General features: G+C 44.5%; 55 protein-coding genes and 1 pseudogene (1 of these 56 running past the window's edge). 18 read left to right on the top strand and 38 right to left on the bottom strand.

What is annotated here, in order from left to right; genetic code table 11:
* The first annotated feature begins 52 nt into the window (after nt 1-52).
* A complete protein-coding gene (locus tag MST20_RS01215) occupies nt 53-1,207 on the top strand; it encodes an AbrB family transcriptional regulator (RefSeq protein ID WP_243939508.1) in 1,155 nt (384 codons plus the stop codon).
* A gap of 24 nt (nt 1,208-1,231) precedes the next feature.
* On the opposite strand, the gene melA is transcribed toward MST20_RS01215, so the two are convergent.
* From melA to MST20_RS01120, 19 genes are all read right to left on the bottom strand, one after another.
* Complete coding sequence (gene melA / locus MST20_RS01210) at nt 1,232-2,530, bottom strand: alpha-galactosidase MelA (RefSeq protein WP_243939507.1); 1,299 nt, start codon at nt 2,528-2,530, stop codon at nt 1,232-1,234.
* 30 nt (nt 2,531-2,560) lie between these two features.
* Nucleotides 2,561-3,391: a carbohydrate ABC transporter permease gene (locus MST20_RS01205; protein ID WP_243939506.1), complete on the bottom strand. Its 831-nt coding sequence runs from the start codon at nt 3,389-3,391 to the stop codon at nt 2,561-2,563.
* The gene (locus MST20_RS01200) at nt 3,392-4,315 is read right to left on the bottom strand and encodes a carbohydrate ABC transporter permease (protein ID WP_243939505.1); all 924 of its coding nucleotides are present in this window, start codon (nt 4,313-4,315) and stop codon (nt 3,392-3,394) included.
* Nucleotides 4,316-4,354: 39 nt separating this feature from the next.
* Nucleotides 4,355-5,608: an ABC transporter substrate-binding protein gene (locus MST20_RS01195; protein ID WP_243939504.1), complete on the bottom strand. Its 1,254-nt coding sequence runs from the start codon at nt 5,606-5,608 to the stop codon at nt 4,355-4,357.
* Between the two features lie 114 nt (nt 5,609-5,722).
* Entirely contained in the window at nt 5,723-6,760 is a 1,038-nt protein-coding gene (locus MST20_RS01190; protein ID WP_243939503.1) for a LacI family DNA-binding transcriptional regulator, read from the bottom strand.
* Nucleotides 6,761-6,933: 173 nt separating this feature from the next.
* Complete coding sequence (locus MST20_RS01185) at nt 6,934-7,050, bottom strand: phosphatase (RefSeq protein ID WP_165426590.1); 117 nt, start codon at nt 7,048-7,050, stop codon at nt 6,934-6,936.
* Nucleotides 7,050-8,147 (bottom strand): Rap family tetratricopeptide repeat protein, encoded by a 1,098-nt coding sequence (locus tag MST20_RS01180; protein WP_243939502.1) that lies wholly within the window; start codon nt 8,145-8,147, stop codon nt 7,050-7,052. The genes MST20_RS01185 and MST20_RS01180 overlap by 1 nt, the downstream gene beginning before the upstream one ends.
* A gap of 246 nt (nt 8,148-8,393) precedes the next feature.
* A complete protein-coding gene (locus MST20_RS01175) occupies nt 8,394-8,558 on the bottom strand; it encodes a hypothetical protein (RefSeq protein WP_243939501.1) in 165 nt (54 codons plus the stop codon).
* 202 nt (nt 8,559-8,760) lie between these two features.
* Complete coding sequence (locus tag MST20_RS01170; protein WP_243939500.1) at nt 8,761-10,014, bottom strand: MFS transporter; 1,254 nt, start codon at nt 10,012-10,014, stop codon at nt 8,761-8,763.
* A 201-nt stretch (nt 10,015-10,215) separates the two neighbouring features.
* Entirely contained in the window at nt 10,216-11,148 is a 933-nt protein-coding gene (gene arcC / locus MST20_RS01165; RefSeq protein ID WP_243939498.1) for a carbamate kinase, read from the bottom strand.
* Nucleotides 11,149-11,153: 5 nt separating this feature from the next.
* Nucleotides 11,154-11,924 carry an oxamate carbamoyltransferase subunit AllH family protein gene (locus MST20_RS01160; protein ID WP_243939496.1) on the bottom strand — a complete coding sequence of 257 codons (771 nt, stop codon included), beginning with the start codon at nt 11,922-11,924 and terminating at the stop codon, nt 11,154-11,156.
* Nucleotides 11,921-13,186 (bottom strand): YlbE family protein, encoded by a 1,266-nt coding sequence (locus tag MST20_RS01155; RefSeq protein ID WP_243939494.1) that lies wholly within the window; start codon nt 13,184-13,186, stop codon nt 11,921-11,923. The genes MST20_RS01160 and MST20_RS01155 overlap by 4 nt, the downstream gene beginning before the upstream one ends.
* Complete coding sequence (locus MST20_RS01150; RefSeq protein ID WP_243939492.1) at nt 13,186-14,943, bottom strand: acyl-CoA synthetase FdrA; 1,758 nt, start codon at nt 14,941-14,943, stop codon at nt 13,186-13,188. The genes MST20_RS01155 and MST20_RS01150 overlap by 1 nt, the downstream gene beginning before the upstream one ends.
* A 17-nt stretch (nt 14,944-14,960) precedes the next feature.
* Entirely contained in the window at nt 14,961-16,010 is a 1,050-nt protein-coding gene (gene allD, locus MST20_RS01145) for an ureidoglycolate dehydrogenase (protein WP_243939490.1), read from the bottom strand.
* A gap of 26 nt (nt 16,011-16,036) precedes the next feature.
* Nucleotides 16,037-17,065, bottom strand: coding sequence for an ureidoglycolate dehydrogenase (gene allD / locus MST20_RS01140; protein ID WP_165426583.1), 1,029 nt, complete (start codon nt 17,063-17,065; stop codon nt 16,037-16,039).
* Nucleotides 17,066-17,080: 15 nt separating this feature from the next.
* Nucleotides 17,081-17,869 carry a (S)-ureidoglycine aminohydrolase gene (gene allE / locus MST20_RS01135; RefSeq protein WP_243939488.1) on the bottom strand — a complete coding sequence of 263 codons (789 nt, stop codon included), beginning with the start codon at nt 17,867-17,869 and terminating at the stop codon, nt 17,081-17,083.
* A 23-nt stretch (nt 17,870-17,892) separates the two neighbouring features.
* A complete protein-coding gene (allC, locus tag MST20_RS01130) occupies nt 17,893-19,122 on the bottom strand; it encodes an allantoate deiminase (protein ID WP_243939486.1) in 1,230 nt (409 codons plus the stop codon).
* A 620-nt stretch (nt 19,123-19,742) separates the two neighbouring features.
* Nucleotides 19,743-21,107 carry an allantoinase AllB gene (gene allB / locus MST20_RS01125; protein WP_243939484.1) on the bottom strand — a complete coding sequence of 455 codons (1,365 nt, stop codon included), beginning with the start codon at nt 21,105-21,107 and terminating at the stop codon, nt 19,743-19,745.
* A gap of 5 nt (nt 21,108-21,112) precedes the next feature.
* On the bottom strand, nt 21,113-21,376 hold the full coding sequence (locus MST20_RS01120) for a hypothetical protein (RefSeq protein ID WP_243939482.1): 264 nt from the start codon (nt 21,374-21,376) through the stop codon (nt 21,113-21,115).
* Between the two features lie 470 nt (nt 21,377-21,846).
* Between MST20_RS01120 and MST20_RS01115 the strand changes: the two genes are divergently transcribed.
* Complete coding sequence (locus MST20_RS01115) at nt 21,847-23,460, top strand: PucR family transcriptional regulator (protein ID WP_243939480.1); 1,614 nt, start codon at nt 21,847-21,849, stop codon at nt 23,458-23,460.
* Between the two features lie 40 nt (nt 23,461-23,500).
* Here the strand turns inward: MST20_RS01115 and MST20_RS01110 are convergent, their stop codons facing one another.
* Nucleotides 23,501-24,742: an MFS transporter gene (locus MST20_RS01110; RefSeq protein WP_243939478.1), complete on the bottom strand. Its 1,242-nt coding sequence runs from the start codon at nt 24,740-24,742 to the stop codon at nt 23,501-23,503.
* 432 nt (nt 24,743-25,174) lie between these two features.
* Between MST20_RS01110 and MST20_RS01105 the strand changes: the two genes are divergently transcribed.
* Nucleotides 25,175-26,950: a S8 family peptidase gene (locus tag MST20_RS01105; protein ID WP_243939476.1), complete on the top strand. Its 1,776-nt coding sequence runs from the start codon at nt 25,175-25,177 to the stop codon at nt 26,948-26,950.
* A 143-nt stretch (nt 26,951-27,093) separates the two neighbouring features.
* Here the strand turns inward: MST20_RS01105 and lepB are convergent, their stop codons facing one another.
* On the bottom strand, nt 27,094-27,612 hold the full coding sequence (gene lepB / locus MST20_RS01100; RefSeq protein WP_128822839.1) for a signal peptidase I: 519 nt from the start codon (nt 27,610-27,612) through the stop codon (nt 27,094-27,096).
* A 12-nt stretch (nt 27,613-27,624) separates the two neighbouring features.
* Nucleotides 27,625-28,236, bottom strand: coding sequence for a TVP38/TMEM64 family protein (locus MST20_RS01095; RefSeq protein WP_043927307.1), 612 nt, complete (start codon nt 28,234-28,236; stop codon nt 27,625-27,627).
* A gap of 207 nt (nt 28,237-28,443) precedes the next feature.
* Here MST20_RS01095 and MST20_RS01090 point away from each other — a divergent pair, with 207 nt between their 5' ends.
* Nucleotides 28,444-28,809: a YhjD family protein gene (locus MST20_RS01090; RefSeq protein WP_165426576.1), complete on the top strand. Its 366-nt coding sequence runs from the start codon at nt 28,444-28,446 to the stop codon at nt 28,807-28,809.
* Here the strand turns inward: MST20_RS01090 and MST20_RS01085 are convergent.
* The gene (locus tag MST20_RS01085) at nt 28,803-29,381 is read right to left on the bottom strand and encodes a competence protein ComK (protein WP_026579946.1); all 579 of its coding nucleotides are present in this window, start codon (nt 29,379-29,381) and stop codon (nt 28,803-28,805) included. The two genes, MST20_RS01090 and MST20_RS01085, sit on opposite strands and share 7 nt — an antisense overlap.
* A gap of 272 nt (nt 29,382-29,653) precedes the next feature.
* Here MST20_RS01085 and MST20_RS01080 point away from each other — a divergent pair, with 272 nt between their 5' ends.
* Nucleotides 29,654-29,887, top strand: coding sequence for an IDEAL domain-containing protein (locus MST20_RS01080; RefSeq protein ID WP_020450828.1), 234 nt, complete (start codon nt 29,654-29,656; stop codon nt 29,885-29,887).
* Nucleotides 29,888-29,954: 67 nt separating this feature from the next.
* On the opposite strand, the gene MST20_RS01075 is transcribed toward MST20_RS01080, so the two are convergent.
* Complete coding sequence (locus MST20_RS01075) at nt 29,955-30,812, bottom strand: SDR family oxidoreductase (protein WP_243939474.1); 858 nt, start codon at nt 30,810-30,812, stop codon at nt 29,955-29,957.
* A 120-nt stretch (nt 30,813-30,932) separates the two neighbouring features.
* On the opposite strand from MST20_RS01075, the gene MST20_RS01070 reads away from it, so the two are divergent.
* The 7 genes and pseudogenes from MST20_RS01070 to MST20_RS01045 all read left to right on the top strand — a co-directional run bounded on the left by MST20_RS01070 (nt 30,933) and on the right by MST20_RS01045 (nt 37,794).
* Nucleotides 30,933-32,483 (top strand): FAD-dependent oxidoreductase, encoded by a 1,551-nt coding sequence (locus MST20_RS01070; RefSeq protein WP_429703600.1) that lies wholly within the window; start codon nt 30,933-30,935, stop codon nt 32,481-32,483.
* 106 nt (nt 32,484-32,589) lie between these two features.
* Nucleotides 32,590-33,123 (top strand): annotated as a pseudogene (locus MST20_RS21320) (protoglobin family protein); the annotation flags it as partial.
* Nucleotides 33,124-33,375: 252 nt separating this feature from the next.
* Nucleotides 33,376-33,882: a methyl-accepting chemotaxis protein gene (locus tag MST20_RS21315; RefSeq protein ID WP_374706265.1), complete on the top strand. Its 507-nt coding sequence runs from the start codon at nt 33,376-33,378 to the stop codon at nt 33,880-33,882.
* 146 nt (nt 33,883-34,028) lie between these two features.
* Nucleotides 34,029-34,580 carry a biotin transporter BioY gene (locus MST20_RS01060; protein ID WP_065643339.1) on the top strand — a complete coding sequence of 184 codons (552 nt, stop codon included), beginning with the start codon at nt 34,029-34,031 and terminating at the stop codon, nt 34,578-34,580.
* Nucleotides 34,581-34,593: 13 nt separating this feature from the next.
* Nucleotides 34,594-36,027, top strand: a complete 1,434-nt coding sequence (locus MST20_RS01055) for an AMP-binding protein (protein ID WP_243939468.1) — start codon at nt 34,594-34,596, stop codon at nt 36,025-36,027.
* The gene (locus MST20_RS01050; protein WP_065643337.1) at nt 36,024-37,115 is read left to right on the top strand and encodes an acetyl-CoA C-acyltransferase; all 1,092 of its coding nucleotides are present in this window, start codon (nt 36,024-36,026) and stop codon (nt 37,113-37,115) included. The genes MST20_RS01055 and MST20_RS01050 overlap by 4 nt, the downstream gene beginning before the upstream one ends.
* Nucleotides 37,116-37,221: 106 nt before the next feature.
* Nucleotides 37,222-37,794, top strand: coding sequence for a histidine phosphatase family protein (locus MST20_RS01045; RefSeq protein ID WP_243939453.1), 573 nt, complete (start codon nt 37,222-37,224; stop codon nt 37,792-37,794).
* A 31-nt stretch (nt 37,795-37,825) separates the two neighbouring features.
* Here MST20_RS01045 and MST20_RS01040 read toward each other — a convergent pair whose 3' ends face one another.
* The 4 genes from MST20_RS01040 to MST20_RS01025 form a co-directional block, all read right to left on the bottom strand.
* Nucleotides 37,826-38,848 (bottom strand): FecCD family ABC transporter permease, encoded by a 1,023-nt coding sequence (locus MST20_RS01040; RefSeq protein ID WP_243939452.1) that lies wholly within the window; start codon nt 38,846-38,848, stop codon nt 37,826-37,828.
* On the bottom strand, nt 38,848-39,846 hold the full coding sequence (locus tag MST20_RS01035) for a FecCD family ABC transporter permease (RefSeq protein ID WP_347880846.1): 999 nt from the start codon (nt 39,844-39,846) through the stop codon (nt 38,848-38,850). The genes MST20_RS01040 and MST20_RS01035 overlap by 1 nt, the downstream gene beginning before the upstream one ends.
* A gap of 82 nt (nt 39,847-39,928) precedes the next feature.
* Nucleotides 39,929-40,906 (bottom strand): ABC transporter substrate-binding protein, encoded by a 978-nt coding sequence (locus MST20_RS01030; RefSeq protein WP_243939451.1) that lies wholly within the window; start codon nt 40,904-40,906, stop codon nt 39,929-39,931.
* A gap of 108 nt (nt 40,907-41,014) precedes the next feature.
* The gene (locus MST20_RS01025) at nt 41,015-41,944 is read right to left on the bottom strand and encodes a DMT family transporter (protein WP_243939450.1); all 930 of its coding nucleotides are present in this window, start codon (nt 41,942-41,944) and stop codon (nt 41,015-41,017) included.
* A 381-nt stretch (nt 41,945-42,325) separates the two neighbouring features.
* On the opposite strand from MST20_RS01025, the gene MST20_RS01020 reads away from it, so the two are divergent.
* A complete protein-coding gene (locus MST20_RS01020; protein WP_243939449.1) occupies nt 42,326-43,462 on the top strand; it encodes a S8 family peptidase in 1,137 nt (378 codons plus the stop codon).
* Nucleotides 43,463-43,519: 57 nt separating this feature from the next.
* Here the strand turns inward: MST20_RS01020 and MST20_RS01015 are convergent, their stop codons facing one another.
* The 4 genes from MST20_RS01015 to MST20_RS01000 form a co-directional block, all read right to left on the bottom strand.
* The gene (locus MST20_RS01015) at nt 43,520-44,776 is read right to left on the bottom strand and encodes a M48 family metallopeptidase (RefSeq protein ID WP_243939448.1); all 1,257 of its coding nucleotides are present in this window, start codon (nt 44,774-44,776) and stop codon (nt 43,520-43,522) included.
* A gap of 71 nt (nt 44,777-44,847) precedes the next feature.
* The gene (locus MST20_RS01010) at nt 44,848-45,159 is read right to left on the bottom strand and encodes an AzlD domain-containing protein (RefSeq protein WP_243939447.1); all 312 of its coding nucleotides are present in this window, start codon (nt 45,157-45,159) and stop codon (nt 44,848-44,850) included.
* On the bottom strand, nt 45,152-45,868 hold the full coding sequence (locus MST20_RS01005; RefSeq protein ID WP_243939445.1) for an AzlC family ABC transporter permease: 717 nt from the start codon (nt 45,866-45,868) through the stop codon (nt 45,152-45,154). Before MST20_RS01005 ends, MST20_RS01010 begins: the two co-directional genes overlap by 8 nt.
* A 12-nt stretch (nt 45,869-45,880) precedes the next feature.
* On the bottom strand, nt 45,881-46,432 hold the full coding sequence (locus MST20_RS01000; RefSeq protein ID WP_243939443.1) for a helix-turn-helix domain-containing protein: 552 nt from the start codon (nt 46,430-46,432) through the stop codon (nt 45,881-45,883).
* Between the two features lie 96 nt (nt 46,433-46,528).
* Here MST20_RS01000 and MST20_RS00995 point away from each other — a divergent pair, with 96 nt between their 5' ends.
* Complete coding sequence (locus tag MST20_RS00995) at nt 46,529-47,005, top strand: YhfM domain-containing protein (RefSeq protein ID WP_243939441.1); 477 nt, start codon at nt 46,529-46,531, stop codon at nt 47,003-47,005.
* Here MST20_RS00995 and MST20_RS00990 read toward each other — a convergent pair.
* From MST20_RS00990 to MST20_RS00980, 3 genes are all read right to left on the bottom strand, one after another.
* On the bottom strand, nt 46,976-48,517 hold the full coding sequence (locus MST20_RS00990; RefSeq protein ID WP_243939439.1) for a fatty acid--CoA ligase family protein: 1,542 nt from the start codon (nt 48,515-48,517) through the stop codon (nt 46,976-46,978). The two genes, MST20_RS00995 and MST20_RS00990, sit on opposite strands and share 30 nt — an antisense overlap.
* Before the next feature lie 159 nt (nt 48,518-48,676).
* Nucleotides 48,677-49,666, bottom strand: coding sequence for a lipoate--protein ligase (gene lplA / locus MST20_RS00985; protein WP_243939437.1), 990 nt, complete (start codon nt 49,664-49,666; stop codon nt 48,677-48,679).
* Between the two features lie 18 nt (nt 49,667-49,684).
* A complete protein-coding gene (locus MST20_RS00980) occupies nt 49,685-50,419 on the bottom strand; it encodes an MBL fold metallo-hydrolase (protein WP_165426562.1) in 735 nt (244 codons plus the stop codon).
* A 156-nt stretch (nt 50,420-50,575) separates the two neighbouring features.
* On the opposite strand from MST20_RS00980, the gene yhfH reads away from it, so the two are divergent.
* The 3 genes from yhfH to MST20_RS00965 all read left to right on the top strand — a co-directional run bounded on the left by yhfH (nt 50,576) and on the right by MST20_RS00965 (nt 52,657).
* Complete coding sequence (gene yhfH / locus MST20_RS00975) at nt 50,576-50,710, top strand: protein YhfH (RefSeq protein WP_003180302.1); 135 nt, start codon at nt 50,576-50,578, stop codon at nt 50,708-50,710.
* Nucleotides 50,711-51,018: 308 nt separating this feature from the next.
* On the top strand, nt 51,019-52,305 hold the full coding sequence (locus MST20_RS00970; RefSeq protein WP_165426561.1) for a cation:dicarboxylate symporter family transporter: 1,287 nt from the start codon (nt 51,019-51,021) through the stop codon (nt 52,303-52,305).
* Between the two features lie 154 nt (nt 52,306-52,459).
* The gene (locus MST20_RS00965) at nt 52,460-52,657 is read left to right on the top strand and encodes a hypothetical protein (protein ID WP_243939434.1); all 198 of its coding nucleotides are present in this window, start codon (nt 52,460-52,462) and stop codon (nt 52,655-52,657) included.
* A 78-nt stretch (nt 52,658-52,735) separates the two neighbouring features.
* Here the strand turns inward: MST20_RS00965 and MST20_RS00960 are convergent, their stop codons facing one another.
* On the bottom strand, nt 52,736-53,773 hold the full coding sequence (locus tag MST20_RS00960) for a M42 family metallopeptidase (RefSeq protein WP_243939432.1): 1,038 nt from the start codon (nt 53,771-53,773) through the stop codon (nt 52,736-52,738).
* A gap of 106 nt (nt 53,774-53,879) precedes the next feature.
* Between MST20_RS00960 and MST20_RS00955 the strand changes: the two genes are divergently transcribed.
* Entirely contained in the window at nt 53,880-54,875 is a 996-nt protein-coding gene (locus MST20_RS00955) for a ketoacyl-ACP synthase III (RefSeq protein WP_243939430.1), read from the top strand.
* Nucleotides 54,876-54,930: 55 nt separating this feature from the next.
* Here the strand turns inward: MST20_RS00955 and MST20_RS00950 are convergent, their stop codons facing one another.
* On the bottom strand, nt 54,931-57,093 hold the full coding sequence (locus MST20_RS00950; protein WP_243939428.1) for a YhgE/Pip domain-containing protein: 2,163 nt from the start codon (nt 57,091-57,093) through the stop codon (nt 54,931-54,933).
* A 71-nt stretch (nt 57,094-57,164) separates the two neighbouring features.
* Nucleotides 57,165-57,671 carry the 3' portion of a TetR/AcrR family transcriptional regulator gene (locus tag MST20_RS00945; protein WP_165426556.1) on the bottom strand. 66 nt of this gene lie beyond the right edge of the window, so only the last 507 of its 573 coding nucleotides appear in the window; its start codon lies beyond the right edge, outside the window; the stop codon is at nt 57,165-57,167.

Here is a 57,671-nt window from a genome sequence, read left to right as displayed (position 1 = left end):
ACTTTACTTAGTGAACAAAATGATTGCAGTAATCAGGAAGAAGGTTTTTCATTTGAGGGAAAAAAGAGATTTCCTTCGGGATATATTATTGATATTAATCAGCAGCTTTGGGGGATTTCTTCTCTCATTGACCGGCATGACGATCGGCTGGATGGTCGGCACAATGACTGCAGCTGCTTGTCTGTCGCTGTTTCGCCCGTCACCGTTAAAGGCTGCTGTCAGACAAAACGGCATCCATCATGGCTGGCTTCAGTTCGGCCAAATGCTATTGGGAATTGAGCTCGGCCAGAAAATCAACATGTCCGTGATTTCGATCTTTAAGGAAAATTGGCTGATTGTCGGCGTCATGCTCCTCCTTTCCGTCGTGTTCGCCATGCTGTCAGGTTTTGTCTTGTGGCGGTTCAGCAAGACCGATATGCTGACGAGTTTTGTGGGAACGGCCCCCGGCGGGCTTTCCGCGATGCCGGGCATCGCTCAGGAAGTGGGAGCGAACACGGCAATCGTCAGTCTCGTGCAGATGATACGTGTGCTTCTGGTCGTCATGACCGTTCCCTTTTTCGTTTTTTTCATAAATGCGAAGCAGCCTGACGCCCATGCTGTCGGCAGTCAAGTGATCGCCGCGGGAACATCGGCATTTGAAGCGCCTCATCTCGCTTGGACTGCGCTGATCGTGCTGGGCGGATTCGGGGTATGCAAAGCGATGAAAGCACTGCGGTTTCCGGCGCCATGGCTGCTCGGAAGCATGACCGGTGCGGCCGTTCTGCAAATCGCAGGCGCTTCAATGACCGGGCTCAGCGCAACAGCCTGGTGGCCCCACGGCTTTTCAGTGCTGTCGCAAATTTGTCTCGGCGCGACGATCGGTTCAAAAATCAGCAAAGAAATGTTTATCGGCGTCAGAAAAACGCTGATCGTCGCACTTGCCAGCTCCGTCGGACTGATCATTGCGATGATTTTAAGCGCCGCCGTCACCGCTAAAGCGGCAGGCATTTCGCTGACAACGGCCATATTGGCGTTTGCTCCGGGGGGAATCGCGGAAATGGCGACAACATCTGTCACGCTTCACGCCGACTCTACGTTCGTCGTCGCCGTCCAAGTGTTGCGGGTCGTGCTCGTAATCGCGATGCTTCCTCCATTCTTCCGATTGCTTCATCAAAAGTCGGAAAAATATTCACACCCCCGCCTGAAAAAAGCCCGAGCTGAAGGCTGATTCCTTCGCTCGGGCTTTATTTTTTTATTCAAATTCCGGCAGCCAGTCGCCGTGTGCTTCGATCAATTCATCGCACATGCTTACGATATCATCCATCGATAATTCCGCAGCCGTATGCGGATCAAGCAATGCAGCATGGTAAATGTTCTCTTTTCTTTTTGTTATTGCCGCTTCAATCGTTAACAGCTGTGTATTGATATTGCTGCGGTTTAAAGCCGCCAGCTGTTCAGGCAGCTCGCCCGCGGCGCACGGAGTGATCCGGTTCCGCTCAGCGACGCACGTCACTTCAACAACAGCTTTTTCCGGAAGGTTTGTAATCAAGCCTTTATTCAAGACATTTCCGCCGAATGTAAACGGCTGACCGGTTTCCATCGCTTCTATAATTCTTGAGCCGTATTCGTTTGACCGCTCGTGGGTTAAATGCCGGTTACCGACGATTTCACCGCGCATCTTTTCCCAGTTTTGAATCTGCTTCTCGCACCTTCTCAAGTATTCATCAATCGGAATATTCAGCTCTTCAATCAGTTCGGGATAATGGCTTTTGATGAAATAAGGGTGGTACTCCGCGTTATGTTCGGACGATTCGGTCACATAGTAGCCGAATTTATCCATCAGTTCAAATCTGACCATGTCATCATGTTTCGTTTTCTGTTTTTCTTTTGCCCGTTTTTTGATTTCTGGATATAAGTCTTTTCCGTCTTGCTTGACTTCAAGAAGCCAAGCCATATGATTGATGCCGGCGATTTTTTCTTCGATTCGTTCATGCTTCATGCCGAGGGATTTGAAAAGGTCTTTTGTGCATACTTGTACGCTGTGGCAAAGACCGACCGTTTTCACATCCGTGTAGCGAAGCAGCGCACCGGTTAAAGAAGCCATCGGGTTTGTGTAATTTAAGAGCCAGGCGTCGGTCGCCGCGCTTTCGATGTCTTTTGCCATATCCAATAAAACGGGAATCGTCCGCAGCGCCCTGAATATCCCGCCGATTCCGACCGTATCGGCAATCGTCTGCTTGAGGCCGTACTTTTTCGGAATCTCAAAATCGATGACTGTACCCGGTTTATAGCCGCCCACTTGAATGGCATTGATCACATATTTCGCCCCCGCCAAAGCTTCTTTTCTATCGTCATAAGCACGGATCGATACCGTGTCATTATAGCGGTTTTTTAAATGCTCAAGCATGTCTTTAGATTCTTTGAGGCGCTTCGGATCGATATCATACAAAGCAAATTCAAATCCGTTGACCGCCGGAACCATCAGACAGTCCCCCAGCACATTTTTCGCAAAAATCGTGCTTCCGGCTCCAATAAAAGCAATTTTAGTCATTCATATCTTCCTTTCCCCGTGAAAGTTCCGCTAACCTTTTAGCGCTCCTGCTGATAATCCTTTTATAAAGTACTTTTGCAGGAATAAAAATAGAATCGTCATCGGCAGCATCGCCATCAGCGAAGCTGCAGCCACCAAGTGCAGGTTGTTCGCATTTTGCCCAAAAAATCCGGCAATCGCCACAGTCAAAGTCTGCACACTTTTGTCTTGAAGGAAAAAGATCGAAAACTGATAGTCGTTCCAAATGAATACACAGGCAATAATGCAAATCGTCGCAGTCACCGGCTTTAATAAAGGAAAGACGATTCTGAAGAAAATGCCCGCCGTGCTCGCCCCGTCGATTCTCGCCGCCTCTTCAAGCTCTTTCGGAATTGTCGAGCGGATAAATCCGGCATACAAAAAAATCGTCAAGGGCATATAAGCCGCCGTATTATTCAATATCGCGATCTCGAGCGTATTCAGCATGCCGAATTCCACCACCATTTTGTATAAAGGAACCATGGATGTCAGCGGCGGAATGATCATAATGCCAATAAACAGGAAGTATACGGCTTGATTGAGCTTTGTTCTGCGCCTGGCGAGGGGATAGGCCGCCAGAGAGCCGATCACAATCAACAGAGCCGCCGAAGCAAGAGTGATCGCAGCGGTATTGAAAAACGAGCCGGCCAGACCTGCTTTATCCCATGCTTCTGCGAAATTACCGAGGCTGATTTCGTCAGGGAACTTCCATTTCGAGCTGAAATCCCCCTTTGCTTTCAGCGCGGTCGTCAGCAAAATATAAAACGGAATCAGGTGGAAAATGGTAATGCATGCCGCCAGCGCCGTCCACAGCGCCCGCTTCTTTTTCTCTTGGTGATTCATCTAGGCTTCGACCTCCTTGCGCTTAAAATAAATAAGAGCCGTAAAGCTGATCAGCAGTATCAACGCCGCCATGAAAACCCCCTGAGCGGCTGCATAGCCGGCATCCTGCCTTTTAAAATACAAATCGTACATAAAAGTCGACATCGATTGCGAAGCATTTCCCGGACCGCCGCCTGTCAGCGCTAAAATGACATCAAACAGCTTCAGTCCGCCGATGATATTGATGACCATATTGATTGTGACAGAAGGCATCAACAGCGGCAGCGTAATCTTCCAAAACTGCTGAAAACCGCTTGCTCCATCGATTTGCGCTGCTTCATAAAAATCTTTCGGAATGCTTCCGAGACCTGCTAAATAAATGACCATCGCAATACCGACAAACTGGTACGAATTGACAAATACAATGATCCACGGATTGATTTCCGGGCTGCTCAAGGCGTTTACAGGACCTGCCCCGAATAATTTCAGCACATCGTTCAAGGCGCCTCCTTCATAGGAGAAGAAAAAATACCAGATATACCCCATGATCAGCGGGCTGATGATGACGGGCAAATAGACAACCGTACGTGTCAACGCTTTCATTCTGATGCTTTTAAACAGCAGGAGGGCATAGAGAAGACCGATGACATTTTGCAAAATCGTACTGCCCAATCCGTACAGGAGGGTGTTTCTGACGACAAGCCATGTCGCCGGGTCGGCCAGCATCCGTTTATATTGAGCAAAGCCGATCCAGTCATACGACTGTGAAAAACCGTTCCAGTTCGTAAACGTGATTTTAATGCCGCTCGCAAACGGATAAATCATAAAGATGGATACAAGCACCAAGGCGGGAAGATACATCCACCAGAGCGATCCGTTTTTCTTCACAAATCCCCTTTTACTTTTCACAATAGTCAGACTTTTTTCTTTAGCTAATTCGCTCATCATTTCACCCTTCTTTTTTCATGATGAAAACGATCCTTTCTATTGATCTTGTAATCTGCTGTATTCCTGTTTCATTTTTTCCGATACCTGCTTCGGCGTTAACGTACCGGCCAAAAGTTCCTGTCCCGTCGTCCCCATGACGTCCCACATTCCGCTCGGGAGGTAGACACGGTCAAAGTACGGTTCGATTTTGATTTCTTTATATTGATCATAAAACTTAGAATAGTAGTTTTCAGCTTCTGTGTTGGTTAATGCCTGAGGAAATGAGGTGGCTTCGGCGATCTTTTTCACATATTTGGGTTGTGCAGCGAATTCGATAAACCGCTTTGCTTCTTCGAGGTGTTCTGAGTCTTTCCAGACAGCAACGGTATGGCGCTCTCCTCCAATCCAGCTCGGTTTGCCGCCTTCATAAACGGCTGGCGTCGGCATCACGCCTAACTGGATATCTGGATTGACTTCTCTCGTATCAGGGCCGATCGATGTGACTGAGAGGGTAAAGCCGATTTTTTCCTGTGCCATCAATTCGACCAATTGCGACGGTTTTGCCGTCAGGATATCTTTATTGATCAATTGCTTTTCCTGCATCTCTTTAAAGGTTTCTGCGAGAAGTGTGTAGTCGGACCAGTCGAATGTGCCGTTTTCCAAAGCTTTTTTTTCATTACGGCGATCATCTGTGATGAGCAGCGGGGTGGCAAACTGATCATAAAACTGAGCTAAAGCGCCTTTATCTGAACCGGCGAACCAAAACGGAATGACATTCCCATTGCTTTTTTCTTTGATCGTTTCCAGCGCGTGCATCAGTTCGTCCAATGTGTGCGGGGGCTTGAGGCCGTATTTCTTCAACAAACCGGAATTGTAGACGATTCCGTCTTTTGCCTGATTGAAAGGGTAGGCATATACTTTTCCTTTTTCATCCTTCAAAATCGGATCGAGGTTTGGGTCGAGATGCTTCACCCAATCCATGTCTTTTAAATCTGCGGTGTATTCCCCGTAGCGGATCTTCGCCCAGCCGTGCGTATCGAACAAGTCAGGCATGTCATTTGCCGCCATTTTGACGCGCAGCATATTTTCATAGTCCGGGCCGGGGAAGCTGATATCGATTTTGATGCCTTCATTTTCTTTTTCAAAATCATCTGCGATGCTTCTGAGCGTGTTTTTTTCACTGTCGTTTGTCATAGTCGAAAACATTGTGAGCGTGACGTCTCCGTTCTTTCCGGCATTCTTTCCCGAGCAGCCCGCTGCTAGTGCAGGCAAAATGATCAGAAGAATAAAAGAGAAAATGATTTTTTTCATCAATTTCACTCCAATTATGAAATTTTGGGGGTGGGTAAAAAGTGTTTTCATTTTTTACTGTAATTTAGTAAAATTGATCGCCTCACCTCCTTGAAAAGCGCCTGATCCTTGCCATTAGCTCCGCTTACTGAATCCGCAGCTTTCCCGAATAATCAGCTCTGAAGGTACGGTCACTTTCAGCGGCAGTTCCCTTCCTTTCATTCTGTCGAGCAGCAGTTTCACACCCGTCCGGCCCATCTCTTCTGTATGAACCTTTATGGTAGTTAATGGCGGATTAGCAAATTCGGACGCTTCAATGCCGTTGAAGCTGACGATGGCAACATCTTCGGGAACCTTGAGTCCCGATTCGCGAAGAGCCCGGAGCGCGCCGATGGCCATCGAATCGCTGGCGATAAAAAAAGCTTCGGGAACGTTTTTCTCAAGAAGCGCTTTTTTCATCAGCTCATAGCCTTGCTGCATCGAATACTCGCCGACATAAATATGCTTCGCGTTTTCCGAGCCGGCCATCTCCAGAAACGCAGTCAGCCGTTTATCTTCGATTTCAATGGCGTTTGTTTCCTGATCGCTGATTCGAAAGTGCTTTTTTTCTCTTCCGCCGATATAACCGATCCTTGTATAGCCGAGCGATTTCAAATGGTTCAGCGCCCTCCCCGTCGCCTTCTCAAAATCGACGACAACCGAGTCGCGCAGTTCTTCATTATCAGTATGGTTGATGTACACGACGTTGTTGAGCGCCCCCATGCACTGCTGCAAGCCGGCAAAATTGATCCTTCCGATGACGATTAAGCCGTCGATTTCGCCTGCAGGCTGATTAGAGCGGATACTGCTCAGCTGAATAAACTTCGTAATAAACGCTCCTCTATCAAAACACTCGCTTTCAATTCCTTGCCTGATGGAATAAAAGTATGGATCGTTCAGTTCTTCTTCCTGTGATTGGCAGACAACAATGCCGATGCGCGGGCTTTCCCCGCTTTCTGAGGCATATACGTCGCGGCGCCTGCGCGTGCTCTTATAGCCGAGCCGGTCTGCAATATCCAAAATCCGCTGCCTTGTTTCAGGAGCCACTGCTAATGACTGGTCATGGTTCAAAACCCTTGAAACCGTTGTGCTTGATACTTTAGCCTGAAGCGCAATGTCTTTAATCGTCGCCATTTTCATCCCGCCCTGTCTTTAAAATCCATATTCACTAAACTTTACTAAAGACATCATAACAAACAAAGTAAACGTTTTCAATATTTTAAAAAATCAGAAATTAAATTTCTCTACAAAAAAACCCGCCCTGATGCTCAGGAGCGGATGTTCAATATTCATTCCGGGTATCCGATTTAACCGACCATCTTTTCAGCAATCTGCATGTCGCCGGATGGCGAATGAGTGTCTGCCGCAAACCATCCCGAACATACGACGGCAGCAATCGCAGCAGCAATGAACAGTTTTTTCATCACATTCCCTCCACTTTTTTCATTTTTTCTTCCGCTTTAATCGCTTCCAAAAAGAAATGTGCGGCCTCTTTATAAAGAGACTTTGATCTGTAAACATTGGCCGTTAAGAGTGAAAGTTCTCTGGCGCTGTCGTATTGCTTTGCTTGAAACAGGATGTCTATGTTGTCTTTGCAGACTTTAACCGCCTGTTCACCATCTCCTGCATAAGCCGCATATAAAATATCGATTTTAGCGTCAAATATTTCATTCGCCGCAGATTGCGATCTTTCCTTCCCTTGCTTGTAAAAGGCTGCGGCGCGTTCATAGTCTCCGGTTTTAAACAGCTCTTTGATCATTAAAAACACGGCATTGAAATAATAATCCGATGCAGCATATGCATGATCATTCAAAACGATTTCCAAAAATTGAATGCTCTTGCCCGATTTGTCCATCGCCGCATAAAGCAAGGCAAAATTATGAAGGAGCTGCATTTCTTTAAAATGGTCGCCGGCTTTTCTGACAGTATGGATTGCTTCTGTTAAATATTCTTCCGCCTCTGTATATTTCCCCATCTCGGTATAATTTCCGGCCATTGTAATATAAGTTGAGACAAGGTTCATGTCATGGTCGCCATGTCCTTTAAAAATTTCCATCGCCTGCCGGGTATGGTTTAAAGAGACGATATTCTGGCCCAGGTAATAGTAGAGCTTTCCGACTTTATCGTGAAATTGGGCGACTTCAATTTCATCATGTACATGAGCAAGCTTCTTCTCGGCAATTTTATAGAAGCTGATCGCCTGCTCATAATTTTTTTTATACACTTCATAAGCTCCTGAAAACAGGTAGTAGTAATAGGATGTCATATGTGATGCAGCACTGTCGCCGGCCGTTACGTCGTGCTGCTCTATCTTTTTGCCTCTCGCATCGTAGAGCATAATTTTATGCCGCAGTTCCAGCAGGGAATAGTAGATCAAAACTTCCTGATCTTCCTCCATGTCTGCCAGCAGCGGTTTGATTTGTTCAAACAGCCTGATCGACTGTTCAGCATCGCTTCTTCTAATGGCGCGGTACCATGTATTGAGCATGTTTGCGACTTCTTCCGCGGCGATTTTGTTCATATGGAGCTCCTTTCTGCCGATATTCAATTTTTTCATTTCTTATCATACTATATTTTTCCCCTTATATAAATTAATAGTAATAGTTCATTTCGCACAGTTTTTTTGAATCCCCCACTGTTCCCGCTCCTTTATTAGGTCAAATGACTCTTCAAGAGATGAGAAACCGGGACTGATAAGACAGCAAAAAGCACCCTTGCTGAAAGGGTGCTTTCATACACTGCTGCTTCAATATGAACAGATACTTATTTAGGCATAAACAAGGGTTCCGATTGATGGATGATAATATTTCCACATCGCATGAAGAATGCGGATCAAGAACATAAACCATCGGTTTGCCTGACCAGGGAACACTTTTCCGTTTCCTCCAGCTGAGCTGCAGCTCAGTTCTTTTCCGTCTGTGTTTCTTTTCACATATGCATTTGCCTCCAAGCCTGAGGGCGCTGCTTTGCCCAGCGTCATTTTAGCCCATGGTTTTGCAGACGCTGCTGAATTTTAACTCCCCGATTCCGAATTGTTTATTATTTGCATCTATCAGTCTGGATGCCGCCTGTTATGCCGCTTGAAGCGCAATTACAGTGGATGGGCATTTCAAGAAGTGATAAGCTTTTACTAACTAATGTTGTTTAGCTTCTTTATCAACAGATGGCAAATTACTTTCATCTATTAAATATGTTGCAATCAATGCGATGACTAACAGAGCTGCTGCAAAATAAAATCCTATATTCATACTTCCTGTAGTGTCTGTAAGCCAGCCCGTAATATACGGAGCTAAAATGGAACCTAACATTCCAACAAAGTTGTAGAATCCAAATGCTGTACTTAATGACTGCTTTGGTGCATTATTTGCTACAACAGCAATTAAAACGGGATTAACGCTAATTTTCCCTACAATGCCATACACAATTAGTGTTATATACAGAATTGGTAAGCTATCAAAGTAAACAATTGCAGCTGTTGATAAAATACCAAACGGTAACATCATGAGCAATACTGGTTTACGCCGGCCTAACTTATCTGACAGCCAACTAAAAAATAATGAACCTGGAATCGCTGCCCATGGAACAAGTGATGCAACAAAGGCAATATTCCCTCCGGTTAAACCGCGTGCTGTTTCTAAATAGTATGGTAACCAAGTAATAATCATAAAGAATCCGTAAATTGAGCAGAAAATAATAATATATGCCAAAATTAAGTTTCTATTAAATAAAGATGAAAACTTAAATGGTTCAGCGGTACTTTTAACCCCTTTATCCGTTTTTGGCGTGTCTTTAATGACAATTGCCATTGCAATACCGATAAGTACAACCGGCACTCCGATGATAAAAAATGGAATTCTCCATCCGAATCCCCATTCTCCTACAACATAACTGGAGACATAATAGCCAATTGAAGTACCAAAAGCCATCCCTGCATTAATTACAGCACTACCTAATGTTAAACGGTTCTTCGGGATAACTTCAGACGATATTCCATATTGCGGCCCATAATATACCCCTTGAGCCATACCAACCATAAGCCACGCAGAGATAAATAGAAAGAATGTAGGCATCATACCTGTAACTGCTGCGAGCGACCCAAATAGAATAACACCCGGAACCAACACGCGTTTTTTTCCAATTTTATCTCCTAATATTCCTGCTGGAACGTTCATACTTGCATAACCGATGAAAAAAATACTCATCATTAAGCCAAGTTGTGCCTTGCTTAATGAAAACGTTGATTCAATATCCCCCATAATCGGGTTTAATATTGTTCGCGTTGCATAAAGAGCTACCCAACCGAAGAAAAATACGATAACAACTTTTATCCAATAGGGAACCAGCGGTTGTTTTCCGTTACCTTCCACTGATCCCGTCTCTTTTGTCATCAAACTTCCCCCTTCACCTTATCTATTATTTCCCACTCATCCTTTGACTTTCGATTTAGACTTCATAGATTGTTTCTTTTCGAAATCTGTCTGCGCAGCATAAAGAGAAAGTTTTGAAGTAAATGACACATCAAATGTGGTCATAGCTAGGAAAAGGAGGAATTTTGGCTTTTATCCTCCCTATGAACAACACGGATTGTCTTATTTTGTTATGCGTGTACCCGCTTTTCCATCTAGCGCAGCTACCGCTTGATCCAATGAACAGATCATTGCCTCTTTACCTGACTTTGCAAATTCTATAGCCGCTTGCATCTTTGGCAGCATACTGCCAGCAGGAAATTGCCCTTCTGCCACATATTGTTCTGCTTCTTCTACTGTTATTCGGCTTAGTTTTTGCTCATTTTCTTTGCCAAAATTGATAAATACATTTGGTACGTCTGTCAACATCATGAAAACATCGGCATTTACTTGTTGTGCAAGCTTTAATCCTGAACGATCTTTGTCTATTACTGCTTCAAGACCGTGTAATAGACCGCTCTCGTCACGATATACAGGTATACCGCCGCCGCCGGAGGAGATAACAATCGTTTCATCAATTAAACGCCGAATCTCTTCTATCCCATGGATCACTTTCGGTTCCGGGGAAGGCACAACTCGTCTGTAGCCTCGCCCTGCATCTTCTGACATCGTAAACCCTTTCTCTTCTAATTGCTTCGCTTCTTCCTCTGAATAAAATACTCCTATTGGTTTCGTTGGTTTTTCAAATGCTTTGTCATCCTTGTCCACTTCAACCATTGTTAGAAATGTAGCTACATTCGCAGCCATGCCCCGTTCTTTCATATGGTTTTTTAAAGCTTTTTCCAGCATATAACCAATGAATCCTTGCGATTCTGCGTTACAGGCATAGATTGGCAGTGGTTCAACGACATTTTTGGCAGCTTCATTTTGAGCAATAATATTCCCCACTTGCGGGCCATTGCCATGTGTAATCACAATTTTATGTCCTGCTTCTTTCATTTCAATCATATGACGTGTTGCAGAGATTACATTTTTGAGTTGATTAGCATAAGTTGCTTCTTGTTTTGGCTGTAAAATGGCATTACCTCCTAATGCCAGTACCACTCTTTTCCCCATTTCTTTCACTCCTTTGTTAAAGCCATATAAATTCCGTATAAAGTATCCATCCCAGAAGAAGAACCTACTTTTATAAGGCTTTTCATACTTTTTAAAGATGGGTCATGTTGTAATCTTGTAATTTTCGAACTAAATAAACCTTCTATCGCACAAGTTAAAAAGCGCGTGCTAACAAGGGTTGTTAAGGGTTGTCTGATTAGATTCCCCAATGTTTCAAGGTGTTTTTGTGCGATAAAAGAGTTGATGAAATGTCCATATAATATACCGACCAGTATATCGTCACCTGTTGGTGTTAAACCTTGGCCTCGTCCGATAAAGTAACGAAACTCCTCTTCCAAATTTTCTGTTGGATCGTGTAATTTATTGATCAAGTCCGACACATGAGCTGATTCAAAATCAGTAGATTCATACGATTTAAATGAAAATTGTTTCACGTTTTCTTTTAATTTATTGATGTTTGCATGTTGAAAATCCGTATTTAACGGAAGTATTTTCGCATTAAAATTGAGTTTAAAACAGTTGTGGGAAAGATGGTTATTGCGAACATGAAATGAATCTCCCACCTCAAGACCTGCTTTTAATGTTTGCTTCGTTTGTGACTCAAGCAAAATTCCAAATGGAAAGGTCCCATTTTCATTTGTACCGATAAATATCAATTCATCATTCTGATCAACAATATTTAAACCTTTTTCAAAAATGCTGTGCACAGTAAACGTTTTTCCCTCAATTAATAGCTGAAGTGCGATTGAACCAATCGCACTTGCCTGTAAAATCATCCTTGAAAACCTAGTTTTTCAGCATATGCTGTGATTGCTTTCTCAAAACATTCGATTGGAGGATGAACTGTACCAGCACCAATTTGCCCATAGCCGGCAATTTTATGTGCAATACCTGTGTTGATTACCGGCGTGATGCCTGTTTCAACAACTTTGCGTGCATCAATACCTAAACACGCACCTTTGAAGTTCCACGTCGGAATAACAAAGTTCGGATTTTCTCCAACACAGATTTCAGCCATTTGATTACTTGTTTCAAGGGCATCATTAAATCCGCCTGTTCCAACAAAACGTGTTACTGCAGGGGCAGCAATCATTGCTACGCCGCCAACACCGATTGTTTCTGTAATCGCTGAATCACCGATATCTGGGTTTGCATCTTCCGCTGAGTAGCCGGTAAAATATAACCCTTGCGGTGTATGAACAGGTGCTGTAAACCACTCATCTCCCATACCTGCAATACGGATGCCAAAGTTTTCACCGTTACGGCACATTGCGGTAACGACTGTACCATGTTTGATTGTACGCGCTGCATCCATCATTGCTTTTCCGGTCGCCATGGCAATGTTTAGGAAAAATTGGTCTGTATCAGCTAAAAATTGGATCACTTCTGTACTTTGTTCGTTTTCAACATCATCTAATGCCGCAATTATTGGAGCAACTTCTTTTAAAAACACCAATGACGCTGCAATATTGCGCTGGTGAAATTCATCCCCCATTGCAATAGCTTTAGCAATCAATACATTAACGTTTAAGCCTCCATCAATTTTTCTTAATGCCTTACTTAACACCGGACCCAACACATCTTTCATCCAGTGCAGGCGATTGATTACCTGCTCATGATAAGCACCGAAGCGTAATACTGCACCGATGCCTTCGTTCATTTGACAGTACGCCTCGTTGCCGCTCTCTTTGTTCATCACAACAAGTACCGGCATATTAGGTGATGTAATGCCTCCCATTGGTCCAACTGCATTCACATGATGACATGGAATAAATGTAATCTTATTGTTTTCAAGCAGTTCGCGCGCTCCCTCTTCATCTTCTGCCCATCCTTCAAAAAGAATCGCTCCAACACATGAGCCTTGCATAGGATCTGTCATATTTTCATATTTAATTGGAGGCCCGGCATGTAATAACACATAATCTTCTAATTCAGGAATCACAGACTTGGCAGGTACAACATCCGTTAAGAATGGTTCAGCTGCTATGATCTTCTGGATAACAGCTTCGTTCGCTTCATTTATTGTTTTGTACCCCATTAGATTGTCTCTCCTTCATAGTAGTTTAGAAATTGAAGTACTTTCATTAACTTTTCATCACCGCCAGCAATTGGACGCCAGTTAAATTGAACACACTCTGATCCGCTGTTCTGAACAGCTGCTGTAAAACTTTTCAGCCCAATATTGATGACACTTGGCTTCTTATTAATTAAGGACACAATTTTTTCGTCCACTGTTAAGTCTTCTTGGGTATGTTCAAATTTTTGTATATCAAGGACTGGCTGTTTCACTTTTCCTCCTGCCAGTTTAATCGCTGTACGAACCATTTGGTCGTTTGTCTCACAAATGATTGCACCACTTTCTTTTAAGGTTTCAATTTGCTTTTCGTAACCTTGTGGATCTTTCGCTGTACCTACAACTGTTACAAGCACTGCAAGTTCGCGGCCTCCCTGATGTGCATTGGCTAAAGTACGTTTAATGGCTGGTGCTAATTCACTTGCCATATCATCATGACTGCCATAGCCAATAACGTTATCAATCATGATGACTGCTGTTTCAGGATCGTTTCCAGATGTTTCAAGCATTTCGATACGCTTTTCAGGATCAATCATCGGGTGCGGCTTCCCTTGGGTATACATATCATCGCCTAAGTCAATAATTTCATGATGTTTTGTTTTTAGGATATAGGCTTCTTTCTTCTCTTCATGTACTTCCTCTTTGAATGCCTCTTTCAATAACATAGCTGCTTCAGATGCCAAAGTACCACCTGAGTAATAACCTTTAATACCAACTTGTGAATCTTTTAACGACACGTTTACATTTTCAACCACTGTCGGTTCAAAATTCGGTTTGTCACCATTGGATAATTGAACAGATACAACCGCTGCTTCTTCAAGTGTGTACGCATGATAAATATTTTCTTCCTGATAAGTTGGTTTATCTCCTAAAAATAACGTAACAACCGGTTTTTCAATATTTCTTAATACGTTTAATACTTTTTGCTGCACTTCCTCCGCAGGCGGTTTAGAAATGACTGTAATCACTTTTACTTTTGGATCTTGATTCAATGCTTTGATACTATCTAAAACCGTGATAGCACCAACCTCTGTTGATAAATCCCGGCCACCTGTACCAATTGCGTTTGTTACACCTTTACCATAACGGTCAATGATGCTTGTCACTTCTTGAATCCCTGTACCTGATGCACCTACAACGCCAATATCTCCTTCATTCACGATATTTGTAAATGCAAGTGGCACGCCATGAATAATTCCGGTACCGCAGTCTGGTCCCATTACTAATAATCCTTTTTCATGCGCCTTTTGTTTCAACTTAATCTCATCTTCTTTAGATACATTGTCGCTGAATACAAATACATGTAATCCTTCATTCAATGCATTTTCCGCTTCCATTGCTGCATACTGACCAGGAATGGAGATCAATGCCAAGTTAGGGTTGTTCGCAAGCTCCATTGCTCGCTTCCAGTTATGTGCTTCTTTGTCTTTAGATGTATTTTGTGAAGCGGAATCACCTTTTAAAGCTGCTTCTACTTCTTCTTTCACTTCTGATACTTTTTCTTCTTGATTTGTATCTATAACGATAACGATGTCATTTGGGTTTGCTTTTTCCAATTCATCTGTGCCCAAACCCGAAGATTTAAAAATATCTTTGTTAGCTGGTGTTCCCATCATGATCGATACTTTGTTTACACCATCTATTGCAGATAACTTGTTTGATAAAAGCATTAACACGATAGAATCTTGATAGGTGTTTTCTTTTATAATTGTGTATAACATAATGATCCTCCATTTTGTTATTCTGCAAATCTATTCTTTCCATGATAGCGATTGTAATGAACATCGCCTGAAACGAGGTAGTTATAAAGGTCGTCTACAATTTCAATTCCTTCTTTATCATATTTGGCACTTCTTAATTTACCGCGCTCACCCGGATAATAAATTTCTCCATAGCCTTCTGCTGCCGGTTGTGCTTTTAATTCATCGAGCATCGTCGAAATCTGTTGTTTAAAAGCAGTTAAATCTGTGAAGTATGCGGGGTTAATCACAATATGAATTTGCCCTAAATCGCGGCCTTTTGTCAGGTCTTGATACATGGAGGATACATGGACACCATGAGGTACTCCCAGAAGACTGCCCGATAAAATATCCACCATCATCATCAATCCATAACCTTTTGGACCAGCAATTGGCACAAGTGCATGAACATCTCTTGCATTCGTTGTTGGTGCACCGGCTGCATCTACTGCCCATGTTTCCGGGATCGATTCATTTTTACTTCTGGCATCCAATACTTTTCCCCATGCCTGAACAGTTGTCGCCATATCAAATGTGATCATGCGTTCATCAGCCGATGGTGCACTAAAAGCAATTGGATTGGTGCCAAAGTATGGTTCTGTTCCTCCAAACGGTACGACCATTGGATCTGATTGGCACATACTTAAAGCAACCATGTCCTGTTCTGCTGCCATTTCAACAAAGTAACCCAATGCACCGCTATGCGAAATATTCTTCATGCCTACAACAGCAACACCTGAATTTTTTGCTATTTCGATTGCTTTTTCCATCGCTTGTTTTGCTGCTTGGTGACCTGGACCATTATCTCCGCTAAAGACAGCGGATGCAGGTCCTGTTTGTTCAAATGTGTAGTTTGGGTTTGCTGTAATACCGCCTTTTGCGATTCGTTCGGCATAGTATTCCACACGTACTGCACCATGGGAATGGATCCCTCTATGATCGGCGAATGTCAATACATCTGAAACATCGTGTGCGGCTCCTTCATTTAATCCAGCTTTGATTAGCTTCTGTTTGATTAAATGAAACAGCTCCTGCTTAGATACACGCATCTGATCCCCTCCCTTCTATTACAAGATTAGTAAATTTTGTCTGACTCTAAATAATCTAAAATTTCCTTTGTAACTGGGATACCTGTTTTTTTATACTGTTTCATCACATTTATTTGAATTTCACCGGGATAATACACTTTGTCAAATCCTTCAGCAGGCGGGTTGTCATGTAATTCATCAACCATTTGAGATATTTTCTCCAGAAATTGCTCCTGCCCACCAAAGTATTCAGGGTTGATTACGAGATGAAGCTGCCCTAGGCGACGGTACTCTGATAAATCTTTATACATGGAAGTGACATGCTTGCCAAACGGCAAGCCGAGTAAACTCCCCGATAAAATATCAACCATCATCATTAACCCGTATCCTTTAGGCCCAGCCATCGGTAATAATGCATTTACCTTAAACGGGTCTGTTGTTGGTGCTCCATTTTTATCAACTGCCCATGAGTCTGGGATCGATTTGTTTTTACTTCTAGCATCTAAAATTTTCCCCCAGGCTTGTACCGTTGTTGCCATATCAAAAATTATTGGACTATCATCTTTTCTAGGCGCACTAAAAGCAATTGGGTTGGTGCCAAAGTACGGTTCGGTACCGCCAAATGGCACGACCATGGGATCAGATTGACATACTGTTAATGCCACCATACCTTCTAATGCTGCTTGACGTGCATAATAACCAATCGCACCACTGTGTCCCATTTCTTTTACACCGACAACACCGATACCTGATGTTTTTGCTAATTCGATTGCCTTTTTCATTGCTTGATAACTCACATAATGCCCTAACGCATTATCTCCATGGTAAATCCCTGATGCCGGACCCGTTTTTTCGAAGCTGAAGTTGGGTTTCAGGTTATATCCACCCTTTAATGTACGTTCGGAATAGTATTGCATTCTCACTGCACCATGTGAGTGAACACCTCGTTCATCTGCAAAAATGAGTAAGTCAGCTGTTTTATCCGCTTGTTTTTCAGGTAAGCCTGCTTTCACTAATTTATCTTTCATTAGCTGCCGGAGATGATTACGTTCTACATACACTAACGGTTCACTCATTAAATTTGCCCCTCTTTATAGATTAATATCTCTATTCGCATCCTTTGAATAAATATAAGAGAATGGTTCATCCAAACCAATTGCATAGGTTGCTTGCGGCGTATAAGCTCCCATAAAAATATAGTCACCTTTGTCAACTGGCATCCACTCGTTGTCTAAGTTGTAAACTCCTCGTCCACTTAATATATAAGCACCATGTTCTTGAACGTGCGTTTCAATGTAACCATGCGAAGCACCCGGCTCAAATGAAAGAATATGAATGTTCATGTCATATGCGATTTCTTTTGGCAGTAAATCTTGAATTAATACTTCTTTCATCCCTTCATAGGCTTCTTGTTTGATGTTATTCACATTACCTGCAACAATTTCGGGCGTATGTCCTTTAAGCTGCTGATAACGCTTTTTGTATAAAAACAAACGGCTATCCTCACCATTATTATTATTATCAAACGTCAATTGTAGGTGTGGAGGTACATATAAGAATCCGCCTTTTGCTAATTCGTATTTTTTACCGTCCGCAAAAGCGTTGATTTTACCATATTCAACATACACAAAGGATTGGATACCATCACCGGCAAAACCGGTTTTGTTTCCCCCCTGGTTTTTAACTGTTACCAAATAGTCGACAAACCTTGCACCTAAACGCGGGGATCCTAAAATGGTTACATCACAATCTTCAAAGCCAGGTACAACATTATTAACCAAGCCATCAGGTGTAATTACCGCATAATGATCCTTTTTTATTACTGAACGTGTTTCTAATAAACCTTCTCTGTATCCTTGATTATGATTTAAGTAACTCATGAGTATCTGGCTCCTTTTCTTTATTATTCCTTATAAGCTAGTTCAAACAATACATCTTTCAATACTTCAATCCCCTTCACAAGGTCTTCTATCTTCGTTTCTTCATTGGTATTGTGGCTGATTCCGCCAATAGAAGGTACAAACAACATTGCTGTAGGGACAAAATTCGCAAAAATTTGCGCATCATGACCTGCACCGGATGGCATCAATTTATAGCTGTCCCCCACATTATCCTTAGCTGCTTGTTCAATTATTTGAATGATTTCTTTATCCATCAATGACGGTGCTTCATCCATCCATAAATTAATGTCATAAGCCATGCTGTTTGCTTCTGCCACCGCTTTAACTTTATCTTCAATTTCTCTCGCAAAATCATTTAATAGTTGTTGATCAATATGACGACAGTCTATCGAAAAAGTAATTTCTCCAGGAACGACATTTACCGTGTTTGGAACAGGGGTGACATGTCCAAACGTTAATACAAGAGGCTCCCCAATTTCTCTAGCTCGTTTCGTTAAGTCTGTTACAATCTCACTATATGCAACAACTGTATCTCTTCGTAATGACATCGGTGTTGTGCCAGCGTGGTTTGCTTCACCTTTCAAGTGAACTGAGTAACGTTTTTGACCAACAATCCCAGTTACAACACCAATCGCTTTATTTTCCGTCTCTAATACTTTCCCTTGTTCAATATGTACTTCAACAAATGCTTTAATATCGTCACGAACATCATCTGTTTGACGGTAATCAAAACCGGATTCGTGCATAGCATCTTCGAATTTAATTCCTTCAGCATCTTCTATTGTGGCAACATCCTCTTTTTTGGCTAGGTTAAAGAAGTTTTTACTTCCCCAAAATGTATATGGAAATCGGCTTCCTTCTTCTTCTGCGAGCGATAATACTTCTATTGTTCGTAATGGTTGTCCATATTTTTCTTTTAAATATTTCACAGCAACCAGTGCAGATAAGATACCGAATTGTCCATCTAGATGACCACCTTCAACAACTGTGTCGATATGTGATCCTGTTAAAATAGTTTCTTCAGAATATTTACTTCCAACAAGACGCCCAGATAAGTTCCCAACATCATCAAAGCTTACTTCTAAACCTTCTTCCTTGAATGTTGCTTCCAGTTCGCGAACTGCATCAATCCATTCAGGAGAGTATAACAGACGCGTAATACCCCCTTTTTCTAAACCGCCAAAACTTGTGAATTTCTTATCCAACGTTTCAAAGGTTGATTGAATATCCATTTCTTTTTCTCCCCCCTTCTTTTATTTACTTTCATCATAGAACCCTGTTTACAACCATTCATTGACATAACCAACAATAATGGAAAAACATTTTATGCACTTTTAACAAAGACACCTTTTAATCAATTTAAGGTATGTAAATAATGGTCTAATGCCAGAGATAAAAAGAAACTGTTGGCTTTCGATTACATAAAAACTTAAAAAAATACGCTTTATAACAAATTAAATTTGCATCGAATTTCTCCTAAAGAAAAATCACAGATCGCCCGCTTAACAATATATAGATGGGTGCGACACATCTCTCTTACCCATCAAATGCAAATAAAAAAACTACCCTATAAATCAATAAAAACCATTGATTTATAGGGTAGTTTATCTGTTTCATTACATCATAAATGATATGGCAAGAGTCAGGATACATACGAGCAGGCAATTCCAGGCTGTACCTGACTCGTTTTCAATTTGATGAACAGCTGCTGTAGTAGCGAGAGATTGTGGTGAAGGCAACTTTGCCATGCTCACTTCACATAAGAAATTGATGACCGAGTGTAAACACATTCTCAGGACGCCTTCACATCTTTCTATGCCTCAAATTCCTGACGGGATAGCTAGTCCGTCACTCAAGGAATAAATCTTCCTACTTTTTCATTTGAAATCCCTTTTTCTTTATCATAGATTTCGACACCGCGAAGGATTGTTTTCACTACCTGAGCACCAATTTTGCGGCCAATATACGGACTAATTTTGTGTCGATATGCCAAGTCCTCAGCTTTTAATTCATAAGGTGCATCTTTCTTAATAAATACGAAATCCGCATCTTTCCCTACTGCAATACTGCCTTTTGATGTTAGATTAAAACGTTTCGCAGGGTTTGTAGCAATAATGTCTGCGAATTTGGATAATGACATATTACGTTTTTGCACGCCCTCATCAAATAATACGTCAACATTATTTTGTATACCTGCGATACCCCCCCAAGCTTCAAATGCATTATCCGTGGCTTTTAAGTCTGGGGTACATGGTGAATGGTCTGATGTAACGAATGAAATATCTCCGTTTAATACCCGATTCCACATGCCTTCTAAGCGTGATTGTTCACGGATTGGCGGAGAACATTTTACAACTGGTCCGATATTGTCCAGTTCTTCTTTATAGAAATATAAATAGTGTGTACATGTTTCGCATGTAATATCGACCCCTTCCTGTTGTGCTTTGACAATTTCATCTACGCCCTCTTCACAAGCGATATGAACGATGTGGACACGACATCCCGTTTCTTTCGCAAACAGAATTATTTTTCTAATCGGCTCTACTTCAGTAAATACGGGTCGAGAATCTACATAAGCACGTAATGAGGTTTCACCATTTTTAGATGCTATTTCCCCTAACTTGTCCGTAATTGCAGCATTTTCAGCATGGACAGATAATATTTTGCCTGTCTTCGCAATTTGTTTCATACCTTCGTAGAGGGAATAGTCATCCACATTCATGAAATCTCCTTCTATAGAACGGTCACCACATGTTGCTACAAAGCATTTATATGCGACAACACCATTGTTATCTAACTCTTGAATACCCCCATCCAAGTTAAATGGTACTAAACCGCCGTAACTCGCAACGTCTACAGATAATTTTCCTTTCCCAGCTTTAAATTTTTCTTGAATAGATTTCTCATCTACCGTTGCTGGCACTTGATTTAATGGCATTTCAATGATCGTCGTGACACCGCCTTTTGCAGATGCACGTGTTCCTGTGTCATAGCCTTCCCATTCATCACGATAGCCGCCGCCCGGCTCTGTAATATGAACATGTGCATCAACCATACCTGGAGATACAATCGATCCTTTTGCATCGATAATTTTTGCACTTGTACCCAAATCTTGACCGACTGCTGCGATTTTGCCATCTTTAATCCCTACTTCGACTTCTTGTTCACCATTTTCCAGAATGACTAATCCATTTTTGATAATTGAATCAAAATTCATTAAAATCATCCTCCTCTTTTAATGGTTGGATATAAAATACTGCCTTTCGCAACCGCCGGCATTAATCCCCCAGATAGCCACACCACCAAAAAATGCAAATCATTAGCTTTAAGATAGCAATTATTTAATGTTTCACCGATAACAAATAAGCTATTAACCCCGGAATAGCAAAACCTAAAATGGCAGCCCCGCCCCACTATCAATGAAAACGGGAAAATCTTATTCATTAATAAAGCGTGTGAACCAGGAAATCCAAGCCGCAACTCCACGTCATACACCTGACAGTTAACACCTGTATCACCATAGGTATGGCTTTAAATGCATAAAAACGGGATGACATATTTTGAACCTGTGTATCCGTTCGCAACAAGTCATAAAGCTATCCAACAAAAGATACCATTACTTGAAACGGTGATAATCCTAATTGTAAAACATCACCAACAGCTATATAATTCCGAATATTATGCACTGCTCCCACCCCCAACGTTAAAAAAATGAGGATGAATTTCTTTGTTCAAGTGATCTTCGACATGATATCTTTGTTATAACCACGCTTTTCAAAAAACGAAGAATCATGTTGAAGCATAATGATTCTCCTTTAATATTTTTAACTAAAGGATTATACGTATAATAACCTTCAAAAACAGTGTACGATCAGATTGAAAAGTTATCCTTGTAACATCTGACATATTTCATTTTTATTTTATCTTTTTCTAACAAAGATAAGGAGGCAGCCTTTATGACAACATTAAAAGAAATATTATCTGTACTGCAATTTTCAGATTTAACATTGCTGAATGAGCAGGGCGATTTGGAACGAGTGGTAGAAATGGTTGATATTACAGAAACGCCTGATATTAAAAATTTTACAACGCCGCACTCACTTATCGTCACAACAGGAATGAGCTATCAGGATGATCAATCCGGACTAATCAGTCTTATTAGTGAGTTAAATGATATACAAGTTGCTGGTCTAGGTATCAAGCTATCCCGATTTTTAAAAAAATTAGATGATGAGGTTATTGCATTTGCAAACAAATTAAAATTCCCAATTATTGAAATTCCAGAAAGTTGGAATTTGGGTTCCATTACTCATCATATATCGTCATTTATCCTGGATGAAGAAACAGAAAAATTACACTTCGCATTAGATATCCAACAAGAGTTAAATGCTATGCTTATGCAAGGGTTAAGCTTGAACATGATGATTGAACGTTTAAGTAGACTTATAAAGGTTCCTGTCATGCTGCTAAATTCTTTTCATCAAGTTGAGTCAGCGAGTCATCACTTTCATCAACACTCAGAACATGTTCAAAAAAACCTTAATTATTTCCGAAGATATTTAAATTCAGAGCAAATCGAGCCAAATCACAATGGTGTTTTTCAGGAAGAATACGCCATATTTAAGGTTCCTGCATTTAAATATTTTCCGTATTATTTAATGATTTCAAATGTTAATTTGCTCAACTATCCGTTTAGTTTATTAACAATAGAACAAGCAGTGAACACACTTAGTCTCGCAATTTATAAAAATAGTAAAATCAAAGAAGCAGAGCAGCAGGATACGAACCATTTTTTTACATCATTGATGTCCGAACATCCTGATAACCTTGTTTCACTAACACAACACACCGACCTTTTAAAAAAATATCACATTCAACCATCCGAATTTTACCAAGTGATAATTTGCGGAATTGACAAAGAAAAGAATGTAGAAAATAGCGCCTACTTAAATGAGCGATATCAGATGACTTTTGAGTGGTTAACGCATAAGTTTACTGAGATTGACCCTTCCATTAGTATATATATGTCTCAGGGCGAACGCAGATTTACGTTACTTTTACAAAGAAGACATCATTATTATTTGGAATACTGCAGATATATCCAAAAAGAGTATCAGCTATTTTTTAATAGCTCCCTTTCATTTGGCATTGGTAATGAGGTCTCCGAGCTTTCACAATTACCACTGTCTTTTTTCGAAGCGAATGAGGCTTATGATAATAAATATGAACAAGGCGAAATAGAATTTGTAGAACCCTATAAATCTAAAAGCGTAGAAGAATTATTACAACTCATTCCAACGAATAAATTAAAACCATTTATCATTTATACACTCGGTCCATTAGCTTATCCCCAAACAATGAAAGAAAAAGAACTAAGGTTTACGTTAAATGTCTATATGGCAAACCAATGTGATCTTACAAAAACCTCAGAGGATATTTTTATTCACCGTAATACTGTGAAATATCGTATTAAAAAATGCGAAGAAATATTAGGTCAATCTGTAGAATCTCCTGATACATCACTGAGCATTCGATTGGCATTATTTGCTTCAGAGAAAATATCGTTGTAAATCAAAAGGAGAACCACCGGAAGTTTTCTTTTCTATTTATTTAGTTAGCTGCTGTTTTATTCTGTCTTAACATCACCACAAGGAAAAATAGCAACGCTGCCGCTGCAAGAAGTATAGTTGCAATATAGAATGCTAATACTTGCGAGCCAGTTACATCACCAATATAACCAGTAAGTGTTGGTGCAATAACAGATGAACTCATTCCAAAGAAGTTAAAGAGAGTTAATGCTCTGGCCACTCTATCTCCTGATACGGAATCAGATACATAGGTTATTAAAACTGGATCAATCGCAAGTTTGCCTAATAAGCCATATAAAATTAATGCAATATACAGCACTGCAGGATTTGGTGCAAATACTGTCAAACTAATTGTTACTGCTGCAGCAATTAATAGAAATAAAATTAAACGCAGACGCAAATGTGCATGTTTGTCTATGTATTTAGTAAAAATCAAAGCACCAGGTACTGCAGTGACCGCAACTAGTGCAGCTACATATCCTACTGAACCTTGAGCAAATCCTTTTTCTGCTACAAGAAAGGATGGCAGCCAAGTGACAATCATATAATAGCCATAGCATGTTGCAAAATATACAAAATATACAACTAATTGTCTTGGAGAAAATAAGCTTTCATTTTGACTATCTGTGCTTTGTACTGCATCTTTCTTCTCTTCAGCCGCTTCCTTATCTGATGTTTTATCTTGTTTAATAAACAACACAAACACAAATGTTACAGCTACGATAACGATAGCCGTTATAAAAAGCATATAATTCCATTGAATTTCAAAACCGCCTACTAAAACCGATGATCCGATTAGTCCAATGACCATTCCTAATGCTGAACCGCTATTTATAATCGCATTGGAAAAGCTTTTTTTATCTTTTGGCGTATGTTTCGCTGATAAGGAAAAGGCTGCACCGTAATATGAACCAGTCGAAATACCAGCCAATAACGAACCAATGTATACTTGCATGATAGTTGAACTTGTGCCAATTACAAATGCAGCCAGCGCAAAAACGATAAATGCAGGAATTAACACCTTTTTCTGTCCAAATTTATCGACAAGTGCTCCTGACGGAATTTGCATACCCGTATAGGCAAAAAAATAAATAGAAGCAACCAACCCCATTTGTGTGTCACTAATATTTCCTAATGATTCTTGAATCTGTGGATATATTGGCGTAAGGATTGTACGATAAATCCAAATAGCTACCCACCCTAAACACAATGCAATAATGATCTTTTTGTAATAATCGGGGTCATGTTTCATTGTTTTTTCCACGGTATGACACGCTCCCTTTTTATTATTTAATTATATTTTTTATTTAATTAAATTGTAGGTTATAAGCCAGTCAATAACATTGTTCACTTTCAACAAAAACAAAAGTAACATTATACATTTTAGACAAAAGGTGTCTGCTTAAAATATCGATGGAATGATTCATCGATAGAAGCTGATCTTATTTTTCCCAGCTCTCTCATTTCTAATGATTAACATATTATTTTACAAGCAAACACTTAAGAGCTGTTCAATAAAAAAAGCACTTCCCAAATAAACAGAAAGGCTCCACAAACGTTGATATAACAGTGTTCTTAACATTTCAAGAACCAAGGTGCACGACGGGCGCCTTTAAGACCGGCTTTCTTTCTCTTTGAAAATTCAAAAATTCTCCGATATATATAGCGAATGCCGCTAAATAAGGAGGAGAGCCTGATGAAAAAGTTATGGAAAATCGCGGTGTCCGCTGCAATGTTCGTCGGTTTTTTCGCAAATTCACCCCGCATTCAAGCGGAAAGCAATAAGCAGGAAAACGAAGTCATTGTCGTATATAAAAATGCCAGCGGAAAAGAAAACGTCATCGAACAAGCAGACACGGTAGAACACGTTTACCGGCACATTCCCGCAGCTGCTGTCACTGCGGACGACAAAACAGTGCGGGAACTTGAACAAGATCCCGACGTCCTGTATGTCGAAGACAACCTCCCGGTAGCTGCTGCCGACAGCACTGCTCTAAAAGCTGTCTCCAGCAGTACAGCGCAAACCGCCTCCGCGTTTTCACAGTGGAACATCAAGCCGATTCAAGCCGCACTGGCTTGGCATAAAGGTTTGACCGGAAAACAAGTGAAGATCGCGGTTATTGACAGCGGGATTTCCCCCCATGAAGAGCTGTCAATCGCCGGCGGTGCATCGATGGTCGGCTATACCGCTTCATACCGTGATGATAACGGCCACGGAACCCATGTTGCCGGAATCATCGGAGCGAAGCATAACGGACGGGGGATCAACGGCATCGCGCCCGGTGCGCAGCTCTATGCCGTAAAAGCGCTGGACCGAAATGGTTCGGGGGATCTGAAAGGCATCTTACAAGGCATCGATTGGTCGATCCAGCACGGAATCGATATCATCAATATGAGCCTCGTCGTTTCAGGCGACAGTCAAGTTCTCCACGATGCAGTAGATAGAGCGTACAAAAGGGGAATGATTTTAGTCGGCGCGAGCGGAAATGCCGGAAACGAAAAATCCGTTTATTACCCGGCCGCCTACAGCAGCGTCATTGCCGTCTCGGCCACCAATGAAAAAAATCAGATCGCCTCATTTTCCAACACCGGCAGCGCCGTCGAGTTTGCCGCTCCCGGCACATCGATTATCAGTACATCTTCCGACCGCGGCTATGCAATCGGAAGCGGCACTTCACAGGCAACGCCGCACGTCGCCGGAATGTTTGCTCTTTTGAAACAGCTGTACCCAACCGCTTCAAATGCTGAGCTGCGCAAGAAAATGCAGATTTATACAAGCGACTTGGGCGCTCCCGGCCGTGATCATTTGTTCGGCTACGGATTAATCCGCTTCAAAGAGATCACACAGCCGTTGGAGAAAGCGCAAAAAGCAGTCGGACAAGCGGAAAAGACAAAGAAAAAAGCGGACATTCAAACCGCGCAAAAAGCGATCGAACCGCTGCCTGCAAACGCCGATAAAACCGCTTTAAAAAAGAGGCTCGATGCTGTTAAAGAGCAGCTTAAAAAGACAGCCGAAAGCAAAGTGAAACTCGCAGAGAAGCAAAAAAAGAAAACCAATGCCGACGCAGCCCAAAAAGCGGTCAATGAACTCGACAGCGGCACTTTCAAAACAAATTTGCAAAAACGGGTCAACGCGGTCCGCTCAAGCCTCTTGAACACCGCAAAGCAGGCCGTTGCCAAAGCTGAAAAAGCGGCCACAAACTCAAACCTTGGCAAAGCGCAAAAAGCGATCAATGAGCTGCCTGCCGGAAAAGACAAATCAAATCTGCAAAAAAAGCTCAACACCGCAAAAAAGCAAGCCGCAGCAGCCTATAACAAAAAAGTGGCAGCGGCGAAAGCCAAAGTTAAAACGGCTGAACAAAAGAGAACGAAAAAAACAAAATCGGCAGCACAATCAGCGGTCAGCAAGCTGAAAGCATCCGCCGAAAAAACGAAGCTGCAAAAACGAATCAATGCGATCAAACTGAAATAGCAAGAAAAAAAGCCCGGAATCCCGGGCTTTTCTTGCGAATACGTCTTTTTTGATGCTGTTCTGCAAATTGACATTTTCGGACACGACATCTGCGAAATCGTATTCCTTTCGGCCGGCCGCTTGCTTTCCGCCGCATTCTCCAATCACTTTTTATCAATTCTTTCCGTCACAATCCCGACGATGTCCCGGTCTGAAACAAAGCCGAAATGGCGGCTGTCAAAGCTGTGGATCCGGTTGTCCCCGAGGACGAAGTACTCGTTTTCAGGCACCTTTTCTTCTCCGGTCACTTCCTTCAGCGTAAAATCCCCTGTCAAGTCCCCTCCGGCAGTGACGGCTTTTAAATCGTCCAGATAAGGCTCTTTGATCTTTTCTTCGTTGATATACAGCTGATCATCTTCATACCGGAGGGTTTCGCCCGGAAGCCCGATCACCCTTTTAATGAATATATCTTTGTCAGGTCCTTTAAACAGCACGATGTCAAATCGGCTGATCGTTTTAAAGTGGTGGGCGAACCTGTTGATCAAAAGTTCATTGCCCTCCTGAAAGGTCGGATTCATGCTGACGCCTTCTACTTTATATTCAATGAAAACGGCATTTTTGACCTGAATCCCGATGACGATGACAAGCAGCACCCCGGCTATGACCAAAAAACGCTTTTTCAATTCTGTGTCCCCCTAGTCTTTCTCTCTCTGGCTGAATCTCACGTTCAGACGATGTTCAACCCGTTTTCCGGCGTACCATAAGATCAGCATGACGATGATCACGGCAGCTGTCCGCAAAGGCTGGGTAAAAAGCGCCTTCAGATCATGGCCGACAAAGCTCACCATAAAAATCATCACGAACTTGCCGCAAAGCACCGCCAGTGAAAAAGGCAGCAGGCTGACTCTCGAAAGTCCGGCCACAACATTTACCGCCGCCGAAGGCGTGAATGGAAAGCAAAGCAGGAGAAACAGCGGACCGAAGCCCCGTTTTTCCACCCAGATCATCAGTTTTTTTACGGATGGATGCCTGCGGATAAAACCAAGTGCTTTTTGCTGGCCGAAATGGCGGATAAAAAGAAAAACCGCTATAGAGCCTAAAGATGCCCCGATCCACGTCAACAGGAACCCCTGCCATAAACCGAACGAATTTACATTGGCGACAACAAACACGAGCAGGGGTAAAAACGGGAGCAGCGCTTCAATAAACGGCAGCAGTACGGCTACAAAAGGACCAAAAGCCCTGTAGCTCTGAAAAAACTCTGTTAAATTCTCTTCTGTAAAATAGCTGAATAATTGCTCCAACATTGATTCTCCTCAGGGCGGTTGTCTACTTCTATTCTACACTTTAAATCAAAAACTTTAAATCATCCGTCTCGGTGTTTTCTGTATTAGTCTGAAACAACTTGATCATTTTAGTCATTTTTTCCCGTTCTTGATTAAAAGGCCGTCTTTCGTGTAAAATAAAAACAGAACAAACGTTCCTTATCAACAAAAGAAATGAGGAGAAAAGCCATGACAAGAATTCCCGCCGAAGCCAGGGATATGATTGAAAAGGCAATTTACCTCCCGATGACCGTCAGCATATTAAACCGGGATATGAAAATCATCCAGCAGGGGCCGTTCAAGCTGAAAGATCCTTATCAGCGTCTGATCGAACAGGCGTTAAAGCTTGCCCAGCGCGATCTGTACGACGTAAAAAATGAACTGCGCCGGCGGAAAATCAAGGTGCATGAAGTGTCACGGGATGAAGCCTTTACGATGTATTCCTTTATATATGAGGGATACGAAGAAGAGCATAACTATTTTAATCCCCGCATCCGCAACCAGGTATCCAGGCTTCTTGAGCACTATTTATTCAAAGCCGCTCCCGATCAATAGCGCTTTTTCAGCTCCCTGAGGATGAATTCGTATATCAGCTGATTCCTGTCTTCCTTCGGATAGAGCATAAATTCCTGTTTCTTCTGCATGGCGTTTCCTTCAATCCGGTCGATAAATTTTGTTCTCAGCCATGCCGTTCGGTAAACCTGGTTTTCAAAAGATGTGATGGATACGGGCAGCTCCAGCGTTTCCCCGTTGACAAACGTGACAAACGTGTTGTCATACTTTGCCGCGCAAAACTCGTGAACATGCGCATGGGAAAGCCACCCGCACTGAGGACGAGTTGAGGAAAATGTGGGAAAAAGAAAAATATTGTTTGAGTGATCCACCATGATCGGCGGTTTATGGGAAACTTTAATGACTTCATATGTGCCCGCTTTTCTCCCCGCATAGCTGGATCCGAAATAGCGGCAGCTTCTTTCGATGATCTGAAACGGCTTCATATTGACGCGGAAAGTCCTGTCGGTCTCGAGTATTTTTGAGGCGGGTTTCTCCCCCTCTCCCAGAGGCAGGACAGCCATTGTCGAACTGTTTACTTCATACGTATCTTTTGTCATATCCTCTGTGCTCATCATGATCCTCCTAATCGTTAGTAAATTTATACTATTAATCTAACATTATCCTTTACAAAACGACAGGATTTTTTCCAATTAATTTGAAAATATGTTTTTTAAATTCCATTTTTATGTTTTGTTCGATTAAATCCGTGTTTCTTTGTCCAAATATACAAACTTTTATTCTCATAAACATGCATCTTTGAATAATTATCTAAAAATTATAAATACTTATTGATTTTTTGCTGTGTAATCCATATACTATAAAAAAGGCATCAGGGGGAATCTTTATGAAAGAGAAAAAGTCGTACGCTGAGCTCATGAAGTCCCGCAATACCCAAAAGGTGAAAGAACTTGATGTAACCATCACGGATATCTACATTCAAATGGTCCTTGATGAATCGCTTTTTAAACGGCGTTTGCACACGCTGAACAAGAAGATTAATGAAGCGTTAGACAAAGGAGATAAGCAATCTTTCCTTGAACTTTCAAGAGAATATACAGCGCTGAAAAAGCACGCATAACGGCCAATCCCTCCCGGATTGGCTTTTTTACGCGAAAAGAGCCGGCTTATGAATAGTCCCGGCCCTTTTATCCGTTAATAATCGTTCCACCGTTGACATGGAGCACTTGGCCCGTCATGTAAGAAGAATCGTCGCTGGCTAGAAACAAATAGCTCGGCGCCACTTCAGCAGGCTGTCCGGGCCGTTCCATCGGCGTTGTTGAACCGAATATTTCGACCTCTCTCTCCATAAACGTCGACGGAATCAGCGGCGTCCAAATCGGACCCGGCGCCACCCCATTCACACGGATACCCTGATCGACAAGCGACAAAGCGAGCGAACGCGTAAATGATGTAATCGCTCCTTTCGTCGAAGAATAATCGATCAGCCTTTCATTGCCGGCATAAGCCGTAATCGAAGTGGTATTGATGATTGAGCTGCCTTTTTTCAAATGCGGCAGCACAGCTTTTGTCAAATAAAACATGGAAAAAATATTCGTCTGAAACGTACGGATCAGCTGATGGCTTGTAATTTTTTCGATTCCCTTTTGCGGATGCTGTTCAGCCGCATTATTGACGAGTATATCGATCGTTGGGAATGCTTCCTTTGCCTGGCGCACCACATCGTTGCAAAAAGCCTCGTCTCCGATGTCTCCTGCGATCAGCTTGCATCCGCCCCCTTCTTTTTCCACATATCCCTTTGTTTCTTCTGCATCGCGGTGTTCATTTAAGTAAACGATGACAATGTTCGCGCCTTCCTTCGCAAACAAAACGGACACGGCACGGCCGATTCCGCTGTCTCCACCCGTAATAATCGCGGTTTTCCCGGCCAGTTTCCGCTCTCGTTTCGGCCGGTCAAAAACGGGCCGGGGATCCATCAAATACTCCAATCCCGGACGCTGCGTTTGGTGCTGGGGAGGCAGTACTTTCTTCGGCTGCTTGCTCAAAACGATTCCCTCCTTCACATCGATTCAACCTTACTATTTTATGAAAACGCCCCTTTTTTATGACAAGCCGTTTCACATGCATGATTATTTCTCAATTGGGAAAATTTAAGAACAAAACAGATGCATGATGGAGGGAATTTTGTGAGCAATCAAGAACGAAAATTGCCGGACTCGCCTGAATCGTATTGGAGAAACAGTACAGACCTTCCTTCGTTCGAGGAACTGTCTGAAGATGTCAAAACAGATGTTGCCGTCATCGGGGGCGGCATGACCGGACTGACGACTGCTTATTTACTGACGAAAAAAGGCTACAGTGTCGTCTTGATCGAATCCGGCCGGATACTCGACGGAACAACCGGCTATACGACAGCGAAAATCACCGCGCAGCATGATCTGATCTATGATGAGCTGATCGGGCATATCGGAATGCCGAATGCGAGACTGTATTATGAAGCAAACGTCAAGGCGCTGTCCTTTATCAAAAACCTCGTGCTTGAGCAAAAGATCCCGTGCGATTTTGAAGAACAGGACGCGTGCATTTACACAACTGAAGAACAATCGGTCCAAAAAATCAGAAAGGAATATGAGGCATACCAAAAGCTCGGGATTGACAGGGAATTCATCAAAGATCTCCCCGTACCCATCGATATGAAAGCAGGACTTGTCATGAAAAACCAGGCCCAGTTCCATCCGCTTCACTATTTGAAACACCTTGCAGAGACCGTCCGGGAAGCCGGCGGAAAAATTTACGAAAACACGGCGGCTAAGGAAATCAAAGAAGGCGACCGGCCGAAAGTGCTGACAAGAAACGGGCATCAAATCTTCAGTGATTATGTCGCGTGCTGCACGCACTTTCCGTTTCATGATAAAAAAGGCTTCTATTTTGCAAGGCTTGAGCCGAGCCGGTCATACGTGCTCGCGGTCAAGCCAAAAACGCCGTATCCAGGCGGCATGTATTTAAGTATAGATCAGCCTTCACGCTCGCTCCGTTCGGTGACGATCGACGGAGAAAAAATGGTTCTTGTCGGAGGTGAAAGCCACAAAACCGGCCAGGGAGAAGATACAATCAAGCATTATCAGGCGCTTGAATCATTTGCGGAAGGCGTGCTCGGCATTGAATCGATCCCTTACCGCTGGTCAGCGCAAGATTTAATCACGCTTGACAAAATTCCGTATATCGGGCCGATCTATCCGAAAGAAAAGCGCATTCTCGTTGCCACCGGTTTTCGGAAATGGGGCATGACAACGAGCACCCTCGCCGCGCAGCTGATGACAGACCATATCGCAGGCGAAGACAATCCTTATCAAGCCGTCTTTCAACCGGCCCGTTTCCACCCGGATCCAAGCATCAAAAAAGTGATTTCCTATAACGCGGATGTTGCAAAACACTTTGCCGAAGGAAAACTTGAACAGCCGATCAGGAAGCCGGAAGACCTTATCAACGGAGAAGGCGCGGTCGTGTCGCATGCCGGGAAGCGTGCGGGTGCTTATCGCGATGAAAAAGGCGAGCTTCATCTGGTTGACACAACATGCACCCATATGGGCTGCGAAGTCGAGTGGAATGATGGAGAAAAGACATGGGACTGTCCGTGCCACGGCTCAAGGTTTTCGATCGACGGCGATGTCATCGAGGGTCCTGCCGTAGAACCTCTGAAAGATCCGGAAAGCTGAGGTGTACAAGTTAAAAAGGAATGAAAAATTGCCGATAAAAAGATAAATGCTGGAAATTTCATAAAAACGGCAGTTTTATCATTAACAATTACAGGGGGATACGATCGTGTTATTCAAAAAGGATAGAAAGACAGAACGATCATTTTTTGCTGGAGAAAGCCCTGACCAAACAAAAAGAATCAGGCTCAATCAGCACGCAGAATTTAAAAAACAGCTGGCAATGGTCGATTTGACGGATGAGGATCTTTGGGTGCTGAGCAGGCTGAAGCCTTTAGTCACTGAACATATCGAAACCATCGTCACCCGGTTTTACCAAAACCTTGAGCATGAAAACTCTTTGATGGAGATCATCCATGACAACAGCTCAGTCGACCGTCTCAAAAAGACATTGACGATCCACATCCAGGAAATGTTTTCAGGTGTCATCGACGAAGCCTTTTTAGAAAAAAGAATCCGGATCGCCCACGTTCATCTTCGCATTGGGCTCTTGCCAAAGTGGTATCTGGGGGCATTTCAAGATCTCCTTCTTTCCATGCTGACAATCTTTGAAAACGCATTATCCGATAAGGAATACAGGCGGTCAGTCAAAGCCGTCACCAAAATTCTTAACATCGAACAGCAGATCGTCCTCGAGGCCTTTGAAGACGAGCATGCAAGGCTCCGCAGACTTGATGAAGAGAGCAAAAATGAGCTTCACAGGCAAATCAAAGATACTTCCGGTTCTTTGGCCGCTTTATTTGCCGAAACAACGGGCGCTGTACAGGAATTGGTCGACAAATCGTCCGAGATCGCCGAAACGTCAAGAGCCGGAACGAAGACAGCCGTTTCTGTCGAACAAAAATCGATTGGCGGAAAAAAGGAGCTTGAGGAGCAGGAACAGCAGCTCAATCAAATGGGAAGCAGCATGACGCAAATCGAGCAGGAAATTAAAAAGCTGGAAGAAATCGCGCTGCAGATCGAAAAGATTTTCGGAATCGTAACAGGCATTGCCGAGCAGACGAATTTGCTTTCACTCAACGCCTCGATCGAATCGGCAAGGGCGGGAGAGCACGGCAAAGGGTTCGCAGTCGTCGCAAACGAAGTCAGAAAGCTGTCCGATGATACGAAAAAAACCGTCTCCACCGTATCTGAGCTCGTCAATAACACAAACGCGCAAATCTCGATCGTCACGAAGCATATTACAGATGTAAACGAACTCGTGAACGAAAGCAAAGACAAGATGTCGGAGATCAATCATCTATTCGATGATATCGTCTCCAATATGAAAACGAGCAAAGAGCAAAGCGGCCGAATCGAAGGCGACCTGCAGGCGTTTTTAAGCGGCCTTCAAGATGTCAATGCCGCCGTGTCACAAGTCGCGGTTTCAGTCGATTCTCTCGTAGAGCTGACAAAAAAATAAATCATTCCTGTACACAGGTCAACTCATGGCCTGTGTTTTTTCTTTCGATCCCCTTTTTGTAAACTTAAATAAAAACAAAGTTGACATTATAGAACTTTAAATGATACTTTGATTCTATTACGTAATTGAAAGGAATCGAGACTACTATGCAAGTCAAAGATATGACATTTATCTCGCTTAGCACAGCCATCATGGCAGCGCTCGGCTTTTTCCCGCCGCTCTTTTTGCCATTCACGCCCGTACCGGTTACGTTTCAGACGCTTGGCGTCATGCTCGCCGGGGGAGTCAACAAACCGCGGAACGCGGCACTCAGTCTTACCGTCTTTTTGCTGCTTGTCGCAAGCGGCTTGCCTCTCCTATCAGGAGGAAGGGGCGGAATCGGCGTCTTCATGGGCCCAAGCGCCGGCTACCTGCTCGCCTACCCTGTCGCAGCGTTTTGCATCGCATGGGCCGTCGGCAAACTTAAGGTTTTACATTTTCGAAACCTCTTTTTCATTCATCTCTTATTCGGCGTATTGCTGTTATACACGGCAGGCGTTCCTGTCCAGGCGTTTCTGATGCAAATTCCTCTTACCGAAGCGATGAAGCTCTGCCTGGTGTATGTTCCCGGAGACCTGCTAAAATCCACCGCAGCCGCCTTTCTCGTGCTAAGATTAAGAAAAGCGCTCAAAAACAACGTAAGCAGAAATGCAGCTTAGGAGGATTGAAACCGTGCCAATTATTGAGACTTATCAATACCATGCCAAAATCCATCCTCGGAAAACGGCTGTTCAAACAGATGAAATGTCTGTCAGTTATCTGGAATGGCACCAGTTAGTATGCAGGACGGCCAGTTGGCTCAGCGCGAAAAAAACAGAGAATAAAAGAATAGCCTTTTCGCTTCCGAACGGACTGCCTTTTTTGCAGCTGTTCGCGGGAGCGGCGATGGCCGGCTGGACGGCCGTTCCGTTTGATCCGCGCTGGAGCCCGTCTGAATGCCGGGAAAAGCTTTCTCTTTGCAAAGCCGAACTGTTCATCTCGGATCAGCCGTTCCCTGATCTTGAACAAACGCTGCTTCTGAACGAATGCCTTGACGAAATCAATCACGCTCCGGTCCTGGAACTTCGCACGTTTGATGATGAACCGTTTTACATCGGCTTTACATCCGGGTCTACCGGAGCTCCGAAAGCATTCATCAGATCACATCGCTCTTGGGTCGAAAGCTTTCGCATCAGCAGCAGGGACTTTCAGCTATCAGCCGGAGACAGCGTCGTGATACCCGGCTCGCTCTTCTTCTCGCATTTTTTATACGGAGCAATGACATCGCTGTATCTCGGCGGAACCGTCTACCTTCTGAAAAAATTTTCACCGTCCCGGCTCGAAAACGCAGTCGCCCGGAATCCCGTGACAACGCTGTTCACGGTGCCGACGATGACTGAAGCCCTGAGAGCTGAGAACAGGCGAATCGATAAACCAGTCAAGGTCATTTCCTCAGGCGCCAATTGGAGCAGGCAGGCTAAAAAAGCGATTCAAAAAGCGTATCCGCATCTTTCTTTATTCGATTTTTATGGAACTTCTGAGATGAGCTTCGTCTCTGTGTCCGCTCCGGAAGACTTTTATGTGAAGCCAGACTCTGTCGGACGGCCTTTTCACAATGTTGACGTTGCCATCCGTTCAAGCTCAGGGGAAGCAGTCCGAATCGGGGAGGTAGGCAAAATTTTCGTGAAAAGCCCGATGCTGTTTTCAGGCTACCTCCAAGAAGCTTCCGCCGCCTCCCCGATTGATGAAAACGGCTGGATGACAGTCGATGACATGGGCTGGAAGGATGAAGACGGTTACCTGTACATAACAGGAAGGGAGAACAGCATGATCGTCTACGGCGGCATCAATATTTTCCCCGAAGAGGTTGAAGGTGTTCTCCTGTCATACCCGGAAGTGGAAGAAGCTGCAGTAATCGGCATCCGCGATGATTACTGGGGAGAAAAAGCGGCAGCCGTCATTAAGGGTAAAGCCCCGGTTAAAGAGCTTAAAGCATATTGCAAAAGCCGACTCGCTCCGTACAAAGTGCCGAGAATGTGGCACTATCTTGAACAGATTCCGCATACTTCCGGAGGAAAAATCGCCCGTCACCTTCTAAAAGAACAGCTGAAGGACGTGATCAGATGAAAGCTGTCATCACGGCCGCCAAAAGAACGCCGCTCGCCAGACAAAACGGCTTATTGAAAAATGCTGAGCCCCATGATCTTGCCGCCTCTCTGATCAAGCACCTCGCAAAACCGCTGAACGGGATATTGGACGAGGTCATCCTCGGAAACGTCGTCGGACCAGGCGGCAATATCGCCCGTTTATCCGCGCTTGCCGCCGGTCTTCCCGTTTCCGTCACAGGAATGACGATAGACCGTCAATGCAGCGCTGGGCTTGAAGCGATCCGGACCGCCTGCTGTTTCGTGCAAGCCGGGGCAGGATCCTGCTATATTGCCGGAGGAACGGAAAGTGCAAGCCTCTCCCCTTTTCCGGGAAGAGCGAGGTTTTCTCCCGATGAATGGGGTGATCCGGATATGGGAATTGCCGCTGAGCTGACGGCGGAGCGGTTCCGCATTACCCGCAAGATGCAGGACGACTATGCCCTGTTAAGCTATAAAAGAAGCGAGTCCGCGTTTGAAAACGGCTATTATGACGACGAGATTCTGCCATTTCAAGGATTGGCTGCCGATGAAAGCATGATTCGCAAACGGCCGCTGGAAAACATCATCGATAGAGCAAAACCCGTCTTTAAAAAAGGAGGAACCGTAACAGCCGCAAACAGCTGCGGAATTCACGACGGGGCAAGCGCGGTTGTCGTGATGAACGAAGAAAAAGCGGAAGCGCTCCGCTTGCAGCCTGTTCTCCGATTTGTTGACAGCGAGGTCGCCGGCGTCGATCCAAACGTTCCGCAAATTTCCCCGGTGCCCGCGATTCAAAAACTCTTAAAGAAAAGAAACCTGTCTGTCAAAGACATCGATTTGTTTGAGATCAATGAAGCGTTCGCCGTCAAAATCGCGGCCTGCGCCGGAGAGCTTGGCCTGCCCTATCACAAACTGAATGTCAGGGGAGGCGCTTTGGCGCTTGGACACCCGTACGGTGCTTCAGGAGCCGTGTTGGTAACCCGCCTGTTTTACGAAGCGGTAAGAAGAGACAACTTGAAGTATGCCGTCGCTGCGATCGGCAGCGGCGGCGGAGTCGGTATGGCGCTCCTTTTTGAAAAAATCGTTTGAATTTTTCTCTGTTCAGTCATCATTCGTAGTCATTGTTTTTAAATTTAGTATAATAGCCATATCACCGAAAAACGCGAAAGCCGACATCGAAAGGAGATTTTTCAGAATGACTGCGATTTGTTTGATCCGGCACGGCGAGACGGACTGGAATGCTTTAGGAAAACTGCAGGGAAGAACCGATATTCCGTTAAATGAAACAGGTCAAAAACAAGCAAAAGAAACCGGGGCGTTTTTGAAAGGGTCCGACTGGGACGTCATCATTACAAGCCCTTTAAGAAGAGCGAAAGAAACCGCTGAAATCATCAATCAATACCTGGGACTTGAAATCATCGAAATGGAAGATTTCATCGAAAGGAATTACGGAGACGCAGAAGGGATGCCATTCGATGAAAGAACGAGGCTCTATCCAGATAAAGAATATCCGAATCAGGAATCAAAAGAAGCGCTTGCCGAACGGCTGATGGCCGGCGTTCAAAAGGTCAGCGAGCGGTATCCGGACAAAAAAGTGCTGATCGTCGCACACGGAGCCGCGATACACGCTCTTCTGTCAAAAATCTCAAACGGCGACATCAACCTGGAAAATACGAAGCTCGTCAATGCCTGCCTAAGCAACATCAAATTCCATGAAAATAAATGGCATGTGAAGGATTACAATCTTTCACACCATTTGTCAGATTAAAAAAAGACGGCATGGTTGATGCCGTCTTTTTTTATGCTCTCCCCCGCCTCGCTTCGCGGCGCAGCAAATAGATAAAATACGGACCGCCGATAATGGCTGCGATCAATCCGGCCGGTATTTCAAGCGGCGGAACAAGGCCTCTTCCGGCGGCATCGGCTATCAAAAGAACGATGCCGCCGACGAGAGCTGAAACGGGAATCAAGATCCTCGTTTCAGCCCCTGCCAGCTTTCTTGCGATATGGGGCGCCATCAGCCCGATAAAACCGATTGTTCCCACGGCGGTCACAGCCGCAGCTGTCAGCAGAACCGCGCCGGCAAGCAGCAGAAACCGCGTTCTTTCAAGCCGGAGGCCGAGGCCGACGGCAATCCCGTCCCCTGATTTGATGATATCGAGCGGTTTTGCCGCAAACCATATCGGAGGAATCACCAGACAGCACCATATGAAAAGAGACAGTACATCATCCCAGCCTCTCCCCCACAGACTTCCGTTCAGCCAAATTAATGCGTTGTTTACATTCGGGCTCCCCCTTGAGATGAATAGCTGAATACCCGAATGGCAAAAAGCATTGACCGCGATCCCGACAAGCGCCAGCCGCACAGGAGAAATCCCGTTTCGATAAGCCAATAAATAGACGAGAGCAGCAGCCAAAACGCTTCCTGAAAAGGCGGCGCCCGTCAGGAGAAGCGGACTTTGCTGTGAAAACAAGACCGTAACGATCACAGCGCCCAATCCCGCTCCTCCTGTAATTCCAAGCGTGTCGGGTGCGGCCAGCGGATTTTTCATTAGCGATTGTGCGACTACACCCGCGATTGAAAGCGCCCCTCCCGCAAGCACAGCGAGAAGGATGCGCGGCATTCGAAATTCCATCACCAAGAAGCGGACTCCCGCATCCCCTTTCCCTGCCAGTGATTTCATTACGTCCCACAGTCCGATGTTTTCATCGCCGATCGCCAAATTGAGCACAATGAGCATCAACAAACAGGCGCATAACACAGAGAGGACAAGCGCCGATTGCGCGCGCCGTCTTTTCGTTTTTCTTGCCGTATTGTTCATCATGACGCCCCCTTTTTCCGTCTTCTCGCCAAACAGATAAAAAACGGCGTCCCGATCATTGCCGTGACAACTCCGACCGGCGTTTGGTACGGAAAATAGACAAAGCGGGACAGAATATCGGCAAACAGCAAAAGAACGGCTCCAAGCAATGCCGAATACGGAATCACTACCCGGTAGTCAGCCCCCATCAGATACCGGATCATATGAGGAACCATCAAACCGATGAAACCAATCGGTCCGGCAGCGGAAACGGATGCTCCCGCCAGCGCGACAACAGTGAAGGCGATGAACAATCTGCTGAGCCATACGTTTTGTCCCAGCCCATGTGAAACATCATCTCCGAGACTCATGACCGAAGCCGCCCTTCCTAAGGCCAAAGCCGTCAACAAACCCGCAATGCTTACCGGAATCAACAAATGAAGCTTATCCCACGAGCTCCCCGCTAAAGAACCGGAAAGCCAAAACAACAGCGTTTCTGTCGACTCTTCATGAAAAATGAGCAGCATTTGCGTCATCGAAGCAATGATCGCCTGAATGACGACACCGATCAAGGCAAAGCTGATATCCCTGTCGTGTTCGCTGAATACTGAGGCAACCGCGTACACGATCAGCGCGGCCGCTGCACCGCCGGCAAAAGCGGCTCCCATCGCTGTCTGGGGAGCGGCAAGCGCAGGAAACATCACCGTCAAGCATACGACAGCAAGAGAGGCCCCTGCATTGATTCCGAAGATGCTCGGAGATGCGAGCGCATTTCTTGTCACCGCCTGCATCAGTGCACCTGCAGCCCCTAGATTCGCGCCGATGAATGCGGCAGCCAAGGCGCGCGGAATTCGGATGGACTGAATAATCGCGTGCAATTTTGAATCGTCGTACGCAAACACAGCTGCCCAAATGTCGGACAGCGCAATCGTTGACGAACCGATTGAAACAGAAAGCAAAAAACCCGCGAGCAAAAGAAAAACAAAAATGAGCGGTGCAAAACGTTTCATATATGTCAAAACAGGTCACTCCTTTAGAAAAAAACAAGCGCATGCTTTTGTAAAAAGCATGCGTCATCCCGTCCAGCAAGCCCGCAGGCTCTTAAGATTTCTTTTGATCCTCAGACAGAAGATGCTGACCGATTTCATCTATCAGCGCATCTGCTCCGTCAATACTGCGGCGGAGCGACCAGGCGAATCTGTCGGCTTCATAAACCTTGCCGTTTTTGACGGCGCTGAGCTTTTTCCAAAGAGGGTCTTTTTCGATCGGTCTTTTCCCGTCTTCATCGACTTTATCTTTTTCTCCCGTCATCAGGACAATGGTGTCGGGGTCTTTCTCAAGCAGCTGCTCAAGCGTCATTTTAATATTGACGGATTCACCGTTTTCGGCATCGTCTTTGCCGCTGTCTCCGACACCGTATGTAAAGCCGATTTTCGTCAGAAGCTGAGACGTGAAAAAGTTTTCGTCGCGCACGGTGATTGCTTCATTTGTGTTTCCAAGCAGAAGAATGCTCTGTTTCCGGCTGCCGAATTTCTGTTTCAATTCATTCAGCTTTTGTTTATGTTCAGCCAACTTTTTCTCCATTGCGCTTTCTTTGCCGACGGCTTTCGCAATCGTAAGAGACGCGTCAAGCGTGTCCTGATAATCGGCATTCAAGTTTTTCAGCGCGATTGTCGGCGCAATGCTCGTCAGTTTATCATAGACACCGCTGTGTCTGCTCGAATCGGCAATAATTAAATCGGGCTTTAAAGAAGCAATTTTTTCAAAACTTGGCTGGGCACGCGAACCGACTGAAGTATACCCTTTGATTTTTTCTCTGACCTTCTCGTTAATAAACTTAGGTTTGCCGTCGTCCGCAATCCCGACAGGCTTAATGCCCGCGTCAAGGAGCGCATCAATAAAACCCAATTCAAGAACCACAACTTTTTTCGGGTTGTTCCGCACTTTCGTTTCTCCTAGGTCGTGCTTAATTGTCACGGAATTCTGACTGGAGGTTTTCGTACTTTCGCTTCCTCCCGAGCAGGCTGTCATCACTGATATCATCAATAGGAATAAAACAGCAAAATATTTGGGCTTCATATGTATCTCCTTTTCTGGTTGTAGACGAAATTATTATAGCAACACTTCATACTAATAACAACGATAATCATTATCATTATAAAAAAGAAAGGAGCCTCCTTCTCCTTTCTACACCCGTTCGTTCACGGAATCCCCCGCTTTGCTTTCTCTGCAGAGGGAAAGGATGATGACCGTGATGATCACCATAACCGTACCGGCACCTTGAAATGCATTGAACGGCACACCCAGCCAGACCGCCGACGACAGAACGGCCGCTAGCGGTTCGGCGCAGCTCAGGCAGCTCGTTTCTTTTGCGGAAAGATAAGAGAGGCTGCCGATGTATAGGGCAAACGCCAAAGCTGTGCCGCACAATACAACAAACAGAATAGCTGCCGCCTCCCCTGCCTCAATGTGCGAAAGGTCAAACCGGAACGGCGGAAACAAAAAAGAAATTCCGGCCCCTCCGATGAGCATACCCCATCCCGTAACCGTCAAAGCACCGAACGATTGAATTAATCCTCCTGCAAAAACCGTATAGAAAGCAAGCGCACCGCCGGACAAAATGCCCCAAACGGCGGCCTCGGCCGGAATATACAAACTGTCCGGCCTTCCGCCTGTCAACAGAAGAAACACGCCGGAAAGCGCCAATAAAGTAAGTACGGCATCTTTCCACTTAGGCGGAAGTTCTTTTTTAACATATAGGTAAAACAATACGAAAAAAGGCGCCAAGTATTGAAGAATTGCAGCTGCCGCGGCATTACCCTTTTCAATTGAAGCAAAAAACGTATATTGAACGGCAAGCATTCCAAAAATGGAAAATACTAAAATCGAACAAATATCTGTTTTTTTCTTCCATATCTGACACACATGTTGAAAACCGTTTTTCATTGAAACATATAACAAGAGAATGACTCCCGATGCCAGAAGCCTGACAGAGACAAGCGAGCCGGCTTCAACCGCTCCCCTTTCAAATATGTACTGTGCAGCGCTTCCCGATAATCCCCATAATGAAGCACCTGCAAGTACCATCAATACGCCTTTCACATGAGCTGATTTCATATCTTTCACCCGTTTCTGTATGCGATATATTGCATATTCTAATAGATGATCGACAAGTCCGCAACCTCCTTCGGCAAAAAATTATCTCATAAAATAAATGAATAGTATTTTCATAAAATGAATCAGATGAAGCAATCTCCTGTCATTCGCGGTCTCCGGGACCTCTTCCCTTGTCAGGCTAGGCGATCTATTCATACTTTCGAACTGAGTTTTTTTCTAAAACAGTTATTAATAACCAAAAATTTTAAATTGGTCCTTCAAAAAAATAGGTCTTCCATATAATTCATTTTTTTTCTATAATAAATTAACAGAATAATTAGAATAGAGTATATTATTCCTCTATTTCAATTATTCTGAATAAATGGAGGAGAGTGAGTAATGATGAGGAAAAAGAGTTTTTGGCTTGGGATGCTGACGGCTTTCATGCTCGTGTTCACGATGGCCTTCAGCGATTCCGCTTCTGCTGCTCAGCCGGCGAAAAATGTTGAAAAGGATTATATTGTCGGATTTAAGTCAGGGGTAAAAACCACATCCGTCAAAAAGGACATCATCAAAGAGAGCGGCGGAAAAGTGGACAAGCAGTTTAGAATCATCAACGCGGCAAAAGCGAAGCTAGACAAAGAAGCGCTTGAGGAAGTCAAAAATGATCCGGATGTCGCTTATGTGGAAGAGGATCATGTTGCCCATGCCTTGGCGCAAACCGTTCCTTACGGCATTCCTCTCATTAAAGCGGACAAAGTGCAGGCTCAAGGTTTTAAGGGAGCGAATGTAAAAGTAGCCGTACTGGATACAGGAATCCAAGCTTCTCATCCGGAATTGAACGTAGTCGGCGGAGCAAGCTTTGTGGCTGGCGAAGCTTATAACACCGACGGCAACGGACACGGCACGCATGTTGCCGGTACAGTAGCTGCACTTGACAATACAACGGGTGTATTAGGCGTTGCGCCGAGCGTATCCTTGTACGCGGTTAAAGTGCTGAATTCAAGCGGAAGCGGATCATACAGCGGCATTGTAAGCGGAATCGAGTGGGCGACAACAAACGGCATGGATGTTATTAATATGAGTCTTGGGGGAGCATCAGGCTCGACAGCGATGAAACAGGCGGTCGACAATGCATATGCAAGAGGGGTTGTCGTTGTGGCTGCAGCGGGGAACAGCGGATCTTCAGGAAACACGAATACAATCGGCTATCCTGCGAAATATGATTCTGTCATCGCAGTTGGTGCGGTAGACTCTAACAGCAACAGAGCTTCATTTTCCAGCGTGGGAGCAGAGCTTGAAGTCATGGCTCCTGGCGCAGGCGTATACAGCACTTACCCAACGAACACTTATGCAACATTGAACGGAACGTCAATGGCTTCTCCTCATGTAGCGGGAGCAGCAGCTTTGATCTTGTCAAAACATCCGAACCTTTCAGCTTCACAAGTCCGCAACCGTCTCTCCAGTACGGCGACTTATTTGGGAAGCTCCTTCTACTATGGGAAAGGTCTGATCAATGTCGAAGCTGCCGCTCAATAACATATTCTAACAAATGGCATATAGAAAAAGCTAGTGTTTTTAGCACTAGCTTTTTCTTCATTCTGATGAAGGTTGTTCAATATTTTGAATCCGTTCCATGATCGTCGGATGGCCGTATTTAAAAATCTTGACGAGAAACGGCGGGTTTGCCTCGCTCAGCCCGGCTTTTGAGAGCTCTTGAAACGTCGAAACCGCTGCATCGCTGTTTTTCGTCAGTTCAATCGCATACTGGTCAGCGGCTTTTTCCTGATGCCTCGAAACCGCGTTCGTAAATGGAGACGACGTGAAAGAGATGACCCCCATCAGCATCAGAAGAAGCGGAAGCGCCGCTAGATCGGATTTTCCCGCAATACGAAGACTTCCCCCATAGCGGGAAATGATCCACTTGTACAGCTTGTCGATCACATAAAAGACGGCAAGGGATAAAAGCAAATACCCGCCGAGTCCTATGTAAACATGCTTCATCACATAATGTCCCATTTCGTGCGCCATGATGAATAAAATTTCCGGCTCATTCAGCTTGTTCAGCGTGGTATCCCAGAGCACAATCCTTTTATTGGCGCCGATTCCTGTCACATAAGCATTTAAAGCATTCGTTTTTTCAGACATGTTCACTTCATAGACATGATTCGCAGGAATATCGGCCTGGTCGGCCAACTTCAGAATGCTTTGTTCGAGCTCTTTATTTTTCAGCGGATAAAAGTCATTGTATAAAGGATCGATGACAACCGGCTGGAGAAAAAATAAAAACAGCGTAACCGGAACCGTCAGGCACCAGGCATAAAACCACCAGCGTTTTTCATGCCTTTTGATCAAATAGTAAAAGACGATCACCGCCGCAGCCGTGATCGGAAAACTGATCCAGAAGTCGATCACCTGGTCTTTGATCCAGCTTGCGGTTGTCTGGGTTGATATGCCGTAGTCAAGCGAATATTGATAGCTGATCCAGTCAAGCGGCAAAGAAACGATCGTGATGATCAGAAACAAAGCAAAAACATATGCTGTGATTTGAATCGTTCTCCGCTTCGACGTCTGCTCCGCCCAATTCTTCATTTTCCTCGATAAACCGGCAATCAACAATATAAAAAATAAAAACCACTCAAACGGAATCCGCATAAAAAACAGAAAGTCCTTTATTTTCGAGTACTCTTCCGTCAGCATAAGTTCCCTTTCGTTCATAAATGCCGCCGGGTCTGCGCTTGTCCCTTTCAGCGCCTCGGGAACGGAGGGTTCACCGGCCATAAAGAGATACCAATAGAAAAAAAGGCCGTACAGCACATACAGGAGACCGGCTCCCGCGATCCATTTCCGCATGGCGAATCACTTCCTCTCACATAGCAGTTACTTCTATTGTAAGCTTTTCCTGCGAAAGTTAGAACCAAGCCTTACAATGAGAGCAAGAGGCCGGCGCCTGCGAGCGTCAAAATCGTCCCCATCACGACGACTATGACGCTCGCTCCAAAATAGGAAAATAAAAATGCGATAAGAGCGCCGGCAAGTCCGTAGAGCATCCCGCTTTGCACGAAAAAAATCCCCGGAAAAATGAGAGCCCCTAAGACGGCGTACGGCACATTTTTCAGCACGCGCTCCAAAAATCCGGGAAGCTTCAGGCTTTCAAAAGCAATGAGCGGCACCATCCGCGGCACATATGTAACGGCAGCCATGCCGATAATCATCCAGATGATCGGGCTAAACATAGTTTCTCTTCCCCTCTGTTCTAAATTGGTACAGCCATTCGATCAGGACGGCGGATAAAAGCGTAGCGCAGACGATCGACCATCCTGCTGACAACATGCCGTTCATTTGGAAAACCGTATTGAATAGCGCAGCCGCCCCCGCCAGCAGCAGGACTTTTCGCTGTTTTTTTAAAGGCGGCACCAACAATCCGATGAACATGGCATAAAGGGCGATGCTCATGCTTTCCTGGAGAACAGCCGGCATGGCGGCACCTGCATAATGCCCGGCCGCACTCCAAAAAACCCAGCTTACATAGCCGATCGAACCGAGTCCGATCATATAACCGGTCGTCAGCTTTTCCTTTCTTAGAGCAGCGACGGCAAACGATTCATCTGTCACCGCGAAAAATGAGTAAAACGCTTTTTTCCAAGGCGAATCTTTTTCCACCAATTGATTCAAAGTCGCTGAAAATAAAAAATGTCTGATATTTACAATGAACGTCGTCATCACGATTTCGATGATTCCCGTCTGAACGGCGAGCATGCTTAAAGACATATACTGGGACGCTCCTCCGAAGACAAGGGCGCTCATCAAAAACGTTTCAAAAAGCGACAGCCCCGTTGTTTTCGCCAAAAGCCCGAATGTCAAAGCGACCGGAATGTAGCCGACGGCAAGGGAAACCCCTGAACGAAGCCCGTCTAGAAAGTTGAGTGAATCCTGCTTTTCCATCTTGACACCTCTTTACGGATAATAAATGAGTGTATAACATGATGCCGTTTGTTCCGTGTTGTTTTCGTACGTATGCACGGTGTTTGCGGTGAAATGCATCGCATCGCCTTCGTTCAGACCGCAGGTGTAATCACCCGCCGTCACCGCGATCGCTCCTTTAGAGACGAGCACATACTCTTCAATCCCTCCGTGGTGAGGCTCTGATTCGTGTACACAGCCGGGCGCAAGTTCAATATAAAAGATTTCAAACTTCTTTTTCTGATCAAACGGAAAATGCGGAAATGCCGCGTATTTTTCTTCTCCGGCCATAACGGGCGTTTTCTCATGCTTTCTGACGACCGTCGGCTCCCCCGCGGGCTTTTCTGCCAAGGAAGTAAATGATACTTGCAGCCCGTTTGCGATCTTCCACAAAGTTGTGATCGTCGGACTTGAAGCGCCTTTTTCAATTTGCGCGAGCATGCCTTTGCTGACGCCGGTCATCGATGACAATTGATCAAGGCTGTAATTGCGGACTTTTCGCAGCCTCTTGATGTTTTCTGCAACTTGTTTTTCAATCGAATTCATCTTCCGCCCCCTCACAATAAATTAAACATTTGTATAATTTATTGAACATTATAGCATAATTTTTTAGGATGAAAAGCCATTAAACGGAGAAAATAAATGCCTGGGGTGATCATTCTGAAAAAAATAATGGGGATCATACTTTTTTTCGGTATTTTATCCATCACTGTCTTTTATGTATTTCACTTGATGGCGGAGCCTTTCGACTCAAGAAATGCCGAAGAAATCATCTTGAAGCATGCGGATGACAGCGAAAAAACGATCAGTATCAAAGACAGGCACAACATAGACGCCCTGCTTGATACATTTAACAAAGGGAAAAGAATGAAGGAAAAGACGGCACGTAGCCTGCCTTCCCCGGCATATCACGGATACATCAGCATGACCGACACACATCGCGTTCACTTCACCGTCTGGCTGAAGAAAGATGAAGCCGTCATCCTGAAAGAAGAGGAGGGCACATATTTTGTTCTCCGCCAAAGGGAAAAAGACGCTCTTCTCAGAGAACTGCAGAAAAGGGACGCGGCAGGCGTCCCTTTTAACGAGTCAAGATTGATTTGTCAAAATGTCTTTTAAAGCGCGCCTTAAAATTTTGCCGGTCGAATTTTTCGGTATTTCATCCATGAAGACGATCGCCGCCGGGCGCTTGTATTTGGCAAGATGCTTTTTGCAATGCGCCAAGACATCATCCTCTGTCAGCGTTTTATTCTTCGGAACGACATAGCAGTGGACGGCTTCTCCCGTATTCGGGTCGGGCACTCCGATCACCACCGCTTCTGCGATTTTCGGATGAAGGTAGAGCACTTCTTCGATCTCCCTCGGATAGACATTATAGCCGCCGACGATAATCATGTCTTTTTTTCTGTCGACGATATAAAAATAACCGTCTTCATCCCGTTTTGCCAAATCACCTGTATACAGCCATCCGTCTTTAATCGTATGGGCCGTTTCTTCCGGCATGTTGTAGTACCCTTTCATAACATTGGGCCCTTTAACGATCAGCTCCCCGACTTGACCGGCAGGCAGCTCTTCCCCGATTTCATTGACGACTTTGTTTTTCACATTGAGAATGTTCGTGCCGATCGATCCTGGCTTGCGGCCGGTGCTGAACGGGTTAAAGCATGTAACAGGAGAAGCCTCCGACAAACCGTAGCCTTCTAAAACGAGGACGCCGAATCTTTCTTCAAAGCTTTTCAGGAGAGCGACAGGCATGGCCGCTCCGCCTGAGATGCAAAGCCTGATGGATCGAAAACCTGCTTCATCCGCTCCTTCATACTGGTACAGGTAATTGTACATTGTCGGAACGCCTGAGAAGATCGTCGCCTGATGCTTTTTAATCAGCTTGAAAACTTCGGCGGGACTGAATTTCGGAACGATCAAAATCGCTGCGCCGTTCATGAGCGGTGCATTCATGCAGACCGTTAAACAAAAAACGTGAAACATCGGCAGGGCGGCGACGACAAGGTCAGATTCATTCATTGTCAGATAGCGGGCTGTATCATTTGCATTTGAAAATAGATTTTGATGTGTGAGCATCGCCCCTTTTGGTCTTCCCGTGGTTCCTGACGTATAGAGGATGGCGGCTGTATCTTCGGCGTCGATTTCAGGAAACGGCCGGACAGGAGGTTTCATGATGCTTGTAAACGATTTCAATTTCATCTGAACCTCGGTGCTTTCCGGTTCGCGTAGCGGCTCTCCCGTTTCGCAAAGCACGACGCAACTGACTTTCGGAAGGGATTCATGCACCTTTTCGTAAAGCGGTAGCAGCTGTCCCAGAGCCACGATCACTTTTGCGTCGCCATTTGTCAGCATATAGCCGATCTCAGTCGGCGTATAGGCCGGATTGATCGGTATGACGACGGCTCCGGCCTTCAGCGCACCGTAAAACGCAATCACAAAATGCGGTGTATTGCCGAGAAGCAATGCGACATGATCTCCCTTTTCCACGCCGATTTCGCGCAGACCTTCTGCAAAGCAATCAATTTTCTGCTGTAATCCCCCGTATGTTTCCGTCTGTTCTCCAAAAATATAAGCGGTTCTGTCAGGCTTTGATTGAGCTGTTTCCCCTAATTTTGAAACTAAATTCATTCTCCCACCCCTTAAAAATGAATGAATGACCATTCATTTTGTGATAATCAAAATCTATTCCCATTATAGTAAATGAACAGAAAACACTCAAGGCCTGCCGGGAAATATCTTCCATTCCTCTCATGTTAAAAAGGGGCCGCGGAAACCGCAGCCTCTCTTTTAGTAGACAAGATCCAAAAATTCTTCTTTTTGAATATTGCCGAAGTAATGCTTGATATCGACGCCTTGAAGGGCTTCTTCAATCGCTTTTCTTTCATACTGTACGCCTGTCAGCTTCTCTTCAATGTCGCTGACATCGCCGACTCCGAAAAAGTCACCGAATATTTTGCACTCGCGGATCACGCCTTTTTGCACTTCCAGGCGGATGTCGACCGATCCCGCTTGAAATCGTTTTGAATGCTGAAGATTGAATTTCGGAGACTTCCCATAGTTCCAATCCCAGTTTTGATAGCGTTCCTTTGAAATTTGATTGATGATTTCCCAGTCTTTTTCTGTCAGCTTATACTCCGGTATTTCCCCTTCACTATCAAAAATATAGCGGAGAAGCATGCTTCGGAATTCCACTGTCGTCATCTTCTGATCGAGAAACTCGCTGATATTGGCTACACGGCTCCTGATTGATTTGATGCCTTTTGACTCGATTTTATCTTTTTTCACTTTTAAAGCCGATACGACATGTTCAATCTCAGAATCGAACAACAGCGTGCCATGGCTGAACATTCTTCCTTTCGTAGAGAACTGGGCGTTTCCCGAAATTTTCCGGCCGTTTGCCATCAAGTCGTTTCGGCCGCTCAGCTCCGCATCGACGCCAAGCTTCTTTAAAGCGGCCACAACGGGCTCCGTAAACTTCTTAAAGTTGTGGAAGCTGTTGCCGTCGTCTTTCGTAATAAAGCTGAAATTCAAGTTCCCGAGGTCATGGTAGACAGCTCCGCCGCCTGACAGCCTGCGAACGACAATGATCCCGTTTTCATCCACATACTTTGTGTTGATTTCCTCAATCGTATTTTGGTTTTTGCCGATGATGATCGACGGCTGGTTGATATAAAACAGCAGATACGTCTCTTCAGGATCGAGGTGCTTTAAGCAGTACTCCTCAATCGCCAAGTTGATCCTCGGATCTGTAATATTTTGATTATCGATAAACAGCATGTTTGTCAGTTCCTCCTTCTATTCTCCCCACACATAACCGGTGCGCGCCAGATCAACCGCGCCTTTATAAACGGTTTTGGCCTCTTCTGCTAGTTTTTGATGTTCCCCGAAATGCGGGAGGTGCGTCAAGAGCAGATGTCCCGCACCCGCTTCCGCAGCGATGCGTCCAGCTTCGAGGCTGTTCATATGACCAGCGCTTCTCCCATCCTGATCCGCATAAAAATTGCACTCTGAGATCAATAGATCGGCTCCTTCGCTGAACGGGATGAAAGCTTCCTGAAAGCTCGAATCGGCCGTATAAACGACAGAATGAACACCGTCCGTCACCCTCATGGCAAAGCAGTCAACAGGATGAACCGTTTTTAAAAACGTGAACGTAAACGGTCCGATTGCTAAAGACTGTTTCGGATCATAGGCCAATCCAGCGGTATGCGTTTTATATGTAAGCTTTGAAAACTGCTCTTCATCAAAAGGATGTCCATATATCGGAAGGGCATTCGCTCCCTTGCCGAGGAATGAGCCGACCAGTTTGGCAAATTGCAAAGGGCCGACATCCGCAATATGGTCGTGATGATAATGGGATAATATAACGGCATCAAGCTCCTCAACGGGCAGAAACAGCTGAAGCTTCGATAAAACGGCACTGCCGCAGTCGATTAAAACGGAATAATCCCCGGATTGAAAGAGATAGCCTGAAGTCGCTTCATTTGCAGCCGGAAATCCTCCGCAGCAGCCGATAACTGTCATCTTCATGTATACACACCTCTTTTTTGTGTCTATCGTCCCCCTATTCAATATACCCATTTTTCTTAAAAATTGCATGTTTTATATTTTGTCATAAAACAGACATTGCTTTTCCGGATACTGTTATAATACAATGATGACAACAAATGAATTGGGGGAATCAACATGCTCGCTAAAATCACCGAGTTCTTCAGAAATTTGCCTTCCAAAAAATGTTCAAAATGCGGCCACGATATTGATGAGCAGCACGAATGCTACGGAAACACTTGCTCTAAATGCTTAAATGTAAAAGATATATAGACGTCATTAAAAAATGCCCCGGCGGATTCCCCGGGGCTTTTTTTTGTCATAAAGTTAGTTATAAAGAGAGAGATTCTTGTCAAAATTCATTATTTTAATAACATTTTACTATTTCACTTAGGGAAATATACACCGATGAACGTCCCGATTTGAATTTAAGCTGGGATGTTCATCTCATATTTGAATTTTCAATATATTCAGACGTTATTTTTTTAATGGACGAGCTGCATTTTATTTCGCTATACTTAATTTACGATCTCAAGTTTAATATTCTAGTATAAAATTAAGCATGCGTTGGGAGGGCATCTATGAAAAGACTTAAATTCGGATTAGCCACACAAATTTTCCTCGGGCTGATTTTAGGTGTTGCAGCAGGAGCGATTTGGTTCGGAAACCCTGCAGTCGCAACGTATCTGCAGCCCGTCGGTGATTTGTTCTTAAGATTAATCAAAATGATTGTGATTCCTATTGTCGTTTCAAGCTTAATTGTCGGGGTTGCAGGGGCCGGCAGCGGCAAAAAGGTCGGCAGGCTCGGTTTTCGGACGATTCTGTACTTTGAAATCATTACGACTTTTGCGATCGTGCTCGGACTGCTCCTTGGAAATATCATTCAGCCTGGACACGGCGTAAACTTTTCTGGTGCTGAAAAACAGGATATCAGCCAATATGTAGAAACGGAAAAAGCGGCAAGCACCAAATCTGTCGCAGACACGTTCCTGCACATTGTGCCGACAAACTTTTTCCAATCGCTCGCTGAAGGCGATCTGCTTGCGATCATTTGTTTCACTGTTCTGTTCGCACTCGGAGTGTCAGCCATAGGCGAAAAAGGCAAGCCTGTGCTCTCCTTTTTTGAGGCAACGTCTCAAGCCATGTTCCACGTCGTGAACATCGTCATGAAATTCGCGCCGTTCGGCGTTTTTGCTTTAATTGGTGTAACGGTTTCAAAATTTGGTTTTTCTTCGCTTTTATCATTAGGAAAGCTCGTTTTGCTTGTCTATCTTGCTCTTGCTTTCTTCCTGATTGTCATTTTTGGGATCGTCGGCAAGCTGTGCGGTATCAATATATTTAAATTTTTGGCCTATATGAAAGATGAGCTTCTTCTTGCGTACAGTACATCAAGCTCTGAAACTGTGCTTCCGCGCGTCATGGAAAAAATGGAGAAAATCGGCTGTCCGAAAGGCATTGTGTCGTTTGTCATTCCGATCGGCTACACATTTAACCTTGACGGCTCTGTCCTGTATCAGGCGATCGCGGCGCTGTTTTTGGCGCAGGTCTACGGCATCGATCTGTCCATTGGACAGCAGCTCACGCTCATCCTTGTTCTGATGGTCACTTCTAAAGGAATGGCTGCCGTTCCCGGCACATCATTCGTCGTTCTTCTTGCGACTCTGGGCACGATCGGCGTTCCTGCTGAAGGGCTGGCCTTCATTGCCGGAGTCGACCGGATTATGGACATGGCGAGAACGGTCGTCAACCTGACCGGAAACGCTCTTGCCGCTGTGGTCATGTCAAAATGGGAAGGTGAATATGACGCCGTTAAAGGACAGGCCGTCTTAAATCAAAGGGAGCCGGCAGATATAGAAGTATCCGGCTGACAGCTCGCAAAAAAACGTATGTTTCCCGCTTTTGGAGAAACATACGTTTTTTTAAAATATGCATTTTGCTCAAGAAACCTGTCCAAACAACTTCCTTTCCTTTACATACGATGTACTGTAGTTAAATTAGAAAAGAAAACTGGAGGGAAGTTTAATGTATTATTACCATGACCATTGCAAGAAAGATTATTACTATGACTACCACAAGAAAGACCACGACTGCAAGAAATACTACTACTACTATTATTACTACTATTATCCATGCTATAAGAAGTATGATTACGACTATGACTACAAAAAGTATGACCACTATGATCACTGCAAAAAGAAAAAACACTATGATTACTGGTAAGTAAACGTCATCCTTTACGGATCGATGACTTCCACTCTTTTTTTACTCCCAAGGGACCGGGATCCTTTGGGAGCTTTTTTATGCCATGTCAGACAGGACATAATGATACAGCAGCTTTGCCGTCTGCTCCAAGGACGATTGATGCGTCCTTTCAAACGCATGGGATGCGTCAATTCCCGGGCCGATCAGCCCGTGGACGATATCATGGCCCGCTTTGACGGCTGCTGAAGCATCTGAGCCGTAATACGGGTATATATCAAGCTTATACTCGATTCCGTGTGTTTCACAAAGAGCGGTCAGACGCTTTCGAAGCCTGTAGTGATAAGGCCCGCTGGCATCTTTCACACAAATGGATACCGTATATTCGTCGGTTGACTGCCCATCGCCGATCGCTCCCATATCAACAGCCAAATATTCCACCGTTTCAGGCGGGATATTGGAGTTGCCGCCATAACCGATTTCTTCATTGTTGGAAATTAAAAAATGTGTCGTGTAAGGCAGTGTCACCCCTTCTGTGTTGATCGTTCTGATCAGCTCGATGAGGAGGGCGACGCTTGCTTTATCATCAAGATGACGCGATTTGATAAACCCGCTCGGTGTGATCTCAACGCGCGGATCGAAGGAGATAAAATCGCCGACATTGATGCCGAGCGCCCGAGTTTCTTCTTCACTGCGGACCGGTTCGTCAATGCGGACCTCCATATTCTTCTGGTTCCGCTCGGCTTTTCCGGCGTCTTTGTAAACATGCACTGATGTCTGATGCATTAAGATCGTGCCGGTGTATGTTTTCCCTGATGCTGTTTCAATTTTGCAATACTCGCCTTCAATCGAGTTGTAATTGAACCCCCCGATTAAGTCAATTTTCAGCCTTCCGTTCGGTTTAATCTCTTTCACCATCGCGCCGAGGGTATCGACATGAGCGGTGAGCATCCGGTGCCGGGATTTGTCGCGGCCCGGTATCGTCGCGATCAGGCCGCCCTTACGGTTAAACTTTGTTTCGACTCCTTCTTCCTGTAATAGGCGATTGATATAGTCTATGATGTCATACGTATTTCCGGTAGGGCTCGGGATCGAGACGAGCTCCTTGATGAGCTCCAGGGTTTTCTGTCCTGACATATTTCATTCCTCCCAACTTGTGATGTTTATAGTATACATCAGATCAATATTTTAGTACCAGATACTAATACTAGGTGTTATAATAAAAAAAAGGAGAGTGAATTTCATGAAAACTTTATCAAAAGCGCGAATTTCCGCCATAGGAACCTATGTTCCCGAAAAGCGCATGACAAACACAGACTTTGAAAAGATCGTCGATACTTCTGATGAATGGATCGTTCAGCGGACAGGAATGAAAGAAAGGCGAATCGCGGGAAGTCACGAATTCACATCAGATCTTTGCATAAAGGCCGTTGAAAATCTACAAAGCAGATACAACGGCACGCTTGACGATATTGACATGATCATCGTCTCTACCACAACGGCGGACTATGCTTTTCCAAGCACGGCATGCCAGGTTCAGGAGCACTTCGGATGGAACGAAGTCGGCGCGGTCGATGTAAATGCGACTTGCGCGGGATTAACATACGGATTGCATATCGCCAACGGCCTGATCACTTCCGGACTGCATAGCAAAATTCTTGTGATCAGCGGTGAAACTTTATCAAAAACAACCGACTACACAGACCGCGCGTCTTGCATTTTGTTCGGCGACGGGGCGGGCGCCCTGCTTGTCGAACGGGACGACAAAGCCCCAAGCTTCATTACTTTTGCCCAGGATACGAAAGGTGACGGAGCCCGCCATTTATACAGAACCGGCTTGCGAAGCGACCTTAAAGGGGAGCCGCTCTCAGGTGAAGGAAAAATGGTTCAAAACGGCCGCGAAGTGTATAAGTGGGCGGTCAGGTCCATTCCCGAAGGCGTCAAAAAGCTGCTTACCCAAGCTGAAATGGAGCTGAAAGATATCGATTGGTTCGTCCCGCACAGCGCGAATTTGCGAATGGTCGAATCAATTTGCGAAAAAACCGGAATTCCACTCGAAAAAGCGCTGACGAGCGTCGAATGGTTTGGCAACACCTCATCCGTATCAATCGTTCTCGCCCTTGATGAAGCCGTCAAGAACGGAAAGTTGAAAGAGGGCGATACCTTGATTCTGTTCGGTTTCGGCGGAGGTCTTACATATACGGGACTGATTGTAAAATGGGGCGCGCCAGCTTCCTGATTTCAAAAAAAACATCTTTTCTTGCCCTTGCCGGGCTTGAAAAGATGTTTTTCTTTTATGCGTGCTGCTCTTCAATTTTTCCTTTTCTCAGCAGCACTTTAAAATAAATCAGCGTCAAGGCCATCATGACGATCGCAACACCGCCGAGCACGGCAGCCTGCTCCCACATATACGCGTAGTCTCCGCTTGAAATCACCGCTCTGTATCCCGCAATGCTGTAGGTCATCGGCAGTGCGGAATGGATGACTTGGAAGAACTTAGGAACAAGTGCAAGAGGGAATGTTCCTCCGCTTCCTCCAAGCTGAAGCACGAGCAGAATGACGGCAATGAAACGTCCCGGATTTCCCATGGTCGCAGCCAAAAACTGAATGATCGCAAGACATGTAATGCTCATGATCATACTGAACACATAAAATCTCCAGACACTTTGCACTTCAAGCCCGATGCCAGAGAGAATGATCGTGCACGCGATAGCTGCTTGAAGAATTCCCACTGCAAAAAGTACGCTGAATTTGCTCATAAACCAGCCGAAAGCTGATTCAGGCCGGACGGCCGGTTCTTTCACATCGAAGACGACGGTGATCATTAATGCACCGACGAACAAGCCGAGCGACAAAATATACGGGGTTAATCCTGTTCCGTAGTTGGAAACCGGATCGATTTTATCGCCTTTCACATCGACGGGATCTGAGAACATATTGTAGTTTTCGTCTCCCGCTTGAATATCGCCGGTCTGATCGGCAGCGTCAGACAGCTTGTCAAACAGCTCCCCGCTTCCGTTAGACAGCTTGCCAAGACCTTCATCAAGAGATTTAGCTCCTTCTGCAAGCTTGGAAGAACCGTCTTTCAGTTTATCAGCCGCGCTTTGCAGATCGCCGAACTTCCCGACTAACGTCTGGCTGCCTTCGGCGATTTTGGATGATCCGCTTTTCGCCTCCGCGAATTTTTCGTTGTAAGCACCCAAACCGTTTGTCAGCGCATCGAGCCCTTGCTGAACCTTCTGCGATCCTTTATAAAGCTTATTCACATTCGAAGGAACTTGCTTCAATTCCTCGAGCTTCTGTTTCAGCCCGGATAAATCGGGAAGTTGGCTGACATCCGGAATTTGCGCTTTCAACTTGTCAAACTCAGGCAGCTTCACCGTTCCTATTTTTTCATCGACTTGTTTCATAAGCGCGGCTTTCTGTTCTTGTGTCAGCATGTTGCTGGATTCAATAATTTGTTTGACTTCACTGTGCTGGTTTTTCAATGCGGCTTCAAGCTCATCAATATTTTTTGAAATTTGGCTGATTTCTTTTTTCGCCTTTTCGGCGTTTGAAAGCGCCGTTTCAAGCTGCTGAATCTTTTCATTTGAAATGGCTTCTTCTAGTTTGCTTATCATCTGCGCTTTTTCATTCATCTGCTCCAATCCCGCCACAATCTGAGGCATGCCTTGTTGGAGCTGTTGAGCACCGCTGTGCAGCTGGCCGCTTTTTTCCAAAAATTGCGCAAGTCCTGAATCAAGTTCATGAATTTTGTCGTTCAGCGTATTGAATGCCGCGCCGAACTTCTCCATTCCGTCTTTGTTGAACTGAATTTGGCTTTTCGCAAGCTTTTCAAGGTTCTTTTTCAGCGTTTCGCTTCCTTCTTTCGCATCTTTCAGTCCTTTATCCAGTTTTCCGGCACCTTCGCTTGCTTCACCGAGACCTTTTGCGATTTTGCCGAAATTGTCAAAGATGACTTCAGCATATTGCTCCGTGATTTCAGAACCGATTGAACGCTGAAGCTGTTCAATCGCTTTATCGCTGATCTGGGCGCCGACATAGTTTCGTCCGGCGTTAGTATGATAAATCAGATTCAGCTTTTTCGGATGTTTATCCATCACCGTGCTGGCATCCTTCGAAAAGTTTTCAGGAATTTCTACAACCATGTAGTATTCCTCATTTTGCAAGCCTTTCAGCGCTTTTTCCTTCGTCGTAAAATGCCAGTCGAATTTATCGTTTTTTTTCAGTTCTTTGACAAGGTCGTCGCCGATGTGAAGGTCTTTTCCTTCATATGTCGTTCCCTTGTCGGAATTCACAACCGCTACGGGGAGCTGATCGACGTTTCCGTATGGGTCCCAGTACGCCGCCAAAAATATGCTGCTGTAAATCAGCGGTATAAAGAGAACCCCGATCACGGATATCAGTAGTTTTTTATTGGTTATCAGTTCTCTCCACTGGTTTTTGAAAACATTCATGTTGATACGCCTCCTAGTTAGTAGCCGCTCTCTATGCGGATAAGCACCCCTTTAAACAAAGAAAGGATAATCTAACGAGATAATCCTTTTAAAATATACATTTTCAGCATCTCTGCCAACTCTTCATCTTTCAGCGGTTTATGGTTTTTTTCCCAGTCAAAGATGAGCGCGATGTAAAGCTTGAAGATGACAAACGCGTTCAGCTCGGGGTCACACGGTCTAATATCGTCATTTTTAATCGCTTCTTTAATCTTTCTCTTAATATAGCTGACGACCATGCGTTCCAGCTTTTCAATTACTTCGCGGGCCGCCGGTGTGCCGAGCTCCGCACCTTCCTGAAAGATTTTAATGGTCAGCTGGTGCTTCTTTCTGTACTCCAATATCGCCATCATCGCGCGATGGGCATTTTCGTGAAAAGGCAGATCAGGATCAATCGCTTGATCAGCCGTTTGCTTCATTTCAATCAGAAGCGAAGAGAAAATGTCGTCGAACAGTTCCTCTTTATTCTTGAAAAAAGTATAAATCGTACCTTTGCCGACATTGGCAAGCTTCGCCACCAGATCCATCGTCGTCGCTTT

Source organism: Bacillus sp. B19-2 (genome assembly GCF_022832475.1).
Classification (GTDB): Bacteria; Bacillota; Bacilli; order Bacillales; family Bacillaceae; genus Bacillus; species Bacillus paralicheniformis.
Note: the sequence above shows the minus strand (reverse complement) of the source record. Positions and strands in the feature narration are given on the sequence as shown.

What these genes read in the sequence shown, in the direction of transcription:
- melA (WP_243939507.1), bottom strand. Translation starts at nt 2,530, where the DNA reads ATGACTAAAATTGCTTTTATTGGAGCCGGAAGCACGATTTTTGCGAAA.
- MST20_RS01205 (WP_243939506.1), bottom strand. Translation starts at nt 3,391, where the DNA reads ATGAATCACCAAGAGAAAAAGAAGCGGGCGCTGTGGACGGCGCTGGCG.
- MST20_RS01200 (WP_243939505.1), bottom strand. Translation starts at nt 4,315, where the DNA reads ATGAGCGAATTAGCTAAAGAAAAAAGTCTGACTATTGTGAAAAGTAAA.
- MST20_RS01195 (WP_243939504.1), bottom strand. Translation starts at nt 5,608, where the DNA reads ATGAAAAAAATCATTTTCTCTTTTATTCTTCTGATCATTTTGCCTGCA.
- MST20_RS01190 (WP_243939503.1), bottom strand. Translation starts at nt 6,760, where the DNA reads ATGGCGACGATTAAAGACATTGCGCTTCAGGCTAAAGTATCAAGCACA.
- MST20_RS01185 (WP_165426590.1), bottom strand. Translation starts at nt 7,050, where the DNA reads ATGAAAAAACTGTTCATTGCTGCTGCGATTGCTGCCGTCGTATGTTCG.
- MST20_RS01180 (WP_243939502.1), bottom strand. Translation starts at nt 8,147, where the DNA reads ATGAACAAAATCGCCGCGGAAGAAGTCGCAAACATGCTCAATACATGG.
- MST20_RS01170 (WP_243939500.1), bottom strand. Translation starts at nt 10,014, where the DNA reads ATGACAAAAGAGACGGGATCAGTGGAAGGTAACGGAAAACAACCGCTG.
- arcC (WP_243939498.1), bottom strand. Translation starts at nt 11,148, where the DNA reads ATGGGGAAAAGAGTGGTACTGGCATTAGGAGGTAATGCCATTTTACAG.
- MST20_RS01160 (WP_243939496.1), bottom strand. Translation starts at nt 11,924, where the DNA reads ATGATTTTACAGGCAAGTGCGATTGGTTCAATCGCACTTCAGCTATTA.
- MST20_RS01155 (WP_243939494.1), bottom strand. Translation starts at nt 13,186, where the DNA reads ATGGGGTACAAAACAATAAATGAAGCGAACGAAGCTGTTATCCAGAAG.
- MST20_RS01150 (WP_243939492.1), bottom strand. Translation starts at nt 14,943, where the DNA reads ATGTTATACACAATTATAAAAGAAAACACCTATCAAGATTCTATCGTG.
- allD (WP_243939490.1), bottom strand. Translation starts at nt 16,010, where the DNA reads ATGCGTGTATCTAAGCAGGAGCTGTTTCATTTAATCAAACAGAAGCTA.
- allD (WP_165426583.1), bottom strand. Translation starts at nt 17,065, where the DNA reads ATGAGTGAACCGTTAGTGTATGTAGAACGTAATCATCTCCGGCAGCTA.
- allE (WP_243939488.1), bottom strand. Translation starts at nt 17,869, where the DNA reads ATGAGTTACTTAAATCATAATCAAGGATACAGAGAAGGTTTATTAGAA.
- allC (WP_243939486.1), bottom strand. Translation starts at nt 19,122, where the DNA reads ATGGATATTCAATCAACCTTTGAAACGTTGGATAAGAAATTCACAAGT.
- allB (WP_243939484.1), bottom strand. Translation starts at nt 21,107, where the DNA reads ATGAATTTTGATTCAATTATCAAAAATGGATTAGTCATTCTGGAAAAT.
- MST20_RS01115 (WP_243939480.1), top strand. Translation starts at nt 21,847, where the DNA reads ATGACAACATTAAAAGAAATATTATCTGTACTGCAATTTTCAGATTTA.
- MST20_RS01105 (WP_243939476.1), top strand. Translation starts at nt 25,175, where the DNA reads ATGAAAAAGTTATGGAAAATCGCGGTGTCCGCTGCAATGTTCGTCGGT.
- MST20_RS01095 (WP_043927307.1), bottom strand. Translation starts at nt 28,236, where the DNA reads ATGTTGGAGCAATTATTCAGCTATTTTACAGAAGAGAATTTAACAGAG.
- MST20_RS01090 (WP_165426576.1), top strand. Translation starts at nt 28,444, where the DNA reads ATGACAAGAATTCCCGCCGAAGCCAGGGATATGATTGAAAAGGCAATT.
- MST20_RS01085 (WP_026579946.1), bottom strand. Translation starts at nt 29,381, where the DNA reads ATGAGCACAGAGGATATGACAAAAGATACGTATGAAGTAAACAGTTCG.
- MST20_RS01080 (WP_020450828.1), top strand. Translation starts at nt 29,654, where the DNA reads ATGAAAGAGAAAAAGTCGTACGCTGAGCTCATGAAGTCCCGCAATACC.
- MST20_RS01070 (WP_429703600.1), top strand. Translation starts at nt 30,933, where the DNA reads ATGCATGATGGAGGGAATTTTGTGAGCAATCAAGAACGAAAATTGCCG.
- MST20_RS21315 (WP_374706265.1), top strand. Translation starts at nt 33,376, where the DNA reads ATGGGAAGCAGCATGACGCAAATCGAGCAGGAAATTAAAAAGCTGGAA.
- MST20_RS01060 (WP_065643339.1), top strand. Translation starts at nt 34,029, where the DNA reads ATGCAAGTCAAAGATATGACATTTATCTCGCTTAGCACAGCCATCATG.
- MST20_RS01050 (WP_065643337.1), top strand. Translation starts at nt 36,024, where the DNA reads ATGAAAGCTGTCATCACGGCCGCCAAAAGAACGCCGCTCGCCAGACAA.
- MST20_RS01045 (WP_243939453.1), top strand. Translation starts at nt 37,222, where the DNA reads ATGACTGCGATTTGTTTGATCCGGCACGGCGAGACGGACTGGAATGCT.
- MST20_RS01040 (WP_243939452.1), bottom strand. Translation starts at nt 38,848, where the DNA reads ATGAACAATACGGCAAGAAAAACGAAAAGACGGCGCGCGCAATCGGCG.
- MST20_RS01030 (WP_243939451.1), bottom strand. Translation starts at nt 40,906, where the DNA reads ATGAAGCCCAAATATTTTGCTGTTTTATTCCTATTGATGATATCAGTG.
- MST20_RS01025 (WP_243939450.1), bottom strand. Translation starts at nt 41,944, where the DNA reads ATGAAATCAGCTCATGTGAAAGGCGTATTGATGGTACTTGCAGGTGCT.
- MST20_RS01020 (WP_243939449.1), top strand. Translation starts at nt 42,326, where the DNA reads ATGAGGAAAAAGAGTTTTTGGCTTGGGATGCTGACGGCTTTCATGCTC.
- MST20_RS01015 (WP_243939448.1), bottom strand. Translation starts at nt 44,776, where the DNA reads ATGCGGAAATGGATCGCGGGAGCCGGTCTCCTGTATGTGCTGTACGGC.
- MST20_RS01010 (WP_243939447.1), bottom strand. Translation starts at nt 45,159, where the DNA reads ATGTTTAGCCCGATCATCTGGATGATTATCGGCATGGCTGCCGTTACA.
- MST20_RS01005 (WP_243939445.1), bottom strand. Translation starts at nt 45,868, where the DNA reads ATGGAAAAGCAGGATTCACTCAACTTTCTAGACGGGCTTCGTTCAGGG.
- MST20_RS01000 (WP_243939443.1), bottom strand. Translation starts at nt 46,432, where the DNA reads ATGAATTCGATTGAAAAACAAGTTGCAGAAAACATCAAGAGGCTGCGA.
- MST20_RS00995 (WP_243939441.1), top strand. Translation starts at nt 46,529, where the DNA reads ATGCCTGGGGTGATCATTCTGAAAAAAATAATGGGGATCATACTTTTT.
- MST20_RS00990 (WP_243939439.1), bottom strand. Translation starts at nt 48,517, where the DNA reads ATGAATTTAGTTTCAAAATTAGGGGAAACAGCTCAATCAAAGCCTGAC.
- lplA (WP_243939437.1), bottom strand. Translation starts at nt 49,666, where the DNA reads ATGCTGTTTATCGATAATCAAAATATTACAGATCCGAGGATCAACTTG.
- MST20_RS00980 (WP_165426562.1), bottom strand. Translation starts at nt 50,419, where the DNA reads ATGAAGATGACAGTTATCGGCTGCTGCGGAGGATTTCCGGCTGCAAAT.
- yhfH (WP_003180302.1), top strand. Translation starts at nt 50,576, where the DNA reads ATGCTCGCTAAAATCACCGAGTTCTTCAGAAATTTGCCTTCCAAAAAA.
- MST20_RS00970 (WP_165426561.1), top strand. Translation starts at nt 51,019, where the DNA reads ATGAAAAGACTTAAATTCGGATTAGCCACACAAATTTTCCTCGGGCTG.
- MST20_RS00965 (WP_243939434.1), top strand. Translation starts at nt 52,460, where the DNA reads ATGTATTATTACCATGACCATTGCAAGAAAGATTATTACTATGACTAC.
- MST20_RS00960 (WP_243939432.1), bottom strand. Translation starts at nt 53,773, where the DNA reads ATGTCAGGACAGAAAACCCTGGAGCTCATCAAGGAGCTCGTCTCGATC.
- MST20_RS00955 (WP_243939430.1), top strand. Translation starts at nt 53,880, where the DNA reads ATGAAAACTTTATCAAAAGCGCGAATTTCCGCCATAGGAACCTATGTT.
- MST20_RS00950 (WP_243939428.1), bottom strand. Translation starts at nt 57,093, where the DNA reads ATGAATGTTTTCAAAAACCAGTGGAGAGAACTGATAACCAATAAAAAA.